This window comes from Virgisporangium aliadipatigenens (genome assembly GCF_016863615.1).
GTDB lineage: Bacteria > Actinomycetota > Actinomycetes > Mycobacteriales > Micromonosporaceae > Virgisporangium > Virgisporangium aliadipatigenens.
The window spans coordinates 1-57390 of sequence record NZ_BOPF01000036.1; the positions used below are offsets into that span (position 1 = coordinate 1).

Consider the following 57390-nt stretch of genomic DNA (forward strand, 5'->3'; position numbering starts at 1 on the left):
CTGAGCGCGTGCATGGCACGGCGCCTGGACCGGAGGGAAGCCGCCGTGGGGCGGAGCCGTGCACTTGCGCGGGAAACACTGTGCGGGTGATCCTCGCGGAGGACGGGGTTCTTCTGCGGGAGGGGTTGGCCGGGCTGTTGCAGCGCTTCGGGCACGCCGTCGTGGCGGCCGTCGGCGACGTGCCGGGGCTGCTGGCGGCCGTCGCGGCGGATCCGCCGGACATCGTGGTGACCGACGTGCGGATGCCGCCGACGTTCACCGACGAGGGGCTGCGGGCGGCGATCGCGCTGCGCCGGAGCACACCCGGCCTGCCGGTGCTGGTGCTGAGCCAGTACGTCGAGCAGACCTACGCGGCCGAACTGCTGGAGGACAGCACCGGCGGCACGGGCTATCTGCTCAAGGACCGCATCGGCGACGTGACGGAGTTCGCCGACGCGGTGGAACGGGTCGCCAAGGGCCACACGGTGGTGGACCCGGAGGTGGTCCGCCAACTGTTGGCGCGGCGCCGGGCACCCCTGCAGCGGCTGAGCCCCCGCGAGCGGGAGGTGCTGGGCCTGATGGCGGAGGGGCGTTCGAACGCCGCCATCGCCCGCGCGATGACCGTGACGGAGGCGGCGGTCGCCAAGCACATCGGCAGCCTGCTCACCAAGCTCGACCTGCCGCCCGACGAGAACGACCACCGCCGCGTCCGGGCGGTCCTGGCGTTCCTACGCGGGTAGCGCCAGCCCGTCGAGCATGGCGGCCGGCCCACCCCCGAACGACGTGAGCCGCCGCCGCACCGGCCCGGGCAGGCGCGGCAGCACGCGCATGACCTGCGCCGACGCCCAAACCTGGGCGCCGTTGCGGGGCACGATCGTGTTGAGGACGGCCGGCCCGATCCGCTGGGCGTGGCGCACCGGTTCCCTCAGGGCGTCCTCGTAGCGCGACAGCGCGGCGGGGATGTCGCCGCCGGTGCCCAGGTGGGAGGCGAGCAGGAACGCGCCGGCGACCGCGAGGCTGGTGCCGCCGCCGACGGCCGGCCCCGGGGAGTAGCCCGCGTCGCCGGCCAGCGTCACCCGGCCGCGGGACCAGGTGTCCATGCGGATCTGGCTGATGTCGTCGAAGTAGAAGTCGTCGGCGGCGTCGAGGTGTTCGAGGATGCGGGCGACGTGCGGGTCGGGCGCCGGCCCGATCAGGGCACGGAGGCCGGCGCGGTCCCGGTCGACGGAGGCGGCGCTGCGGATGAGCACCAGCACCCGCGTGCGGCCGGGCACCAGCGTGGGGTACGCGGTGACGGCCAGGTCGGGAGCCGCGAACGCGGTCACCGTCGGCGCGGTGCCGAAGATGTCCGGCACGGAGAAGACGGCCAGGTAGGCGCCGAGGAAGTGCCGGTACTGCCGCTCCGGGCCGAACACCAGGGAACGCACGCCGGAGTGCAGCCCGTCGGCGCCGACGACCAGGTCGGCCGCCACGGTGGAACCGTCGGAGAGCGTGGCCGTCGTGCCGTCCAGGGCGGAGATCATCGTGCCGAACCGGTAGTCGACGTCGTCGCGGGTCGCCTCGTGCACGATGCCGGCCAGTTCGCCGCGCATGATCTCGACGTGCTTGTCGGCGACGCCGGCGACCAGTTCGCTCGTGGCGAGCCGAACGGGCTTCCCGCCGCCGGGCCGGTACAGGGACATGGAGTCGTTGCGGGTGCTGGCGGCGGTGACCCGTTCGAGCAGGCCCATCCGCTGGATCACGTCGACGGCGGGGCCGAACAGGTCGACCGCGTGGCCGCCGTCGCCGACCCGTGCGGTGGCCGTGCGTTCCACCACGGTGACCCGCCAGCCGTGGCGGCGCAGCCAGTGGGCGAGAACGGGCCCGGCGACGCTGGCCCCGGAGATGAGCGCGTGCATGGCGGTCCTCCGTTCGTTTACCTTCCGGTAAGTAAACCAGCGCGGCCGTAAAATCGCCAGGTGCCGAGACCCAGGACGACCGAGACGGCGGACCGGATCCGCGCGGCGGCGCTCGAACTGATCGCCGAGAAGGGCGTCCAGCAAACGAGCCTGCGCGAGATCGCCGAGCGGGTCGGCATCACCAAACCCGCGCTGTACTACCACTTCGCCTCGCGCGAGGAACTGGTCCGCAGCCTCGTGCGGCCGCTCATCGACGACGTCGAGGCGATGCTGGCGGCCGCCGACGCGGAGTCGGGCCCCCGCGCGCTGCTGGGCGCCTACTTCGACGTGACCTACCGCAACCGCCACATCACCCAGATGATCATGCGCGACCTGAGCGTGCTGGCCCTGGTCGACCTGACGACGGCGGTCGCCACCTGGCGCGGGCGGCTGGTGGAGTTGCTGATCGGCAAGGACCCGACCCTGGCCCAGCAGGCCCGCGCCTGGATGGCGATCGGCGGCATGGACGACTGCACCGCCGGCTTCCGCGACGTCCCGAAAGAAGCCCTCCGCGAGGCAGTGCTCGACGCCGCGCTCGCCACCCTCGGCCGCTGAAGTGTGAGTGCGGCTGTTACACCTGGGGAAGGATCTTGCCGCGCTCGGCGGCCTTGGCGCGCATCGCGTCGCGGCGCTCGGTGAAGCGCGACGCCGCCTTGTCCAGGTCGGACATGAAGTTGGCCAGCTCGGTCCGGGCGGCCTCGCCCTCGGCGGAGAGGTCGTCGCGCTCGAACACCCGCACCTGGCGCAGCACCGGGCTGAGGACGTCGTCGTGGTGCAGCCGCAGGTCGTAGACGCCGGCCTTGGCGATCTCGACGGACTTGCGGGTGAACCCCTCGATCCCGTGCCCCGGCATCTGGAACGTCTTCACGACCTCGAGGATCGTCTTCATCGTCTCGTTGGGCGCCAGCTCGAACGCCGCGCTGAGCACGTTGCGGTAGAAGAGCATGTGCAGGTTCTCGTCGTTGGCGACCTTTGCCAGCAGGGCCTCGCACAGCGGGTCGCCGGAGAGCTTGCCGGTGTTGCGGTGCGACACGCGCGTCGCCAGCTCCTGGAACGACACGTACGCCACGGAGCCGATCACGCCGTCGTACGAGTTGCTGAAGCCCTCCTCCATGTGGCGCATGCGGGCGCGTTCGAGGGCGACCGGGTCGACGGCGCGGGTGGCGAGCAGGTAGTCGCGGATGGCGATGCCGTGCCGCCCCTCCTCGGCGGTCCACCGGTGCACCCAGGTGCCCCACGCGCCGTCGCGCCCGAACGTGGTCGCGATCTCGTGGTGGTAGCTGGGCAGGTTGTCCTCGGTGAGGAGGTTGACGATCAGGGACGTGCGGGCGACGTCACTGATCTTCGACTGGCTCTCGTCCCACGCCTCGCCGCCGAGGAACCCGTCGAAGTTGGTGCCGTCGCTCCACGGCACGTACTCGTGCGGGAACCACTCCTTCGCCACCGACAGGTGCCGGTTGACGTTCTGCTCGACGACGGGCTCGAGCTCGCGCAGCAGCGTGACGGTGTCGGTCGGCTCAGCGGTCATGAAACCTACGGTAGCGTAAGTTACGGTGCCGTATCCAGACCCGCTCAGTCGTCCGTGCCAGTGACCTGGGTCTCTGGCGCCGGGGCCGTACCGCCGAGGTGAGCGGGCAGCCACCAACGGTCGTCCTCGCCCTTCGGCTGGTCCGGATACTCCCGCTGGGCCCGGTCGAGCAGGTTGTGCATGCGCGTCTGGAGTTCGGTGGTCAGCTCGCGCATGTCGTCCTTGCGGCTCGGGCGCATCGGCTCGCCCGCGATGACCGTGATCGGGATGTGCCGCTTGGTCAGCTCCGGCTTGCGGCCCTTGCCCGCGAGGCGCTGACCGCCCCAGACCGTCATCGGGATCAGCGGCGTCCCGGTCGCGATCGCCATGCGCACCGCGCCGCTCTTGATCTCCTTCACCACGAACGTCTGGCTCGTCGTCGCCTCCGGGAACACCCCGACGAGTTCGCCCTCCTTGAGGTAGCGCAACGACTCCTTGTAGGAGGCGAGGCCGGCGTCCCGGTCGACCGAGATGTGGTGCATGCCGCGCATCAGCGGCCCGGCGAACCGGTTCGCGAAGATCTCCTTCTTCGCCATGAACCGCACCACCCGCTTCACCGGCAGCGCCGCGAACCCGGTGAAGATGAAGTCCAGATAGCTCACATGGGTGGCGGCCAGCACCGCGCCGCCCTCCTGCGGAATGTGTTCCGCGCCCTCGACCGAGATCTTCAGGTCGATCAGCTTGAACCAGGTCCGCAGACCGGCGATGACGGGCGGGTACACGAAGTCACGCATGGCACAAAGGTAAGGCCAGGTCAGTAGCGACCCAACTGGGAGGTGGGCGCCATCACGATGCGTGGCGACGCCGCCGGGTCGAGCCAGGTGAGCACCCGCACGAGATCACCGCGGGCGACCGCGACGCATCCGGCCGTCCCGCGGCCCACCGATTCGTGCAGGAAGATGCCGCTGCCGCGGGGCGGGTCGGCGACCGTCACGGGCGTGTTGTAGTCGATCACCGCGAAGTGGGTGTACTGCGGGCTGATCGTCCACAGCGCCTCGCTGGCACCGCCCGGGTCCGGCCCGTGCACGAACTGGTTGTAGCCGGGCGAGGCCGGGTTCTCGTTCCACCAGTCGCCCTCGACCAGCCGGTGGTAGCGGTGGCGGACGCCCGGGTCCGGCGCGATGCCGTACATCGTGCCGCCGATCGGATACACGCCCGTCGGGGTCGCGCCGTCACCCTCGACCTTGCGGTCGCGGAAACCGTTGACCCCCAGCTTCGCGGGTATCGCACCGCCCGTCGCCCGCCAGGAGTTATCGCTTCTCTGGAACGTCTCGAGCACCGCGTCCGCCACCCCGAAAGCCGCGGCATGCACGATGATCACCTGGCTCGTGGCCGGCGGGAGGGTCCTGAGGCGGCTCGCGAGATTGTCCTCTCCCGCCGCCGCGGCGACGCGCGGAACCGATCCCGCCGCCAACGCCACCAGGGTCACGAGCACCCGTCCGAAGGGTCCCACAAAGCCCACGCTAGCCGGGGTGAACCCGGCTCGTGCGGCCATCGGGGCAGGTCAGGGGCGGGTATGGTCCAGGCGTGCGGGTGAGACTGCTGTGCGTGAGCGCCGTGCTGCTCACGGGGTGCGGGGCCGCTGCTCCCACGGTCTCCGCTTCCACAGCCGCTTCCGCTACGGCCGCTTCCGCTACGGCCGCTTCCGCTGCGGCTTCTTCTCTCGCGGCGCGCCCGCTGGAGTCGGTGGCCTCTCCGGCTTCGGCTTCCGCGCTGCCCGCGCCGTCCGACTTCACCGTCGTGGAGACGGCGGTGACCGCGGCGGACCTGCCGCACAGCTGGCGCGACGGCTGCCCGGTCGGCCCGGCCGATCTGCGCCGGCTCGAGCTGAGCCACTGGGGGTTCGACGGGCGGGCGCGCACCGGGATCCTGATCGTGCACCGGGACGCGGCCGGCGACCTGCGCTCCGTCTTCGCGGCGCTGTGGCGGGAGAAGTTCCCGATCCGGCTGCTGCGCCCGGTGGACGAGTACGGCGGCAGCGACGACGACTCGATGGCGGCCGACAACACGTCGGCGTTCAACTGTCGCAACGCCGTGAGCACCGGGCCGCCGCGCTGGTCCGCACACGCCTACGGCCGGGCCGTCGACGTGAACCCGGTCGAGAACCCGTACCTGATCTCCGGCCGCGTGCTCCCGCCGGCCGGGGCGCAGTACACCGACCGCGCGAACGTGCGCCCCGGGATGGCGGTCGCCGGAGGGCCCCTGGTGCGGGCGTTCGAGGCGGTGGGGTGGACCTGGGGAGGGCGCTGGTCCGCGCCGGACTACCAACACTTCAGCCAGAACGGCCGCTGACCCCTCCGCCGGCGCTTCCGGTCACCCGTCGGCGGAAGCTAGCTGCCCAGCCCGGTCGTGAACGGCGGCGCCGGCAGGGTCAGGCGGTCGTGCAGCTCCGCCAGGGAGGCGCGGGCCGACTCGCTCAGCCCCTCGGCACGCAGCGCCTCGCCGATCGCGCCCCGCCAGCGGTCGAGCGTCGTGGCGCCCACCGTCATCGTCAGGTGGGCCTGCTCCTGCGGGCCCGGGCGGCTGTGGCCGGGCGGCGGCGCCTGGAACGCGTGCCGGGTCTCGTTGAAGATGCTCAGGTGCGGCGCGGCCGGGCGTGCCGGGGGCGGTGACGGGGGACCCGGGTGCGCGTGCGGGCCGTGGCCCTGATGCGGGACGTGCGGCGCGTGGACGGCGTGCTGCCCGGCCGGCACGCCGTCGGCGTAGGTGTACGGGTCGGCCTGGGGCGCCGGGGCGGGGCCGCCGTACGGGTGGTGCCCGGGCGAGTGGGGGTGGCCGGAGGCGGCGAAGGGTGCGGGTGCGCCGCCGTACGGGTGGTGGCCGGGCGAATAGGGGTGGCCGGACGCGGCCAACGGCGGCGGTGGGCCGGTGGGCGCCGCGTGCTGCGGCCAGGGCGCCGGCTCCCCGCCGGGGTGTGCGGCGTCGGTGGGGGGTGGGACGGCGGCCTCGACGCGGTTCGGGGTGGGGCGGGTGAGTGGTGTGTCGCCGGGGGTTCCGCTCGCGCGCAGCGCGTCGGCGTAGCGCCACAGGTCGGCACAGGTGGTGCCGTCCAGGTCGAAGCTGAGCCGGGTGGTCATCGTTCGATTCTGCTCGGTGCGGGCCAGGTCCGCAGGGCCAGTGCCGTCGCGGCCGTGACCGCCAGGCCGCCGGCTCCGGCGGACACCAGTGTGAGCGCCGCCGACGTGCCGTCCAGCAGGACCGCCCCGGCCAGGTACGAGAGGGCCGCCGCCACCCCGACGGCGCCGTACAGGTTGCCGAACGCCCGGCCCAGCAGATGGTCCGGCACGAGCCGTTGCAGCGCCGTGTTCGTGCCGACGTCCATGGCCGCGATGCCCGCCCCGCGCACCGCCTGCGCCGCGAACGCCGCCCCGAACACCGCCGCCGCCGCGCCGGTCAGCAGGTTGCCGAGGCTGTTCACGGCGAAGCCGGTGAGGATCAGCAGGCGGGGTCCCCACGCCGTGCCGAAGCGGCCCAGCAGCGCGTACCCGAGCAGCAGCCCCACGCCGGTGGCGCCCAGGAGAAGACCGGCTCGCGGGCCCGTTCCGCCGAGCACGACCAGGGCCACGTCGTCGACCCCGTTGAACGCCACCACCCCGCAGAACCCGAGCACCACCGTCCGGAGCACCGGCGTGCGCAGCAGATGTCCCAGGCCCGCCCGGGCGTCCGTGAGGAGACCGGCGGATCGGGGTGCTGACGACGTTCCCTCGAGAAAGACGAGGAGAAGGGCGGAGAGCAGGAAGGAGACGGCGTCGACGGCGAGAACGCCTCGGGTATGGATGAACGGCAGCAGCCCGGCGGCGAGGAACGGGCCCGCGACCTCGGCCGCGTTGGTGGCCAGGCCCAGCGTGGAGTTGGCGGCCGGCAGCTCCGCGTCCGGCACGAGCGCCGGCAGCACCGCCCGCGACGCCGGCAGGAACACCTGCGCCGCCACCGCGCGCACCGCCACCAGCACCAGCAGCCACGGCAACGCCGGCAGCGTCAGCGCGAGGGCGCCGACCGCGGCGGCCTGGACCAGTTCGCAGGCGATCATCACCCGCCGCCGGTCGAACCGGTCCGCCACCGCACCGGTCAACGGCCCGAGCAGCGCCGGCGCGAAGTCGCCCACGAGCAGCAGCACCGCCACCGCGAGCGCCTGGCCCGTGGTGGACGCCACGTGCAGCATCAGCGCCACCAGGCTCAACGAGTCGCCGGCCACCGACAGCGCCCGTGCGGCCACCAGGTACTTCACCCGCGCAGGGTGGCACAGTCTCCACCCGGGGGTGGAGGCATTTCTCCGCCACGGAACGATGTGCGGCGATGCGGGCGGCCCCTACCGTGCTCGGTATGAGCCAGCCGCGCCGTTCCGTAATCCCCGAGGTGTTGACCGCCGTCGCAGCCACCGTCGGCGCGGTCGGACTGATCGCGGGGGTCTGCTTCGTCCTCTACCGGTGGGGGCCGGATCTCGACTGGGACGAGATCAAGCACTTCTGGACCTGGGACCCGGGGCTGTGGGTCACCCTGATCTTCAAGCTGAAGATTCTCAAGGTGATCCTGGTGCTGGTGGGCGTCGTCGGGTTCATGGCCGTGCGCATCTCGGCCAAGTTGAGGGAACGTCGTGAGCGCGACACGACCCTCTCCGCACCGCCGGTGTTCGGGCCGCCTGATCCGTCCACTCTGTCCACTGTGGACGCCCCGTCGGCCGCGCCGGCGGCCCCCGTGGTGGATCCGACGGTGCCGGCCACCGTGCTCGACGGCGACCGGCCGGCGGCCTTACCTCGGGGGGTTCCCGGGCTGCGTGTCGAGGGCGCCTCGGTGGTGTCGCCGGAGCTGCCGTTCATCTCGCCGGCCGCCGCTGCCTGGCCTGCTCCGGACGCCTCGCCTCAGCGGGATCGGTAGAGGTCGCGCAGCAGCAGGATCTCGGCGCCGTGGTGGATCACCTCGCGGCTGATGTGCACCACCAGCGCCGCCAGCGGGTGCTTGGCGTACGGCCCCTCGGCCGGGCCGCAGGGGCGTTCGAGGCCCTCCTCGCCGAGCCCGCGCACGCCGGCGACCCAGCGTTCGTAGCCGTCGTCGAGCTGCTGCAGCGCCTCCTTGGCCGTCCCCGCGTAGGCGAACGTGGGGTACCGGATGTCGGGGCCGTCGAAGTGGTTGGCGGTGCGTTCGCCCAGGACGCCGACGATGAGGTGCGCCAGGCGCCACGCGATGGTGGTCACCGGCGGCGGCGTCGGCTCCGGCGTGACGAAGTCGACCGTGAAGTCCTTGTCCCCGATCGCGAACCGCGGGTCGGTGACGCCGCGCGGGCGGACGCTCCAGGCGTTCGGCGCCGGCTCCCAGAAGTACTCGTCGTCGTCCAGCCCGTTGAGGCGGGGCCGCAGGTGGAACTCCCAGTGCCAGGTGAGCTGTTCCAGGAGCAGCGGGTTCCATTCGATCGTCATGGGTTCGACGCTAGACCTCATCGCGGACAGGTTCGGTCCGCAGGAAATCTTCGAGATCCCACGTGGGGTGGAATCCCTGCGCCGCGGCGCGGGTCGTGTCGAGGACGACGCCGTGTGCCACCTGTTCGACCGAGTAGCGGGTGAGCAGGGAGTTTCTGCTCAGGTGGGCCGCCGCAGCGGCCGCCGCCGTGGCCAGTGCGACGGGGACGTGGACGATTCTGACGCTGGTGCCGAGAGCGCGGCGGATCGCGTCGTCGCGGCGGTAGGGGCGGGCGTCGGCGATGTTGTAAGCCCCGGGCGGCCAGGGACCCCGTGGGGTCATGGCGTCGGTGGGGTTGTCGTGCGCGGTGTCGGTGGGGCAGAGGGCGGCCAGGCAGGCGGCGGCGAGGTTCTCCACGGCCGTGAGGCTGAGTGTGGTGTCGGGCCCCGGCAGGAGCAGGACGCCGCCGCGCACCGCCGACCGCAGGCGGGGCAGCAGGTGCGGGTCGCCCGGGCCGTACACGGCGCGGGGGCGCAGCACGACCGCCCCGGCCGCGAGTGCGAGCGCCTCGCCGGCGGCCTTCGTGCGGCCGTAGGCGGTGCGCTGCCCTTCGACCGGGTGCTCCTCGGGGATCGGTGCGCCCGCCGCCGGGGCGTACACGCTGGCGCTGGAGACGTGGACGAGCGGCCGCCCGCCGAGGGCGTCGAGCAGCCGGGCGGTGCCGTCGACGTTGACCGCGCGGAAGGCCCGTTCGGCGGCGCGGCCGGGTGGCGGGTCACCGACGGCGGCCGCCAGATGCACCACCGCGTCGGCGCCGTCCAGCCGGGGAGCATCCTGGGCGGCGTCCCACGGCACGTGCCGGCCGACCGGACCGGGCCGCCGGCCGAGACAGCGCACCTCCCAACCGGCTACGACGGCCGCCCGCGCGACGGCGGCCCCGCAGAAGCCGCTGGCGCCCGTGACGGCCAGCACCCGCCTCACCGTGTCCGCCGGACGTCCAATGTGGACCATCCGGGGAGCGCGGCCCGCCGGTCCGGCCGAGCGCGCACCACCACCGGCCGGAACGGCGCCAGCGCGGCCAGCACCTCCGCCAGTTGCACCCGGGCCAGCCGCGCTCCCGGACAGGCGTGCGCGCCCGCTCCGAACACCAGCTGCGTGACCCCGGCGGGTGCGGGCGCCACGGGATCCGGCCCCCTCTCGTGGCCCTGAGCGGCGTGCCGCGCCACCAGCACGAGCCGTTCGCCGCGCCGGACCCGCCGACCGCCGACGGCGGCCCGAGCGGCCGCCACCCGGGGCAGAACGGGCGTCGGCGCGAGCACCCGCAGCAGTTCGTCCACAAGGGACGGTCGGGTGACCGGATCCTCGGCGAACGGCCACAGCCCGTCGTCGGCGCACCAGGCGACGGCCCGGGGGATCGCGGCCACCATCGTGTTCACGGCGGCGACGGCCAGCATCGCGCCCCGCTCGTCCCCGGTCAGTGTCACCAGTCGGCGCGCCGCTTCCCCGGCCCGCCGCTTGCGCCCCGGCAGCCCGACGCCCGGAACGTGTGCCCGCGCGGCAGCGGCGGCCGCCTCCCGCGCGGCGCGGGCGAGCGCGGGCCCGTCGACGCCGACCCCGAGGAGCGCGGCGGCCCCGCACCCCGCCACGTCGGCGGCGAGCCCGACGACGTCGAGAACCCCCGCCGATCTTGCAGTTGTGGCGCCCGGGTTGCCCCGTCCGGGGGTGGAATGTCCCCGCCGCAACTGCAAGATCGCCGAGGGCGATGGGCCCGTCGCGCGCGCCGGGCCCATCGCCGCCAGCAGAGCCGTGTGGCGGGTGAGGGCCGCTCGCCAACCGGAATCGTCGCCGCCCACCGCCGCTCGGCGGGAGGCGCGGTGCGACGGGCCCTCCTCGTCGAAGACGACCCCGCCGCCACCGGTCAGCTCGCGGGCCGTCCCGCCCGTCGTTCCGCCGGCCGTGCGGTCCAGCGGCACCGCCGTCAACGCGTGCCGGTACTCCTGCGTGCCGTGCACGAGCAGCGTGCGGCCGATGCGCACGACCGGCGCCCGGCGGGTGGCGCTGACGAGCCCGAACAGCACCGGATGCGACGCCAGGTACACCCACCGGTCCCGGGTGCGCGCCCTCACGAGCCGGCCCGCACGTGCACCGCGGACTCGTCGGCGGGGCGGTACCGGCGGTCCCAGTGCCACAGCAGCGTGCGCCGCGGACCCCAGGCGCGCAGCCGGCGCAGGCTCGACTGGACGGTCATCCGTTCGGCGCGGACGATGCGGTCGCTGACCCGGCGGGCCCGGTTGAGGAACTCCACGTCCTCGGCACCGGCCAGCAGCGGCGTGTGCGTCATGCCGCCGCTGCGCGTGTACAGGTCCGCGGTCATCGCGAGGTTGTGGCCGTGGCAGAGCACATAAGGCGACAGATACTCGCGCGAACGCAGTTCCGGGCGCAGCTTCCCGAACAGCCCCGCGAGGCGCACCGCCGCCGGGTACAGGAAGCGTTCGGCGAGCGAGGGATGCTCGTCGCGGCGCGGGATGCTGCGGCCGCAGGCGAGTTCGGCGCCGTCGGCGAGAACGGCCTTGGCGCGGGCCGTCCAGTCGGGTGCCGGAACGCAGTCCGCGTCGGTGCGGGCCAGCAGCACGGCCCCGTGGGCGATGGCGTACCGGCAGCCGGTGTCGGCCGCCGCACCGGGGCCGCGTTCGGGTTCGTGCAGAACGACCAGCGGCACCGGGTAGTCCTCGGCGAAGCCGCGCACCACCGCCACCGTGTCGTCCGTCGAACCGTTGTCGACCACGACGAGCGAGAAGTCCTTGTCGTGCTGGTTCGCCAGGGCCTGCAACGCGGCACCGATCGTGGCCGCCTCGTTGAACGCCGGCACCACTATCCACAGTGGACCGTGCGGGATCGCGGAGGCGGGCACCGGTTCGGTCCCGGAGGTGGAGGCCCACGCGGCGGCCCGCAGCAGGATCCGGCAGCCGAAGTTGCACCACACGAGCACACCGACGACGGCCCCGGCCGAGCGGTACACCGTCTCGTGCAGCATCGACGCCGCCCCGAAGTACGGCCCGGCCGCGACGGTCAGCAGGTGCAGCCCCACCGCCGCGCCCGCGCCGGCCCGCGTCGCCGCCGCCCATGTCGGTCGCCCCGGCCCGCGCCACGAGCAGCGCACCATCGCCGCCGCGAGCAGCACCGTCACGACGGGCAGGCTCAGCAGGACACCCCACCAGCTGCCGCCGGACGCCAGCGCCGTGACGACCGTCGCGACCGCGAGCAGCACGAGCAGACCCGTTCCGAGGAACGCGTCCCGCCCGGCGTCGCGGACCGGATTGCCGCTCCCGGCGGGCTGTCCGCACATGGCCCGGATACCGGTGCGCAGGGCGCGGATCAGCCGCAGCGAACCCCACATGAGCGCACCGACGAGCGCCAACCGCAGCCCGAGCGGCCCCGGCCGCAGGTCGTCCACGGCGGCGGCGACGTGCTGCGGCAGCACCAGCCCGGCCGAACGGTGCAACACCGACGCCACCGTGCGGCTGCTGACGCCGAGCGCCGAGAGCACCAGCGTCGCCAGCGCCACGAACGGCGCCGCACTGATCAGCAGCGCGTACGTGAGGGCACCGGCGAGCGCGTCCCCGTTGGCGGAGGCGTACCGCTCGTGCATGACGCGCACCCGCTGCCAGATCCGCCGGTGCCGCCGAACCGTCGGCACGGCCTCCTCGCCGGCCACGCGGGTACCGCCGCCGGCGGCGCGCACCGCGTCGGTGCGGCCGTTTTCCGGTGTGCCCGTGGGATCGGCGTGCGCTATGTCGTCGGTGCGGCCGGTGTCCGGCGTCGTGGGCGCGCGATCGAGGGCCGGCGTCGCGGCGCTGCGGTCGATGTCGGCGGTCGGCGTCGGGCGTTCAGCCACGGCTTCTCTTCCCTGCGAGTGCGGCGGCGGCCAGCTCGGCGGCGGCGCGGCGGTCGGGCTTGCGCGAACGGCCGCTCACCGGCACCGGCGCGAAGAGCACCCGGTCCGGCCGGGCGGCACCCATCCGTTCCAGCGGTGCGGTCAGGGCGGCCCGCACCCGGTTGCGGTCGGCGTGCGGCTGCGTCTCGACGACGGCCACCAGCCGCTCGTCCCCGTCGCCGGCCGGCACGCCCACCAGCAGCGCGAGGCTCACCCCAGGAACGTGCAGCGCGGGCTCGTACAGCCCCGGATAGATGTTCTCGGCGTGGCGCAGGATCATGTCCTTGCGTCGGCCGGCCAACACGATCCGGCCGTCCTGGATGCGGGCCGCGTCGCCGGTGCGCACCACACCCGTGGGTTCCTCGCCGAGGTAGCGGTCGGCGGCGGACGGGCCGGCGAGGAGGAGTTCGCCGTCGTCGAGCGTGGCGGTGACGCCGGGCAGCGGTGCGCCCACGAGGTCCCCGTCGCCGGTGAAGTCGGCCTTCTCGGCGGCCTCGACGGCGGCGGCCGGGAAGAGTTCGGTCAGCGCGTACACCCCGAACGCCCGCGCCGCCCCGGCCCCGCGCACCCGGCCCAGCAGCGCGGCACTGACCGGCGCCGATCCACTGTAGACAGTGCCGCCCGGGAAGTACCCGCCCGCGTCGAGGAACGCCCGCAGCTGCGGCGGGGTCAGGTAGGTTGCCTGCGGCCACGCCCGCGCGACCTGGCGCACCAGCCGCTTGGGCGAACGCGACGGCAGCGACACCGGCGCGCCGGCCGCCAGCGCCGGCAGGATGACGAAGAACATGCCGCCCACGACGGTGTCGCCCGGCACGGGCTCGACCAGCGCGGTGACGGCACGCATCCCGGCGTCGAGGCTCGCCCGGGTGTGCACCACGGCGCGCGGCCTGCTCGTCGTGCCGGAGGTGAAGATGATGACCGCGTCGCCGTCCAGGTCGCGCGGTGCCGGTGCCTCACCGGGCCGGCGTGGCGCCAGCACCGGCGCGCACCCCGGCACCCACCGCCCGATCGTCCGCACCCGACGGCCGTGCGCACCGTCCACATCGGACACCCGGCCCGCGGAAGGGGATGCGAGTGCCGCGAGGTCCGGCAGTGCCAGCCCCGCGCGACGCGCCAACGGCCGCGCCCACCCGGCGACCGCCTGCGCCGCCGCGTCCGCCAGGATCTTGGCCGGCCGCGCGACAGCGAGCCGCGCCGCCAGCACGTCGGGCCCGGCCGACGGGTCGAGCACCGCGACCCGCAGCCCGAGCCGATGCGCGGCCAGCATGATCGCCAGCGCCCGCGGCCCCGGCCGTACGGCGACCCCGACGGTGTCCCCTGTGGACAGTCCACTGTGGTGCATGGCGGCCGCGTAACCGGCCGCCAGTTCGGCGAGTTCGCCGCGGCGGATGCGGGTGACGGGTGCGCCGCGCAGGTTGGTGCCGAGCAGGGCGGGACGGTCGGGATGCGAGTGTCCCAGCCGGTGGGCGAGTTCGGCGAGCATCAGCGGGGGTCCGGCGTGAGGCCGCCGCTGCCGCGGTCCAGGTACCAGCGCGCCGAACGGAGCAGTCCGTAGGCGCGCAGCCGCCGGGTCGAGTTTTCCACGACCATGTCGCCGCGCCGCACCACCAGGGACGTGCACCGGCGCACCCGGTTGAGGAACGTGCGATCCGTGGGAGAGGGGCGCCGGGGCATGCCGCCGCACGCCTCGTACAGCGCCGCCGTGATGGCCATGTTGTTGCCGGCGTGCATCCGGTACGGCGCCAGGTATCCCGCGCCGTGGTGCGCCGGCCGCAGCCTTCCGAACAGCGTCGCCACCGCCACCACGACCGCGAACAGCGCACGCCCCACGGGCCCGTGTTCGTCGCGCCGGGCGGTGATCCGGCCGCACACCATGCCGGCCCCGGACAACAGGGCGGAACGGGCCGCCGCCACCCAGTCCGCACGGGGCAGGCAGTCGGCGTCGGTGCGCGCGAGCAGGGTCGCTCCGTTGGCAATGGCGTGCCGGAATCCCGTGTCCACGGCGCTTCCCACCCCCTTCTCCGGTTCCACCATCAAATGGACCGGCATCGGCGCCCGCGCGGCGAACGCCCGGATCACCGACGTGGTCGCGTCGGTGGAGTTGTTGTCCACGACCAGCAGCGTGAAGTCGAGGTCGGTCTGCGCGGCCAACGCCTCCAGGGTCTGCGAGATCCGCGCGCTCTCGTTGTACGCGGGCACGATCACCCACAGGCTGGTCATGACCGCTCCCAGGCCATTGTCATCACCGAGACACCCCCGCCGAGGCCGATCATCAGGACCCGGTCCCCGGGCGCGAGGCCGGACCACACCCGCGCCAGCTGGACCCCGAGGGTCGCGCTGGCGAGATTCCCGTGGTCTACGACCGTGACCTCCAGCTTTTCCGGGGGAACGCCCGTGACCTCGACGAACCTGTCCAGAAACGGCCGGGTCACCTGGTGCACGAGCACCCGCGCGTAGCCGGACCAGTCGAGGCCGGTGCGGTAGCGCACGCGATCCAGGATCTCCGTGCCGATCTTCTCGAACACGCCGCGCAGCGCCCTGCCGTCACCGGCGAAGTAGCTGTGCTCGTCCCCGCGCGGATGCCGGGAACCCCCGCCGGGGATGCCGCCGACGCTCCAGTGCTGCGAACGGTTCTCGGTGTCGACGTCGAGGATCCCGCCGCGCGGCACCGCCTCCACGACCACGGCCGCCCCGCCGTCCCCGAACGTGTAGCCGGCGAACGCCTCCCGCGCCTGCCGCAGCGACTCGAGCCGGGGCCGCATCACCCGCGTCGGGGTCTCCCCGGTGCACACGAGCACCCGACGCGCACGCCCCGCGAGCACGAACGCCCGCGCCGCGTCGATGCCGTTCAGGAAACTGTTGCACGCGTTGGTGACATCCATGGCGTGGGCGCGGGAGCCGAGCGCCGCCTGGACGATGTGCGCGGTGGCCGGTTCGACCATGTCGCGGCTGGCCGAGGCGAACAGCAGCAGGTCGACGTCGAGCGGATCGAGTTCGGCGTCGGCCAGGGCCTGGCGGGCGGCCCGCACCGCAAGTGTCGAGGCGTACTCCCCGGGTGCCGCGACCCGGCGGTGCGTGATGCCGCTCATCGAGGCGAACAGCCTGCGCGGTAGCGCGAGGCGGCTCTCCCGTTCGACCCGTTTCTGCAGGTCGTCGGTGGTGAGCACGGCGTCGGGCAGGTACGCGCCGGCGGCGGTGATACCCACGCGGAGATCGTTCATGGAGTCAGCATCCGACAGGCAGGTCAGCGGGCACCTGAGTACCCTCGCCCACGCGCGGCCGGGATGCTACTCAGACGTCGCGGTACCCGGGCGAACAAACGGCACGATCAGGGACATCCGGTTGTCGTGCCGGTCGACGAGAAGCGCGCGGTTGGGGCGGGCCGTCCACTCCACCGTGTAGTCGCCGAGCGCGGCCGCGAGGTCGTTCGACGGAATGTTGAGCGCGACCAGGCACGCGACGTCCTCCACTCCGGCGGGCCCGGTGATGTCCTCGGTGAACCGGCGCACGGCCCGCCACCAGCCGATCACGTGGACCCCGGCGGCGGCCCCGCTGCGCAGCAGCGTGCGCAGGTCGTCGTGGCCGGTGCGGTAGGTCGTCGGGTGGGTCTGCGCCAGCACGGTCCCGGCCGCGTCGGCGCCGAAGATCACCACGTAGGTGGGGGAGGGCGCGTCGCGCGGGTCGGCCTTCGCGACGGCCGCCGCGAGCATGCCGAGGTGGCCGCGCAGGCCGTTGGTGTCGACGACGTCGACCTGGTGCCCGGCCTGGTGCAGCGCGTCGGCGGTGGCGTCGGCGGCCTCGTCCGCGGCGGCGACCAGCGGCGCCAGCAGGAAGTTGGCCGAGCCGGGGTCGTGCTGCTTGGCCAGCGACAGGGCGGCGGCGTGCAGGATGTCGGCGGCGACCGTGCTGGTGCCCAGGACGGCCAGGTGCCGCCCGGGCGAGGAGTCGAACGTGAACGCGGCCGTCGACAGCCCCACGTCGACGGTGCGCCCGACCATGGCCTGCCGGCGCCGCACCTTGGACGTGACGCGCTTGTACAGCGGGTCGTCGTCGAGGTGCTGGGCGGCGTACCCGGCGAACACGGCGGGCGGGGCACTGCCGGGCAGCCGCGCCTCCCACAACCTGTGCCGCTGGGTGCTGACGGCGGCGGCCACCGCGTCGGGGAAGCGCACCAGCGCGTTGGCCGCCTTGACGCCGGCCGCGTGGTTGACCACGGCGGTGCCGACGGGCAGGTTGTCGGCGGCGGAGTTGAGGCTGTCGAGCACGCCGCTGCCGCCGGCGAGCGCCACCCGCACGGGGAACTGCCCGAAGATCGACTCGTTCTTGGTGAAGAGCGCCTCGACACCGGAGATCGTCTGCGAGGCGAGGATCAGGTGGATGCCGTACGAACGGCCCTTGCGCGCGATCTCCTCCAGCGCCGCGGCGGCCTGCGCGGCGAGCCGGTCGTTGGGGGTGAACAGCACGTGGAACTCGTCGATGACGGCCACCAGGCGGGGCATGGCGATGTCCGGCCGGCCGGCACGCAGGTCCGCGATGCGGGTGACGCCGGCCTGCTTCAGTTCGATCGCGCGGCGCGACATCTCCCGGGCCAACGCCTTCAGCACGGCCAGCCCGTACTCCCGGTCGGACTCGATACCGACGGTGCGCGCGTGCGGCACCCACGACTTGTCCACGGCGGTCGGCGTGAACTCCGCGAACGACACGCCCTCCTTGAAGTCGAGCAGGTACAGCCCCAACTCGTCCGGGCTGTAGCGGGAGGCGAGCCCGTACAGCACGTCGAGCAGGAACACCGTCTTGCCCGAGCCGGTGCGCCCGCCGACCAGCCAGTGCGGGGTGGCGTCGTCGAGCGCGAGGGTGAAGTACTGCCGCTGTTCGCGGCCGACGACGGTGCGCAGGCCGGTGGCCGAGGACTCCGCCCACAGCTCCTCGGGCATGAGGCCCGCGAAGTCCACGGCGCTCTGGCTGCGCGCCTCCCCGGCGATGCGCCGGCACACCGTCTCGATGAGCCCGTCGACCGGCGCCGGCGTGAGGGTCACGGGCGCGCCGAGTCCCCTGCCGTCCCGGCTGAACGCCTCGGGCCCGGCCGGGTCGGAGATCCGGAACGCGTCGCCTTCGGAGGTGAGGAACGTCGTGTGGTCCAGCCGCGGCGGCCGGTCGTATCCGGCGGGTGCGGCCGGCGGATAGCCCGCGAGCAGCAGGTGCACCCGGGCGGCCGGCCCGGCGTGGGCGAGCGCGGCGAGCCGGGCCCAGTCGCCGGAACCGGCACCGACCGGCATGGCACCGACGGCCAGCACGCGGTACGGCAGGTCGACGGCACCGCCCTGAGCGGCCACGATCTGTCCCTCGGCCTCGTCCATCGCGCGGCGGAACCCGTCGACGTTGGTGACCGGCTTGCGCCACGCCTCGACGTCGACGAGCGTGCGGAACGGCCCGAACACCGCCCCGAGCGTGCCGCCGTCGACCGGGATCACCTGCACGGCGCCGCCGGGCAGGGCGGCCATGGTGCGCAGCAGGGTCGCGCGCAGCCACGCCGTGACGCGCGGGTCGCGGGCGTCGGCGTCGATCGCGATGTGCCCCCCGCCGAGGAACGGCACCAGCGCCGGGAACGCGGCGTCCGGCACCGGGTGCGCGGTGCCGACGCGCAGCAGCATCGGCCGGTCCATGGCGGCGTCGGCGCCGAGCGGCCGGTGGGCGACGGTGTTGTCGAGGTCGGCGCCGAGCCAGCCGGGCGCGAGCGTGGGCGCCACCCGGGCCAGTCGCGCCGCGAGTTCCCGTTGCGCCTCGATCGAGCCGGGCAGGCTCCTCTTCTGGGAACCGTTGGTGGCGAGTTCCACCCGTGCGGCCTCGGTATGGGCGGCCGCTTCGCGGTGCAGCTGGACCGCCTTGTTGAACAACGACGCCGCCGACGCCACAGGCCTCACTCCTCGGTACAGGTGTCCCTCTCGACCCTACGGCAGGCCGGCGATCGGCGACGGGCGTGACACCACGCCGGCCGACGTCGTGGTGGCCGTCGATGGTTACACCGTGCGGCATTATTTCTTTGTTTTGCCAGGGAAATTCCTATTGCTGCGCCTGTGGCACGAAAGCGGGACTGACGAAGGCCTGTGCATATCTAGGCTGAACGCATTGATTCACACCGTTCAACGGGTGTCTCGGGCATCAGGAGGATGCAATGTCTACGATTCGAGCGATCGGCGCAGCACTCATGGGTACCGTGGCCGCCTGCAGCGACCTCGCCCCGCCCGCCGACCCCGCGGTGGTACGCGAACTGCTGTACCGGGCCGGCCTGGCCCGGCGCACCGCGACGACCTCCCAGGTGCAGTCGGCGGTGCGCCGCTTCCAGCTCGAGAACGGCCTGACCGCCGACGGAGTCGCCGGTCCGGCCACCGTCTCCGCAATCGTTCGCTACGTCCGCGAACGCCATCACGTCCGGACCATCGACATCGCCGCGTGACGCGACAGCGTCAAAAAGCGTGCACGTCCGCCACCGGCGGAATTGTCAATTCACATTGACGCAGGTAATCGACTCGGCGTAGCTTTTAGCACCCGCTGACGTGCGAGGTCGGGCGCCGGATGCCACGGCTCAGGGGTCTCGGCGCCGAGCTGGCCGGGCGCGGGCGCGAGTTCCATCCGTGCGGTGTCCGACCTTGTCCGCCGCATCGGCAGTTATCACATCTACGACACCGCCAGTGGCCGTACCTGCGGCTAAGGTGTGGCGACGTTCGACGGCGATCGATTTCGGCACACCGCGGGGGAGCTGTGACACGAGACGCATACGCGGAACGGTCCGTTCGGTCGCGATCTTCGACAGTCAACCGCTGCTGCGGCGGGGAATGTGCGCGACGTTGGAACTGGAGCACGACGTCTCCGTCGTCGCCGAGGTCGACAACGGCATAGACCTTGTCCTCGCCGCGCGACGGCACCGTCCCGAGATCGTTCTGGCGGAGACCAGGTTCCTCTCGCACTGCCGGTCGGCCAGGATGTCCTCGCCGATCATTGTGCTCGGCGAGGATGTCAGCGCCGAAGGACTCGTCGACATAGTGGTGCTGGCGCCGGCGGGAATCATCCATCGACGCGGCCAGCCGGCGGATCTGGTGTGCGCGCGATTCGGTTCGTTCGGGCCGGTCGACGGTACGTCGCTCCCGAGTTCGGCGAGGTGCTGTTGCGGATGGTCCAGTCCCAGGTCGTGCGGGCGGCGGGCCTGCGACACCCGGACCGGGCCGGTCTTACCGATCGCGAGCGTGACGTTCTGTACCTGGTGTGCGAGGGCGGGACCAACCGCGAGGTCGCCCGGGCACTCGGCATCAGCGAGCGCACCGTCAAGTTCCACGTGTCGAGCATCCTCGGCAAGTTGCAGGTGCGCTCACGTGTGGAACTCATCGCGTCCATGGCGGTCTGGCTGGCGACGGTGGCGGCCTCAAACGTGTGAGATCAGCGGTCTGCCGCGCGCACGTGCAGCGTCCGCCGAGCCATGTCGAACACCTCGAAAAGCCCAATCTTCATCAGGGCGCGGCCGACCGCCGCGTCCACCGTGGTGAGCGCGGCGAGTGGGCTGGTCAGATGCCGCGCGTCCGAGCCGTGCAGCACGGCTCGGACGGTGATGACGGCAGCGGAGTCGGCGCGAACCTCAAGTTCGGCGATCCGACAATCGGCGGCGTGTTCGCTCAGCGCGGTACGGATGCCCTCGGTCAACGGTCGAATGATCTCGACGGCCGCGTTGCCGGTGGCCAGATAGGCCAGTGCGATGTCGACCTGATATCTCATCGACGTAGTCTCGCGTGGCGTCGGGTATCTGACCAGGGCGCGGAATCCGTTACCTGATGGGCGCCACGACGATCTCGAGCCTGTAGATGATGAGTCCGACGGCGATGCAGCGGTACTTCAGCGCGAGCCCGTAGGCGACCGTCCAGGCGCCGGTTTCCTTGCAGTTGTCCAGGCCGAAGTAGTAGCCGTACGCTACCCATTCCTCGAGCGGTGTCACCGTCGACCGTGTCGTCGGTGCTTCGGCGGGTGAGGCCTGCACGGCGGCGGGGGCCGCGAATGTCAGCAGCGCCGCGATCGTCGCGATGACGATTGCCTTCAAACTAGCGTTTCGCACGGGACGCTTTCCCTTCGAAGTGACGGAATTCGATGCAAGCGAAGCTATTCCTCGCGCGCGTACCGGGCGCCGGTCGATGGATCGGTTAGTGCCGGCGATTTCCCGGCCCGTCGGCCGTCGGGGGATCGTCCCGGAGGTCGGATCGGCCCTGTTTTCTCGGACAGGCACTCTCGCGGAAGGCGACCGGCGAGCGGCTGGCAGACTTGTCGACGTGACCGAGACCGGCGAGGAACTCGCCAGCGCCAGCCTCGTGGAGTTGGCGGTGTCGCGGCTGAGCCGGGAGATCCTCAGCGGCAACAGCGATCCGGGGGACCGGCTCGTGGAGGAGCAGCTGACGAAGCGGTTCGGCATCAGCCGGGCGCCGGTGCGTGAGGCGTTGCGGCTGCTGGCCGAGCAGGGGCTGGTCGAGCACGTCCCGCGCCGGGGTGCCCGGGTGGCGACGCTGTCCGATCGGGACGTGCAGGAGCTGTACGCGGTGCGCGACGTACTCGAACGCCACGCCGTGACGGCCGCGCTGGCGGATCCGGCGACGCTTGACCTGACCGGGGTGAAGGCGGCGTTCGAGGCGCTGCGGGGCGCCGTCGAGCGCGGGGACCGGGCGGACATCAACGACGCGCACCGGTCGTTCCATCTGTCGATCGTGCGCATCGCCGGCAATCGGCAGCTGACCAAGGTCTACGAGTCGGTGATCCTGAAGATCCAGCTGTACATGGCGCTCAACCTGCGGCGGGAGGCCGAGAGCGAGCGGCCGGCGGTCGGCGTTCACCGGCACGAACGGATGCTGGAGGCGCTGGAGTCCGGCGATCCGGAGAAGGTGCTCGCGGAGTTGACGGCGCACGAAGGGGACCGGTTCCTCCGCGAAAGCAAGTGAGCGCCGCGTCATAACGCCGTTACAAAGGGCCAGGAGCCTCGAAACAGTTCTGTCGACAATCGACAGCATGGCAACCATCGGACCGGTCAAAGCCACCCCGTACGCCTGGCCGTACGACGGGAGCGTTCCGACCAGCAGGACCGCGCTGCTCTGCATCGACTGGCAGACCGACTTCTGCGGCCCCGGCGGCTACGTCGACGCCATGGGCTACGACATCAACCTCACCCGAGCCGGCCTGCCCGCCACGCAGAAGCTGCTCGCGCACGCGCGGGAGACCGGCATGTTCGTCATCCACACCCGGGAGGGTCACCCGCCGGACCTGCGTGACCTGCCGGCCAACAAGCGCTGGCGTTCCGCACAGATCGGCGCGGAGATCGGGGGAGACGGCCCCTGCGGCCGGATCCTCATCCAGGGGGAGAAGGGCTGGGACATCGTCCCGGAGGTCTACCCGCTGCCCGGCGAGGTCATCATCGACAAGCCCGGCAAGGGCTCGTTCTACGCGACCAACCTGGACCTGATCCTGCGCACGCAGGGCATCACGCACCTGATCCTGACGGGGATCACGACGGACGTCTGCGTCCACACCACCATGCGCGAGGCGAACGACCGCGGCTACGAGTGCCTCATCCTCTCGGACTGCACCGGCGCCACCGATCCCGGCAACCACGCGGCCGCGCTGCACATGGTGACCATGCAGGGCGGTGTCTTCGGCTGCGTGGCCACGTCCGAGGACGTCATCGCGGCAACCACTGCGGAGGAATGATGCCGGTCGTCGACGCGCAGCCGTCCCCCTTCACCTTCGACCTCACAAGCACCGCGCTGATCGTCATCGACATGCAGCGCGACTTCCTGGAACCCGGCGGGTTCGGCGAGACCCTCGGCAACGACGTCGGGCAGCTGCGCCGCACCATCGAACCCACGAGGGCGTTGCTGCGCGCGGTCCGCGCCGCCGGCATGACCGTCATCCACACCCGCGAGGGCCACAAGCCGGATCTCTCCGACTGCCCGCCCGCCAAGCTCGCCCGGGGCGTGCCGAGCATGCGCATCGGCGACCCGGGCCCGATGGGCCGCATCCTCATCCAGGGGGAGTACGGCCACGACATCGTCGACGAACTCGCCCCCGCTCCCGGGGAGCCGGTCATCGACAAGCCCGGCAAGGGCGCGTTCTACGCCACCGGCCTCGGGGAGCTGTTGGCGCACAAGGGAATCCGCAGCCTGGTGGTCACCGGCGTGACGACCGAGGTCTGCGTGCACACCACCGTCCGCGAGGCGAACGACCGGGGCTTCGAGTGCCTGGTGCTGGCGGACTGCGTGGGCTCGTACTTCCCGGAGTTCCAGGAGGTCGGGCTGAGGATGATCGCCGCGCAGGGCGGCATCTTCGGATGGGTCGCCACGTCGACCGCGTTCGTATCCACACTGCCCGTGGGGGTGGCGTCATGAAACTGCTTGCCCGTACCGAGAACCCGTTATGGGTCCGGGGCGACACCAACGCCTTCTCCGGCTTCGGGGTCAACGTCCTGGTGAACGTACTGACCCTGACGTCGCTGTGCCTGTTCGTGGTGCACCTGTCCGAGGCGAGCGTCTTCAAGGCGATCCTGCCGGCGCTGGGCATCGCACTCGTCTTCGGCAACATCTACTACACGTTCCTCGCGCGGCGGCTGGCCGCCAGGGAGAACCGCACCGACGTCACCGCATTGCCGTACGGGCCGAGCGTGCCGCACATGTTCATCGTGGTGTTCGTCATCATGCTGCCGATCTACCTGAAGACGAAGGACCCCGTGCTCGCCTGGAAGGCCGGGTTGGCGTGGGCGTTCATCATCGGGATCATCGTGCTGATCGGTGCCTTCGTGGGGCCGTTCATCCGTAGGTACGCGCCGCGCGCCGCGCTGCTGGGCACCCTGGCCGGGATCTCCATCACGTTCATCTCGATGCTGCCGGCCGCGCGGATGTGGACGATGGCGTGGGTGGCGCTGCCCGTCTTCGCCCTCCTTCTGGTCGGGCTCATGACGGACATCAAGCTTCCGGGGAACTTCCCCATCGGGCTGGCCGCTCTTCTTCTCGGCACCGCCATCGGCTGGGTGGGCGGGGCGATGGACGGCGGAGCGGTGACGGCGGCGGCGAAGGAGATCTCGTTCGCGCTGCCCGGCTTCCACCTGGACCTGCTGTTCAGCGGCCTCGCCGACGTCGCACCGCTGCTCGCCACCGCCATCCCGCTCGGCGTCTACAACTTCACCGAGGGCATGACGAACGTGGAGAGCGCCGCGGCCGCCGGCGACAACTACAACCTGCGCAGCGTCCTGCTCGCCGACGGCGCGGGTGCGGTGATCGGCGCGGCGCTCGGCTCGCCGTTCCCGCCGGCCGTGTACGTCGGGCACCCCGGGTGGAAAGCCGCGGGCGGCCGCTCCGGCTACTCCATGGCGGCCGGCGTGGTGATCGCGCTGCTCTGCTTCCTCGGGATGTTCGGGCTGCTGGGGGCGATCTTCCCACTCCCGGCCATCGTGCCGATCCTGCTGTACATCGGGCTGCTGATCGGGGCGCAGGCGTTCCAGCACACGCCGAAGGCGCACGCCGCCGCGGTGGTGGCCGCGTTCGTCCCCAACCTCGCCTCCTGGGGAACGGGCCAGATCGACAACGCCCTCGCCGCGGCCGGCACCACGGCGGCCACGGTCGGCGACGCCGCGCTGGAGAACAGCGGCGTCGTCTACTCCGGACTGCTCAGCCTCGGGCAGGGCGCGATCCTCGCCGGCCTGATGCTGGGGGCCATCGTGGCGTTCGTCATCGACAAGCGCTTCATCCCCGCGGCGATCTCGGCGGCGGTGGCCTCCGCGCTGTCGTTCGTGGGGCTGATCCACGGCGAGAAGGTGGAGTGGAACGCCAACTGGGAGGTCAGCCTCGGCTACCTGCTCGTGGCGGTGATCTGCGGGCTGTTCGCGCTGACCCGGCCCGCGCCCCGCGAGGAGGAGCCCGATGAGACCGACGGCAGCACCGTCGTCACCGTTGATCCGACGCCCGCTCCGGAGCCCGCTCCCGAGCCCGCGAAGGCCTGAGGTGGAGGTCGACCGGCCCGACGTCGTCGCCGAGGTGACGCAGGTCTTCGCCGAGTACGAGAAGGCCCTCGTCGACGGGGACGTCGAACGCATGACGGAACTGTTCTGGGACAGCGACTCCGTGGTGCGCTTCGGGATCGGCGACCGGCAGGACGGAGCGGCGGAACTGCGCGCGTGGCGTGCCGCGCAGCCGCCGCTCCCGGCCGGGCGCACGCTGCACGACACGCGGGTCACCGCGTTCGGCGCGGACCACGCGGTGGTGACGACGCTGTTCACCTATCCGGGCGTGCCGGGGGAGGGGCGCCAGTCGCAGACCTGGGCCCGCTTCCCCGGCGGCTGGCGCATCGTGCACGCACACGTCTCGCAGGTGTCCGCTGTGGAGGGTGGTTCGTGACGGACCTTCAGTTCGCTTCCCTGGGCGGCCCCGACGCGGCCGACGTGATCCGCACGGCTTACGCGCGGGACGCGCCGCACGTGTGGACCCACCGGCGGCCGCTCGACGACGTGCTGCGCGACCTGGAGTCCGCGCCGAACGGACCGCTGTACGGGATCCCGTTCTCCGTCAAGGACAACATCGACGTCGCGGGGCTGCCGACCACGGCCGCCTGCCCGGACTTCGCGTACGTCCCGGCCGTCTCGGCACCGGTCGTCGACCGGCTGCTGGCGGCCGGCGCGATCCTGGTCGGCAAGAACAACCTGGACCAGTTCGCGACCGGGCTCACCGGCACCCGTTCGCCGTACGGGGCGTGTGCCACTCCCTTCGACGCGCGCTACATCTCCGGCGGGTCCAGCAGCGGTTCGGCCGTCGCCGTGGCGGCCGGACTGGTCGGTTTCAGCATCGGCACCGACACCGCCGGTTCGGGGCGGGTGCCGGCCGCGCTGTGCAACGTCGTGGGCCTCAAGCCGAGCCGCGGGCTGGTCAGTACGCGCGGCATCGTGCCGGCCTGCCCGTCGCTCGACTGTCCGAGCGTCTTCGCGCTGAATGTCGGTGACGCCGCCGCCGTGCTCGCCGTGATCGAGGGACAGGATCCGGGCGACCCGTGGTCCGTCGCCCGTCCACCGTCCACTGTGGAGGATGTTTCGCTGTCGAACGTGCGTCTCGGGGTGCCGCGCGAACGGGAGTTCGGCGGCGACCGGGAGCACGCGGCGGCCTACGCGGGCGCACTCGCACGCCTCTCCGGCCTCGGCGCGACGCTGGTGCCGATCGACCTTGAGCCGTTCCTGGCGGCCGGGCGGCTGCTGTACGGGCCCTGGGTCGCCGAACGCTGGACCGGCCTCGGCGACTTCGTCACCGCACACCCCGGCAGCGTGCACCCGGTGACCCGCCAGGTGCTGAGCGCGGCGCGGAACTACTCGGCGGCGGAGGCGTTCGGGGCGATGCACCGCCTGCGCGAACTGCGCGCCCGCACCGAACCCGTCTGGGCCGACATCGACGCGCTGGCCCTGCCGACGGTGCCCACGACGTACACCATCGCCGAGGTGCACGCGAACCCCGTGCGCAGCAACGCCTTCCTCGGCTACTACACCCACTTCGCCAACCTGCTCGACCTCGCGGCGCTCGCCGTGCCCGCGGCGTTCACCCCGAACGGCCTCCCGGTCGGCCTGTCGTTCCTGGCCCCCGCCGGCCGGGACGGCTTCCTCGCCGGCATCGGCGCGGTGTTCCACGCGGCGACCGGCCTCACGACGGGTGCCACCGGCCACGCGCTCGCTCCCGCGGCGCCGCCGGCCGCCGGGAACGACGGCGCCGTGCTCGCCGTCGTCGGGGCACACCGGCGCGGTCAACCCCTGCACCACCAACTCCTGGCACGCGGCGCCGTCCTGATCGGAATCGACCGGACGGCGCCGTGCTATCGCATGTTCCAGATGGGAGACCGCCCGGGGCTCGTGCGGGTGAGTGACGGGGGAGCCGGGGTGGAGGTGGAACTGTACCGCGTCGCGGCGGCCGACCTCGGCGAACTCCTCGTGCGGATCCCGGCGCCGCTCGGGCTCGGCAGCGTGACCCTGGCGGACGGCCGCACGGTGGTGGGTTTCCTCGCCGAGTCCTACGCGGTGGCCGGGCGGCCGGACATCACCGGATACGGCAGCTGGCCGGCATATTTGAGTGCCGCGGTGCCCTGATCACGCTCCTGAAGATTCACGCGGCTGAGTTGAGGTGATCGAATTCTCCCTGCCGCCAACGTCGGCAGCGAATCCCTTACTCTCTACGGGCGCCTCTTCCCGACCCCTCCGATCCAGGACTGTGCCCGATGTCGCCATCGACCCTGGCCACCACGACCGAGCGAGCCGAAACACCGGCACCGCCGACGTCCCGAGTCTTGCCGGACTATGTGCCGATCTCCCTGCTCTCGCTACTCTTCGTGCTCGTCGGGCTATACGTAGTCACGCAGGCCGATCGATACGGCCGCACCTGGGACGAGGGTGTGCAGGATCAGTACGGCACCGCGACGTACCTCTGGTACCGCACCGCCGGAAACGACACCAGCTTCCTGAATTTCGACCCGTCGATGCACATGCCGGAACACGGGCCGTTCTTCGAATTCATCGTGGCCGGGGCGCAGTTCGCGTTCGATGGTGATCATTGGCACATTCGCGCGCTGGTCTGCGGGATTGCCGGCGCGATCGGGATCGTCGCGATGGCGCTGTGCGGATACGAACTCGGCGGTTGGTGGGGTGCGTTTCTCGCGGCCTCCGGACTCGCCCTCTTCCCGCGCTACACCGGCGCGATCTTCAACAACTCCAAGGACGTCCCGCTGGCCGTCTTCATGATCCTCGTCGCCTGGCTGACGCTGCGGTTGGTGCGCCGCTGGTCGACCGGCCGCCGGTGGGCGATCGACGCCGGGCTGCTCGGGGTCCTGCTCGGGATGGCCATCTCGGTACGGATCAACGCGCTGATCTGGGTCGGCGTCCTCGGCCTCGTCGCGCTGGCCTGGTGGGCGCGCAACGGACGGGCGGCGTTTCGGGGCGGCACCTGGTGGCCGGCCCTGCGCAAGCAACTGATCGCGGGCGGGCTGATCGGCGCCGTCACGTACGCCACCATCCTCGCGTGCTGGCCGTACATCGCGCTCAACCCGGTCACCGGCCTGCCGCACGTGATCGCCAACATGTCGGCCTATCCGTGGGACTCGACCATCCTCTACAACGGCGAGGTCGTGCGCGCGCAGAGCGCGCCGGGCGGGTACGTGCCGCGCTGGCTGCTCGTCGGTTCGCCGCTGCCGACCGTGCTGCTCGGCGTCGCCGGGATCAGCCTGCTCGCGCTCGACCTGATCCGCGGCCGGGTGCGCGACCTTCGGGTGCTGATCGGGGCGGCGCTGTTCTTCGTGCCGCTGGCCATGCTCCTGGTGATGCGGCCGGTGCTGTACAACGGGCCGCGGCATTTCCTGTTCATCGTTCCCGGGCTGATCCTGCTCGGCGTGTACGCCGTCCAGCGGGTCGCCGCGCTGCTCGCCGCCCGCCGGGCACCGGCCCGGTCGGCGCTCGCGGGGGCGCTCGTTCTCGCGCTCGTCGGCGGGTACGCGCACTCCGCCGTCGCCTCCGCGCGGCTGTTCCCGTACGAGTACATGTTCTTCAGCCCGGTCGTCGGCGGGTACTCCGGCGCGCGGGGCAAGTGGGAGGGCGACTACTGGTCCGCCTGCCACACGGCCGCCGTCGAGTGGCTGCTGCGCAACCGGTCGCGCTATCCGGCGGCCTCCTCCCCGCCCACCATCGGCGGGGTCGCGGGCGACGGTGCCAATGTGCCGCCGGGCTGGAAGCCGACGTTCGCGGCCGCCGGGGACTACTTCGTCAGCAGCGACTTCTGGCCGATGCCGCCCGACTTCGAGGTGATCCACACCGTCCGGGTCGACGGTCAGGCGCTCTGCAGCATCGGCCGGGCGCCCGCCCGCGCCTGACGACCGGAGGTCACACGTGCATGCTCGGCCGGCGGCCGAGGGCGACGATGTCGCTGATCACGCCGTCGGCGAGCCCGCGCACCACGTCGGCGAGGTCGGGCCGCAGCACCAGCAGTTCACTGAACCGCTGGCGCCACAGCCCGGCCTCGATGGCGTCGGCGTCCGGCCGGTGCGGGCGGACGATCCGGTTGCGCGTCACCATGTACGCGTCCCAGTACTCGTCCGGCAGCGCGCCGGCGAGGCGCGCGGCCGCCGGCGCGAACGACTCCGCGTCCTGCGCCGCGTAGATCAATGCGCGGGCCCCGTCCCATGCCACCCGGGGAAGGTGCACGTGTGCCACGCGTCACATTGTGCACCCGCTGTGCTTCTAGGTCACGTCCTCGGTCGGCAGGCCCGCGGCTTTCCAGGCGACGAAGCCGCCGGCGAGATCCGTCGCCCGCCACAGCCCCAGGTCCTGCAGCGCGGCGGCCGCGAGCGACGACGTGTAGCCCTCCGAGCAGAACACCACGACCGGCAGGTCGTACCGGTCGGCGACCTCCAGCCGGGCGTCGCTGCGCGGGTCGAACCGCCACTCCAGGACGTTGCGCTCGATGGTCAGCGCGCCGGGGATGCCACCCTCCCGCTGACGCTGGGCGTGCGGCCGGATGTCGACCAGCACCGCGCCGTCCCGCGCCGCCGCGTTGGCCTGCTGCGGGTCGAGGCGGTGCAGCCGGCACCGCGCCGCCGCGAGGATCTCGTCGATGCCGCGGGAGCCGGGTGGTGCGACGGCTGTCATCGTTCCTCCTCTACCAGTCGGCGCCGGCCCGTTCGACCGAACGAACCCGCAGGTCCCCGCCGATCATGTCGTAGCGGGTCATCATGGTAAGCGCCGGTGCGTAGACGTGAAGGCTGACCGCGGGCGCCGCGCCGTCGTTGATCACCCGATGGATGTGCCGTGCGCCGAACTGCCGTCCCATGTCGGCGGTCAGCCGGCGGGAGCCGTTCGGCGTGTCCTCGCGGAGCCGTCCGGAGACGACGAGGAAGGCCCCGGCCGACCCGCCGTGGTCGTGCCACTCCGTGTCGTGGCCGGGCTGCCAGGTGAGGAGCCACGCCTCGTGGTCGGGGCCGGCGGAGAGCCGCGCGTACCAGCGTTCTTCCGTGTCGAACCGGGGCTGGACGGGCCAGCGGCCGGGGTGTGCGGCGAGTCTACGGGCGTGTTCGAGCAGGTCGGCAGTCATGGTGGGAGTCCTCTCGGGTCGTCTGTCGGCTGGCTGGGTCACGTTCAGCGACGACAGAGCGCACTCGCGCACCGGACGAGGTCGACAGCCCGCCGCGAGGTGAGGGTCCACATCTTTGGTGCCAAGACTTCCCCGTTTCCTACCGCCCGTCGTTGGACGGGTCGATAATACCTACTAGAACGGTATCTTAGATGGGGAAGATATGGGAAAGAAGTCGGTCCTGGTCGTCGGCGGCGGCTGTAGCGGCACACTCGCCGCGATTCACCTTTTGCGCACGACCTCCCACCGGGTGACCCTGGTCGAGGCCGGCGAACGTCCCGGGCGCGGCATCGCCTACGGCACCACCAACCCCGCGCACCTCCTCAACTCCCGCGCCGCCGCCATGAGCGTCGCCTCGGACGACCCGCAGGACTTCGTGAACTGGTGCGCCCGCAGGGACCCCACGATGCGCGCGCACTCGTTCGCGCCGCGGCACTGGTACGGCACCTACCTCCAGGAACGGCTCTCCGACGCCGCCGAGCGTGCCCCCGGCCGGCTCGACGTGCACCGCGGTCGGGTGCGAACGCTCCGCGTCGGACGTTCCATCAGAAGTGGCGAGTGGACCGCGGACCGGGTGGTGCTCGCGACCGGACACCCCGCGCCCGGGACGCCCGACTGGGCGACCGGCGTCGACGGCCCGCGCTACGTCGCCGACCCGTGGGACGCCGCCGCCCTCGAACGCCTCCCGCTCGACGGCCCCGTCCTCCTCGTCGGCACCGGCCTGACCGCCGTCGACGTCATGCTCACCCTCGCCGCCCGCGGCGCCTCCCTCATCGCGGTCTCCCGGCACGGCCTCCTCCCGTTGGCGCACACCGCATCCCCCGGTGTCGCCGCCGTGCCGGCCCTGGAGGACTGCGGCTCCCTCGCGGCCCTCATCCGCAACGTCCGCCGCGCGGCCGAGGGCGACTGGCGCTCCACAGTGGACGCTCTGCGCCCCGAGGTGAACGCCATCTGGCACCGCCTCGACCCGACCTGCCGCGAACGCTTCCTGCGCCACGTCGCCCGCCACTGGGAGGTCCACCGCCACCGCATGGCCCCGGCGGTCGCCGCCCGCGTCTCCTCCTTGCTCGCCTCCGGCGCCCTGACCGTCCGGCGCGGCCGCATCCGCTCCGTGCGCCCGGTGCCCGACGGCTTCGACGTCGACGGCTCCCTACGCGTCGGCGCCATCGTCAACTGCACCGGCCCCGGAACGGCCGTCCGCCACCCGCTGCTGGCCTCGTTGGTCGCCACGGGCGCGGCGGTCGGCGAACCGCTCGGCCTCGGGGTCTCCTGCGACCCGGCCGGCCGGGTCAACCGCCCCGACGGCACCCCGTGGGAGAACGTCCACCTCATCGGCCCGGCGAGGCGGGGCACGGAGTGGGAGACGACGGCGGTCCCGGAGATCCGCACCCAGGCCGAGGAGTTGGCGGGCTCGCTGGCGTAGCCCTTCCCCCTGGGCGGCCCGGGCTTCGCCCCTCCGGCGGGCCGTGAGTGGTACACCAGCCACGTTATTCGTGGCGCATTACGTGGCTGGTGTACCACTCGGCCATCGATGCCCCAGGATGATCTTGCCGGCCGGAGGAATGCGCGGGGCGCTGGGCTACAGTGAGGCGCGACGGACGAGTCGACCGGGCGGCCGCGTCAGCCTCAGGGCTGCCGAGGAACGTCCGGGCTCCACAGGGCAGGGTGGTTGTTAACGGCAACCCGGGGCGACCCGCGGGAAAGTGCCACAGAGAACAGACCGCCGGCAGCACGCCGGTAAGGGTGAAACGGTGGGGTAAGAGCCCACCAGCGTCCCGGGTGACCGGGACGGCTCGGTAAACCCCACCCGGAGCAAGGTCAAAAGGGCCGGACCCCTCGGGGCGAGGCCTGCGCAGGCGTTCGAGGGCTGCTCGCCCGAGCCTGCGGGTAGACCGCTTGAGCCTGTCGGCGACGGCAGGCCTAGATGGATGGCCGCCGGCCCGCGGTTTCGCGGGTCACAGAACCCGGCGTACAGGTCGACTCGTCCGTCGTCCTCCTGATCACGGGTTTGTAATGGCTGCTGAGCTGGTGTTATTGATAATCGCCTCTTGGTGAGAATGGTCAACATTGGTTCGCCTCGGACGGCCTGGGCACGGCCTGACGGCCTGGAGACGGCCTGATCTTGAGGCGTTCCGGTCTCTTGCGAGCGCCTCGATAGACGCCGGCTTCTGCGGTGGCTGGCCGGGGTCAAGGGCGGCCCTCGGCGTGCCGGCGCGCAGCGCCCCTGACGTCGGGCGGGCGGCGTAGAGGATTCGGCTTCGGGGGACGGCTGTTCTTGTGGGCTTCGGTGGCTAATCCCGGATACGAACCGCCGGCGCGCCCGGCCGATGCCGGCGCTTGCGCCGCCAGCAGGCCGGAGCGGCGCCGGCTTTCCGTTCCTGGGCCACTATTGGTGTGCGGCGGGTGATCGCGTTACACGAGGGCAAGCCGCAAAGCGGTGCGGCAGCCGATCGCCCCGCGCTCGACGGACGCGGCCGAAGCTCGCGATCGTCACGGCCTCGCTGCTGGTTCGATGTCGGCGCCCGACGTCCGTATGCTGCGCCCCGTGCGGCATCTGACCCGGGCGTTCGCGGTCGAGCAGTTCCTGGGCGAGGTCACGGTCCAGTGTGCCCGTGGTGTGCGGTGGGTGGCGGTCGATCCGTGGAGCGGCGGCTATCGGATGTCGCTGCACACCGTCGAGGATCCTGATGACGAACGGGTGCGGGACCTGTCCAGCCTGGTGTCGTTGGACCCGGTTGACGAGGACTTCGTCGGCGATGGGCGCGAGCTGGGCCGAGTCGCCGAGGCTTAGGCTGCGATCGATTTCGCTGAGGGGCTCACCGAGGCGGTCGCGGGTCGGCGGGTCAACGCGACGGTTGCCGGCGACGAGTATGCCGACATGGTTCGCGTCCGGCGGTCTGCCGCGGCCGGCTGATGGGCGAGTTGCTGCGGCCCGCGTAGCGGGCCGCCTTGACTGGGAGGAGTGGCGGGCGGCGCACGAGCCAGCGGAGGCGGCGCTCCAGCGGTTCGTTGAGGCGGTTCGTTTGGAACTGGCGCTGCCACCCTTGAGCGTCCGTCTTACAGTCTCTGACGTCTCGCCGTAGGCCACGGAAGAGGTAATGCGGCGGCCTACACGGTCAGGCGCCACGAGAAACGCCAGCTCAGTGGTCCTATATAGCGGAATCGTGGCTACACGGTCGACTCGTCCGTCGCCCCCCCCACGCGCGGCCCGATCTCGGGTCATCGGATGTGGGACGCTTGTGGGAGCATCCGCGTGGAGGTGAGCAGCCGATGACCGCAGCCGTACTGGATCACGTGGGGCCGTGGACCGAGGAGGACTTCTTCGCGCTCGGTGAGACCTCCGACCGGATCGAACTCTTCGACGGGAGTCTGCTGGTGAGCCCGGCTCCGACCACGCGCCATCAGCACATCTCCCGCCGGTTGGCCAACATCCTCGACGCCGCCGCCGATGAGGCTGACCTGTGGGTGTACGAGGCGGTCAACGTCCGTCTGACGACGGGTCGGGTGTTCATCCCGGACGTGGTGGTCACCCATGCCGAGGACGTCACGACGGTCGAAGCCGCCGAGGTCGTCCTGGTCGGCGAGGTCGTATCGCCTGGCAACGCCGGCACCGACCGGTTGCTCAAGATGCAGGCGTACGCGGCCGCTCGGATCCCGTGGTACCTGCTGGTCGAGCCGGACCCGGCCGGCGCGGTCACGGTTCGTCTGCTCGGCCTGGACGGGGACCACTACGTCGAGCAGGTTCTCGCCAAGGACGGCGAGACTCTGACCGCGAGCGAACCGTTCGCCATCGCGATCGAAGTAAGCGCGCTGACCCGTCGTCGGTAGCCGGAACGGCCGCACGGCTTGGCGACGGCCTGGACGGTCAATCACCACAAGAAACGCCAGCTCAGCGGCCCTATACATGGCGGAACCCGGCGTACAGGTCGACTCGTCCGTCCGCCACGATCGCCACTGCTCAGCCAGCGGGGTGCCCGTATGCTCCGCCCCATGCGTCACCTGACCCGTGCGTTCGCCGTCGGCGCGCTCCGCCGTGGCAAGGCGGTCGAGCAGTTCCTGGGCGAAACCACCGTCCAGGGCGTTCGCGGCGTCAGGTGGGTGGCGGTCGAACCGTGGAGCGGCGGATACCGGGTGTCGCTGCACACCGTCGCGGATCCCGACGACGAACATGCCCTGGACCTGGCCAACCTGCTGTCACTGGACCCGGTCGACGAGGAGTTCGTCGGCGAGGGGCGCGAGCTGGGCCGGGCCGCCGACGCCGAGTCCGCGATCGATCTCGCCGAACGGCTCACCGACGCCGTCGGGGGCCGGTGGGTCAACGCGACGCTCGCCGGCGAGGAGTACGCCGAACTGGTGCGCGCGAGGCGTTCCGCGGCCGGCTGACGCACCATGGTCCGATGGCGATCGATGTGTATGTCCGGGAGTACAGCGGTGAAAAGGTGGCGACGCTCGACTGGCGCGGAGGCGTGAACCGCCTGTGCGCGACAGCGGCCGCCGACCCGACGAGGTTCCCCCTGCTGTCCGGCGTCGACGACCACGACGACACGTACTTCAACGCGCGCCAGTGCGTCATCCTGACGGGGGAACTCGAGTCCCTCACGAAGCTGCACACCGAACCGGAGGTGCGCGGCCCGGCGGAGGCGCTTCTGCAGCTGGTCGACCTGCTGCGCGCGGCGCCCGGGCGGCCGCACCATCGGCTGCTGGTGTTCAGCGGCGACTGACGGCCAGGTGCCCGCGGGCGGGATCTGGCAGAGTGGCGCGGATCAGCCGGCAACGTAGCGGACAGGAGAGGTCACGATGACGGTCGACTTCGGACCCGCCACCGACGTGCTCAGCGGGCTCGTCAAGCAGACGACGGACGAACAGCTCGCCGCGCAGACGCCGGGCGGCATCACCGTCGCCGCGCTGCTCGACCACATCGACGGGCTCGCGGGGGCGTTCGCGGACGCGGCGACCAAGACGACGAAGGCGGACGGGGGAGTGGCGCAGGCGCCGGACGGCGCACGGCTCCGCGACGGTTGGCGGGAACGGATTCCGGCCCGGCTGGACGCGCTCGCCGAGGCGTGGCGGTCCGACACGGCGTGGAGCGGGCTGACCGTCATCGGCGGGCTGGAGATGCCGGGGGACGCCGCCGGAGCCGTCGGGCTGGACGAGGTGATCGTTCACGGGTGGGATCTGGCGGTGGCGACCGGGCAGCGCTATCCCGGCGGGGATGCCGCCCTGCAGGACGGGATCCGGGCCGCCTACGGGTGGGTCAGCGCGACCGTCGGGGACAACCCGAACGGGATTCCGGGACTGTTCGGGCCCGCGGTGAAGGTGCCCGCGGACGCGCCGCTCATCGATCGGCTGCTCGGTCTGGCGGGACGGGATCCAGGGGCGTGAGCGGGGTCCAGGCGAGCACGTCGTCGAGGATGAGGCTGCTCTCCGGCCGCCCGTAGTCGGCCATCCGGTCCAGGAACCCTTGCAGCGCCGGCATGTCCGCCACGGCCACCATCAGCACCGTGCAGTCGGCGCCGGTCACCCGCTGCATCTGCAGCACCTCGGGCCAGTTCGGGACGGCCGGGTCGCGCAGCACGCACGTCGGGCCGTAGCACTGCATCCGGACGAAGGCGCGGACCGGCCGTCCGGCCTTCGCCGGGTCCACGTGCGCCCGATAGCCGGTGATGATTCCGGCGTCCTGCAGGCGCCGTACCCGTTCGGCGGTCGCGGGCGCCGACAGGTTGATCCGTCGTGCCATTTCATTGAACGACAGACGCGCGTCAGCTTGCAGTTCGGCGAGTATGCGCCAGTCGACCCGATCCACGTTACGAGCGTAAAGCGTGTGCCCCGATCGCGTTACGAACATGATTCACCGCCGAACGGAAGCCGACGATCATCGTCAGCATGACCGAGCCCACGTTCCGGACGATCATCGAGCCGTTCCGCATCCACTCCGTCGAACCGCTGCGGATGAACACCCGCGCGCAACGGCACAAGGCCCTGGAAGCCGCGCGGTACAACCTGTTCAAGGTAGACGCCGACGATGTTCTGATCGATCTGTTGACGGACTCGGGGACCGGGGCCATGAGCCGGGACCAGTGGGCGGCGTTGCAGCGCGGCGACGAGTCCTACGCGGGATCGCCGTCGTTCCGGGTCTTCAAGGATGCGGTGCAGCGGCTGTTCCCGTTCACCCACGTGATCCCCACGCACCAGGGGCGGGCGGCCGAACGCATCATTTTCAGCGTGCTCGGTGGGCCGGGCAGGGTGGTGCCGAACAACACCCACTTCGACACCACGCGCGCCAACGTCGAGTACACCGGCGCGGAGGCCGTGGACCTCGTCATCTCCGAGGGGCGAGATCCTTCGTCACGGCACCCGTTCAAGGGAAATATGGACATCGACGGCCTGGAACGGCTGCTCGAAGCCCGCGCCGACGACGTGCCCGTGATCTTTGTGACGGTGACCAACAACAGCGGCGGGGGACAGCCCGTCTCCCTGGCGAACCTCCGCGAGATCCGCCGCGTCGCCGACGCCTACGGCAAGCCCGTCTTCATCGACGCATGTCGCTTCGCCGAGAACGCCTGGTTCATCCGCACGCGCGAGGACGGCCAGCAGGACCGCGACGTGGCCGACATCGTGCGCGAGATGGCGTCGCTGGCCGACGGAATGACGATGAGCGCCAAGAAGGACCCGATGGGCAACATCGGCGGCTGGCTCGCGCTCAACGACGACGAACTCGCCGAACGCTGCCGGGACATGCTGATCCTGACCGAGGGCTTCCCCACGTACGGCGGGCTCGCCGGCCGCGATCTGGAGGCGCTCGCGCAGGGGCTCACCGAGACCGTGCAGCACGACTATCTGACGTACCGCATCCGCTCCACCGAGTACGTGGGGAACTCGCTGCGGGAGATCGGCATTCCGGTGCTGACCCCGATCGGCGGGCACGCCGTGTACATCGACGCGCGGGCCATGCTGCCGCACATCGACCCGTTGGAGTATCCGGGGCAGGCGCTCGCCGTGGCGCTGTACGAGACCGGTGGGGTGCGGGCGTGCGAGATCGGCACGGTGATGTTCGGGCGGCAGCCGGACGGAACGGAGAAGCCCGCCGCGATGGATCTGGTGCGGCTGGCGATTCCGCGGCGGACGTACACGCAGAGCCACATGGACTATGTGATCGAGGTCGCGCAGCACGTGTGTGACCGGGCGGCGGAGTTGCGGGGGTTCCGGATCACGGAGCAGGGGTCGGCGCTGCGGCACTTCACGGCGTCGTTCGCGCCGCTGTAGGAGCGCGCGGGCTTCGTCGATCTTGCAGTTGTGGCGCCCGGTATGCCCGATATCGCCGTGCTACGTCCGCACCACAACTTCAAGATCGACGGCCGCCGCCGATGTCCGGATCGAGGCACAGCGCCGCGTCGACTCAACCGCGCGGGAGGCCCATCGCGTTCGGGTAGGGGATGACGCGGTGCAGCGCCTCGGCCGCCGGCGTCAGCAGCGCGACCAGCCGTTCGGTGTCGGTGCCGGCCCACGGTTGCGCCGCCAGTTCGTCCGTGAGTTCCTCCATCCGCGCGTGTGCCGCGCGGCCCGCCGCCGTCGCCCGGCCGTCGCCGTCGACCCAGCCGCGCGCCGCGAGCCGTTGCCGGGCCGCGTCCCACTCCTCGTCCGTCCAGCCGCGGTTGCCCTGCAGTTCGCCGCGGAGGCCGTCGATCGCGTCGCGCCACACAAGCGCCTCGCAGCCGTCCACGCCGTTGGTCACCAGTGCCGTGACGTGGCCGTCGCCGCGATGTTCGCGCAGCACCGTCGTCGCCAGCCACAGGCGCGCGTGCGGGTCCTCCGGCGCGGGGAGCGCGGCGTTCGCGGCCGCCAGTGCGCGTCCCGACGTTCGCGCCCCGGACGCCGCCGCCCACAACAGGTCCGCCGCCTCCGTCGTTGTTCCGTGGGAACGCAGTGCGCTTGCCGCGCCGGCCTCCCGGCACCGCAGCGCGTCCGCCGGGCTGATGCGGCTCCAGATGTCGGGCAGCGCGCGTTCGACCATGCGCGGCGCGAAGCCGAAGAACAGCGCGGTCACCGGGGCCGCCGTGACGGCGCCGAGCGGAGCGGCCCGCCCCGCGAAGTAACCCCGCCAGAACCCGCGCAACCCCACTTCCTCGTACGCCGCGCGCGCCTCCGGAGCGAAGTAGGTGACCGCGTGCAGCGGCTCGATCAGCGTCCACAGGTGCCGAACCGGGTTCATCCCCACCCTTTCGTTCACAGGTTTCGTCGATGTGACCGAGCAACCGCAACAATGCGGCACCGGTCCACAACGAGGCAACGGTCGAACTGATGCGGTGTCGCATCGATCACGCTCGGAGAATCCCCAGCTTTTCGCAGACCGTTTCCGATGGTGCGCCCAGATCCAATTCGTTGCCCCGGAACCGTTGGCCGACAGCGGAACTTCCTCCGCGTCGCACGTCAGGTGTGGCCCGGTTAGGAAACCGCGCGCCGGTCCGTCTACTGTGGATCCCGTGGCTCAATATTGCTCGAATCGGTAGCGCGTGGTTCGAACACGATGCACAGTGATGTCATGAGCAGTAGCGGTGCTGGCCAGTACTACTGGTGCCTCTCCCACCACCGCGTGGAAACAGACGCCGACAAATGCCCGGCGGTCAACCGCCTTGGGCCGTACGGCTCTGCCGCGGAAGCCGAGCGCGCCTTGGAACGGGTGGAGGAGCGTAACGCGGCCTGGGACGCCGAAGACGAGCGTTGGAACGGCGACCAGTCCTGATTTTTCAAGGCGCCGCCCCGGAACCCGGCGCCGCTCTCGTGCAGTTCCCCCAACCCTGACTCAGGTTCCGCCGGAGGAGGAAACACCATGGCCGATGCGTTGGCCACCAACCGTTCGGCCGCCAAACGAGCGTCCGCGACCGGCAAGACCCCCGCTGCCGCACCGGCGGCCCGCACCCGGAAGTCCACCGCACCGAAGACGGTCGACCCGGCGGGAAGCAAGGCGAGCACGGCACCGGTGACCGGCGCGACCGCTACGGCGGCCACGTCGACCGCTGACGGCGCGAACGCGCTGTCCCGCAAGGCATCCGCGAGTAACGCTCGCGGATCGCGCACCACTCCCGCCGCGCGAGCGGCAACATCCAAGGTGGGAACGGCCGCGCCGAAGACGCGTGCGGTCGTGACGAAGGCGGTGGCGTCGGTGCCGGCACGTTCGGCGGGCACCAGAATGACCACTGTCCGGGTCGATGAGGCGCCGACGGACTCCGCCGCCGCAACCGTTTCCGCCGATTCCGCGACGGAAGCGCCGAAGCCGGCCACGCGTCGGACCCGTGCCGCTTCCACTGCCAAGCCAGCAGCCGCCAAGCCCGCCGCCGCAGAGGCCCCGAAGCCGGCTCGGCGCAGCGCCGCCAAGCCCGCCGCCGACAAACCGATCACATCGGAGAACGCCACCGGGACGACCGGCACCAAGCGGTCCACCGGCACCAGGTCCACCGCCGTGAAGTCCACGGCGGCCAAGACCGCGGCCACTACATCCACGGCGACGACGCCGACCGCCACCAAGCCCACGGCCGCCAAGCCGACCGCCACAAGGGCGACGTCTTCGAAGGCGACCGCCACGAACGCCACGGCTGCCAAGTCGACCGCCTCGAAGGCGACGTCTTCGAAGGCGACCGCCACCAACGCCACGGCTGCCAAGCCGACCGCCACCAAGGCGACGTCTTCGAAGAGGACGGCATCCACGGCGACGGCATCCACGGCGCCCGCTGCCAAGACCGTTGGGAACAGGGCCGCGGGCACCAAGACCGCTGGCACAAAGGCCGGCACCAAGACCCTTGGCGCCACGGCTGCGGCGACCAGGACTCCGGTCGGCGCGGTGGCCGCTGCCAAGTCGACCCGTGCCACGGTGTCCAGGTCGACGGCTGCGGTTCCGGCCGCGAAGTCGACCGCCGGCCGGGCCACGAAGGCCGCGAAGTCGGCGGCGGTGAAGGCCGCCGGCACGGGCCGTTCGGCGGTGTCGCGGGCGGCCAAGGCCGTCACCTCGACGGCCGCGAAGGCCACGCCCACGGCCGCCAAGCGGACCGCCAAGGCGGCGGCATCCGCGGTCGCGTCGACGGCCGCGACGGCCACCCGCGCCGCGAAGGCCGCCAAGTCGACCGCCACGCGGGCGGCCAAGGCAGCCGCCTCGACCGCCACGAAGGCCACGGCCGCCAAGTCGACCGGCACCAAGTCCACCGGCACCAAGGCGACGGGCACGCGCACGGCGGCCACCAAGACCGCTGCCACCAAGGTGGCCGGGGCGAAGGCCACCGGCGGCCGCGCGGCCGCGGGGACGCGGTCGACCGCCGCCAAGGCCGCCGCGGCGAAGTCCACCGGCACCAAGGCCACGGCCGCCAAGGCGACGGGCACCGGCCGCACCGCGGCGAAGTCGACGGCGGCGAAGTCCACCGGCACCGGCCGCTCGGCGGCGAAGTCGACGGCCACGAAGGCCACCGGCACCGGCCGTACCGCGGCGAAGTCCACGGCCACGAACGTGACCGGCACCGGCCGCGCGGCCACCAGGTCCGCGGCCGCGAAGGCGACCGGCGTCGGCCGTACGGCGGCGAAGTCGGCGGCTGCGAAGGCCACCGGCACCGGCCGTACGGCGGCGAAGGCGACGGCTGCGAAGGCGACGGGCGTCGGCCGTACGGCGGCGAAGGCGACGGCCACCGGCACCGGCCGCTCGGCGGCGAAGGCCACGGCGGCCAGGTCGGCGGGCACCACGGCGACGGCCGCGAGGTCGACCGCCGCGCCCGCTTCGGCCACGAAGGCCACCGGTGCCGGGCGCGCGGCCGCCAAGGCCACGGCCGCGAAGTCGACGGGCACCAAGGCGACCGCCGCGAAGGCCGCCGCAGCGAAGTCCGCCGCCACCAAGGCCACCGCCGCGAAGACGGCGGGGCGTAAGGCCGCCGGCACCAAGGCGACGGCTGCGAAGGCGGCCGGCACCAGGACGACCGGCGCCAAGGCCGCTCCGGTGACGACCGCCAAGGCGACCCGCGGAGCGGCCAAGGCGACCGCCACGAAGGCCGCCCCGGGCCGGGCGACCAAGGCCACGGCCACGGCCACGTCCGCTCCGGCCAAGGCCGCGGCGAAGAGGACGACCGCCAAGGCCGCTCCGGCAAAGGTCGCCGCGACCAAGGCGACGACCGGACGGGGTGCCGCGAAGGCCGCGCCGGCCAAGACGACCGCGTCGAGGACCGCCACCAAGGCCACCGCCACCAAGGCCACCGGGACCAAGTCGACGGCTGCCAGGGCGACCACCACGGCCGCCGGCCGCGCGGGCGCGACGAAGGTCGCCGGGGCGAAGGCCACCGGCGGTCGTGCGGCCGCGGGGACGCGGTCGACCGCTGCCAAGGCCGCTGCGGCGAAGACCGCCGGCACCAAGGCGACGGGCACCGGCCGCGCCGCGGCGAAGTCGACGGCCGCGAAGGCTACGGGCACGAAGGCGGTGGGCACGAAGGCCACTGCGGCCAAGGCCACGGCCACCAAGGCGACGGCGAAGTCCGCGGCTGCCAAGGCGACCGGGTCGGCCACGACACCCGCACCCGCGAAGTCGACGGCGACCAAGGCGGCTCCGGCGAAGTCGTCGGCTGCGAAGGCGACCGCGGCCAAGGCCACCGCCGGCGAGGCGGCCCCGGCCAAGACGACCGGCACCAGGTCGACCGCTGCCAAGGCCGCCAAGTCCGCCGCCGCCAAGTCCACCCCTGCGGACGCGGCTCCGGCCACCGGGGGCACCACCACGACGGGTTCGGCCCCGACGGCGGCAAGCCCGGCGGGCGCCGGCACGGAGCCGACGGCGGGCACCGCGACCGGCACGGACAGCACCGACGCTACGGCGACGGCGGCACCCGCGACCGGATCGCCGGCCGAGGCGTCCACCACGGCGGGTGCGGACAGCACCCCGGCCGCGGACACCGCAACGGCTGCGAAGCCCGCCGAGGCGGACGCCGCCAAGGGCGATGCGGCCAAGGCGGACGCCAAGGCCGGCGCCGCGAAGAAGGCCCCGGCGAAGAAGCCGGCGGCCAAGTCCACCGGCCCGGCCGCCACGGCGGAGACCACCGGTGCCGCTGAGGCACAGGGGGCCGACGCCAAGGAAGCCGACGCGGCCCCGGCGGGCCCCATCCTCGCGCAGGGCGCCGATGACGCGCCGGCGGAGACGCCGGTGGCGGAGGTGCTCGACGAGACCACCCCGACCAACGGCAACGGGCGTTCGGGGGATGGCGAGGGTGGGCTGTCCGCCGAGGCGCTGGCCCCGGCGAGCACGCCGGATCCGGTCGAGGGCGGTCACTCGGTCAACGGGCGTGAGCCCGCCGGTTCGGGGCCGCTGCCGTAGCACTTTGCACGACGGGGTATGACTTGCCCGTGGTAGACGGACGAGTCAGCGCACCCCGGATCCGGGCCTCCCGGATCGACTTCGCACCACTGCGCCGCGAGCTGGAGCTTCCCACGGAGTTCCCGCTCGCGGCGCTGCGTGAGGCGGAAGAGGCGAGCCGGACCGAGCACGGCGACGGGCGGGTGGACCGGACGGATCTGGCGTTCGTGACGGTGGATCCGCCGGGTGCGCGGGATCTCGACCAGGCGGTCCGGCTGGAGCAGCGGGCCGGTGGCTACCGGGTGTACTACGCGATCGCGGACGTGTTCGCGTTCGTGGTGCCCGGGGGTGCGCTGGACGCCGAGACGCATCGGCGGGGGCAGACGGTTTACTTGCCGGACGGAAAGGTTCCGCTGCATCCGCCGGTGTTGAGCGAGGGCGCCGCGAGCCTGCTGCCGGACCGGGTCCGCCCGGCCGTCCTGTGGACGGTCGATCTGGACGCCGGCGGCGTCCCCACAAGCCATTCTGTCGAACGCGCGCTGGTGCGCAGCCGCGCCCAGTACGCGTATCCCGACCTGGAACGCGAGCTGCCGGAACCGGTCGCCCTCCTGCCCACGGTCGGCAAGCTGCTCATTGCCCGCGGGCTCGAACGCGGAGCCGTCGACCTGCCGCTGCCGGATCAGGAGATCGAGCCGGACGGGGACGGCTGGCGGCTCGAACTGCGTTCGCCACTGCCGGTCGAGGAGTGGAACGCCCAGATCTCCCTGCTCACCGGCATGGTCGCCGCGAAGATCATGCTCACCGGCGGAACGGGACTGCTGCGCACCATGCCGCCCCCGCCGGAGAAGGCGATCACGCGCCTGCGGGCGGCCGCCGCGGCGCTCGACATCGACTGGCCGGCCGAGCAGCCGGTGGGTGAGCTGCTGGCGGCGATGCGCCCGGTGCACGCCCGCGAACTGGCCTTCGTCGAACAGGCCGGCGATCTGTTGAGCGGCGCGACGTACGAAGTTCCCGATGGAAGTTCGACCGGAAAGAACGAACACTCGGCGGTGGCCGCACCCTACGCGCACGTCACGGCCCCGCTGCGGAGGCTGGCGGACCGGTACGCGACCGAGGCGTGCCTGGCCCTGCACGACGGCCGGGAGGTGCCCGCGCACGTCCGGTCGGCGCTGCCGGAGCTGCCGGCGACGATGCAGCGCACCGCCCGCGTCACGAACGCCGCGGACCGCGCCGCCGTGGATCTGGTCGAGGCGGTGCTCCTGGCGGGCCGGGTCGGCGAGGTGTTCGAGGCGGCGGTGCTCGACGTGGAGGGTAGGCGCGGCACGATCGCCCTCGACGAACCGGCCGTCCGGGCGCGCTGCGACGGCGACCTGGCGCTCGGCACCCGCACCCGGGTGCGGCTGGTCGAGGCGGACCCGGCGACGCGGAAGGTGAGATTCGAGACCGCGGGGTAGGCGTCACATTGTCGGCGGGGGCTGGTAAGACTGCTGGCATGACCTTCGACCCGAGCGTGCTGCCCGACGTGTCCGGCCTCTCCGTGGGGATTCTCGGCGGGACGGGCCCACAGGGGCGCGGCCTGGCCTACCGGTGGGCGCGGGCGGGTCAGGCGGTACGGATCGGTTCGCGCACGCGGGAGCGGGGCGAGGCGGCGGCCGCCGAGCTGGCCGGGATGCCGCACGTGCCGGACGGTGTGGTGACCGGTGGGGACAACGAGTACGCCTGCGCCGCCGATGTGGTGCTGGTGGCGGTGCCGTGGGACGGGCACGCCGACACGCTGCGTGCGCTGGCGCCGGTCCTTGCGGGGCGGATCGTCGTCGACTGCGTCAATCCGCTCGGGTTCGACAAGCAGGGCGCCTTCGCGCTGCCGGTGCCGGAGGGGAGCGCGGCGCAGCAGGCCCTGGCGTTGCTGCCGGGGTCGCGGGTGTGTGCGGCGTTCCACCACGTGAGCGCCGTGCTGCTGGCCGACCCCGAGGTGACCGAGGTGGATCTCGACGTGCTCGTGCTCGGCGACGACCGGGACGCCGCGGCCGTGGTGCAGGCCCTGGCGATGCGCATCCCCGGCATGCGCGGGGTGTGGGCCGGGCGGCTGCGCAACGCCGGGCAGGTGGAGGCGTTCACGGCCAACCTCATCGCGATCAACCGGCGGTACAAGGCGCACGCGGGGATCCGGGTGACGGATGTATGAAATTCGATCCCTGGTCGCCTGAGTTCGTCGCGTACCCGTACGAGGCCTACGCGGAGCTGCGTTCCACCGCGCCGGTGGTGTTCTTCGAGCCGACCGGGCAGTACCTGGTGTCGCACTACGCCGACGTCAACGCGTTGCTGCGGGACCGCCGGCTCGGGCGCACCTACCTGCACGTGGCGTCGCACGCGGAGTTCGGGCGGCCGGAGGATCCGCCGCATCTGGAGCCGTTCTGGCGGGTGATCCGGGACGGGATGCTCGACCGTGAGCCGCCGGATCACACCCGGCTGCGGCGGCTGGTGTCGGCGGCGTTCACGCCGAAGCGGGTGGCCGCGATGCGCCCCACCGTGGAGCGGCTGGCCGGTGAGCTGGTGGACGCGCTGGTGGCCGAGGGCGGCGGAGACCTGCTCGGCGCCGTCGCGGAGCCGTTGCCGGTGACCGTGATCGCCGAACTGCTCGGGGTGCCGGCCGCCGACCGGGCGTTGCTGCGGCCGTGGTCCGCCGACATCTGCGGGATGTACGAGCTGAATCCGTCCCGCGCTGCGCAGGAGACGGCGGTGCGGGCGGCGATCGAGTTCGGGGACTATCTGCGGGGGCTGGCCGCGCAGCGGCGTCGGGAGCCGCGCGACGACCTGGTGAGCGCGCTGGCGAGGGTCGAGGGGCTCAGCGAGGACGAGCTGGTGGGCACCTGCGTGCTGCTGCTCAACGCGGGGCACGAGGCGACCGTCAACGTCACGGGCAACGGCTGGTGGTCGCTGTTCCGCAACCCGGCCGAGCTGGCCCGGCTGCGCGCCGAGCCGCGGCTGCTGCCGGGCGCCGTGGAGGAGCTGATGCGCTACGACACGCCGCTGCAGATGTTCGAGCGGTGGGTGCTGGAGGACATCACCGTGCGGGGGGTGGACATCCCGCGGGGGAGCGAGGTGGCGCTGCTGTTCGGGTCGGCCAATCACGACCCGGCCGTGTTCGCCGATCCGGGGCGGCTGGACGTGGGGCGGGTCGACAATCCGCACCTGTCGTTCGGGGCCGGGATCCACTACTGCCTCGGTGCGGTGCTGGCGCGGATCGAGCTGGTGGCGTCGTTCGGGGCGGTACTCGCCAAGGCGCCGGGCCTGCGGCTGGTGCGCGAGCCCGAGTGGAAGCCGGGTTACATCATCCGTGGCCTGCGGGAGTTGGTGGTCGAGGTGTGAGAAATCCTGTTCCGACCGTTCCGGGTGCCGATGGGTCAGCGGACGGGTGAACGGCGAACGGGGTTTCCATGCTGTCTCTGACGCAGGGCATCGGGCGGAAGCTGGTGGCCTTGGCGCTCGCGGGAGTGCTGGCGGCCGCCGGGGTAGCCATGATCGCCCAGTGGTCGACGGACAAGGTCACCCGCAGCGCGGACCGGGTGGCGACCATGCACGCCCTCAAGGCAGCCCTCAACCACCTCGACACCCGTGAGGCCGAACTGAAGGTCAGCGCCTACCGGTGCATCATCGAGCCCGACATCCAGGCGATCATCGACGAGCTGAAAGAGGACGCCGTGACGGTCGAGGAGGCCGTCGCCGCCGTGGAGGAACTCGACCTCCCGGCCGGCATCCGCAGCGAGTTCGCGGCCATCAAGCCGGACATCGAGGCGTTCACCACGTTCATCCAGCAGTTCGTCAACGACGCCAAGAGCAACCAGGCCTCCGTCATGCCCCGCGAGCCGGAGATCGCCGACCGCAATCACATCGTCGACGACCAGCTCGAGGTGCTGCACGAGAAGGTCGACGCGGAGATCGAGGCGGCCACGCAGGATCTCGTGGACCTCAAGCGGACCGCGCTGATGATCGAGGTGCTGGTGGTGCTTGCCGCGGTGGTGGTCGTGCTCATCGTGGCGTCGGCGGTGGTGCGTTCGATCCTGAACTCCGTGCGCCGCGTCGGCGAGGTCGCGTACGCGCTGTCGCAGGGCGACCTGACCAAGCGTTCCGGCGTCACCTCCAACGACGAACTGGGCCGCATGGCCGCCTCCCTCGACTCGGCGCTCGACGCCCTGCGCGACTCGGTGCGTGCGCTCGGCTCCGAGTCGGCGGCGCTCGCGGCGGCGTCGAGCCACCTCTCCGGCACGAGCGCGGGGATCGCCGACGCGACGTCGCAGACCAACACGCAGATCCACGAGGCGTCCAGCGCATCGAGCGCCGTCTCCGAACACGTCAGCAGCATCTCGGCCGGCGCGGAGGAGATGGGCGCCTCGATCGCCGAGATCGCCCGCAGCGCCGGCAACGCCGCTCAGGTCGCCACGGACGCCTCCCGGGAGGCCGAGGCGGCCAATGCCCGCGTGGAGCAGTTGGCGAACTCGTCGGCCGAGATCGGCAACGTCCTGAAGCTGATCACCTCGATCGCCGAGCAGACCAACCTGCTGGCCCTGAACGCCACCATCGAGGCCGCCCGGGCCGGCCACGCCGGGAAGGGGTTCGCGGTCGTGGCGAGCGAGGTCAAGGATCTGGCGCAGGAGACGGCGCGCGCCACCGAGGACATCGGCCGCCGGGTCAGCGCGATCCAGACGGACACCGCCGACACGGCCGACGCGATCCGGCGGATGAGCGCCGTGGTGGCGGACATCAGCAGCCATCAGCAGACGATCGCGAGCGCGGTGGAGGAGCAGACGGCCACCACGCAGGAGATGCAGCGGGGGATCGAGGAGGCCGCCCGGGGCGCGCAGCAGATCTCGCGCAACCTGGTGGCGGTCACGTCGGCGACGTCGTCGGCGGCGGACGGGGTGTCGAACGCCGACCGCGCGGCCGCCGACCTGGCGAGGATGTCGGACAGCCTGCGCTCACTCGTCCAACGCTTCATCTACTGACCGCGCCCGGCGCGCGCCCGCGCCGGGCGCGGAGCGTCAGAACGTGTGGTCCACCGTCGGGAACGCCCCCGACCGCACCTCGTCCGAGAAGGCCGCCACCGCCGACGACAGCGCCCCGGCCAGGTCGGCGTACTGCTTCACGAAGCGCGGCATCTTCCCGGTCCGCAGCCCGGCCATGTCCTGCCAGACCAGCACCTGCGCGTCGGTGTCCGGCCCGGCCCCGATCCCGACGGTGGGGATCGGCACCTCCGCGGTGACCCGCTTCGCGACCTCGCCCGGCACCATCTCCAGCACCACGGCGAAGGCGCCGGCCTCGTAGACGGCGCGGGCGTCGGCGAGGACGTCCTCCGACGAGTCGCCGCGCCCCTGCACCCGGTACCCGCCGAGCGTGTGCTCCCGCTGCGGCGTGAACCCGATGTGCGCCATCACCGGAATCCCGGCTCCGGTCAGGGCGGCGATCTGCGGTGCCACGTTGACGCCGCCCTCGAGCTTGACGGCCTGGCAGCCGCCCTCCTTCATGAACCGCACGGCCGTGCGCAGCGCCTGCGTCGGCCCCTCCTCGTAGGAGCCGAACGGCAGGTCCCCGACGACGAGCGCGCGCGAGGTGGCCCGCACGACGCCGCGGACCAGGAAGAGCAGTTCCTCGACGGTGACGGGAACGGTGGTCTCGTAGCCGTACACGTTGTTGGCGGCGGAGTCGCCGACCAGCAGGACGGGGATGCCCTGCTGGTCGAAGAGCGCGGCCGTGTACTGGTCGTAGCTGGTGAGCATGGGCCACTTCTCGCCGCGTTCCTTGGCGGCGAGCAGGTCACGGGCGCGTACGCGCCGGTTGACGACCCCGCCGTACAGCGACGGGATGGATGCGGACATCGGCGTCTCCTTCCGACCTCGAGGCCGCTGGCGGTGCGGTCCCCGGGTACTGAGGCCCGTCCCATGAGGGGAGACGGGCTCAGAAGAAGCCTCCCACCGTCCCGTCCGCTACCGGGGCGGAGTGCAAGATCTCACATGCCCTCGCGGAACCGGTTCGTGATGGGCAGCCGCCGGTCCCGCCCGAACGCCTTGATCGAGATCTTGGTGCCGGGCGCCGACTGCCGCCGCTTGTACTCGGCGATGTCGACCATCCGCAGCACCCGGTCGACGAGCGCGGCGTCGTGCCCGTCGGCGATCAGTTCGTCGCGGCCGAGGTCGCCGTCGACGTAGCCGGTGAGGATGGCGTCGAGCTCCTCGTAGTCCGGCAGGGAGTCGGAGTCGAGCTGGTCGGGTCGCAGTTCGGCGCTGGGCGGCTTGGTGATGGAGTTCTCCGGGATGGGCGGGATCTCGCCGCGCCGGGCCGCTTCCGCGTTGCGCCAGGTGGCGAGCTTCCAGACCAGCGTCTTGGGAACGTCCTTCAGCGGGTTGAACGCCCCCACCGAGTCCCCGTAGAGCGTGGAGTACCCGACGGCCAGCTCGCTCTTGTTGCCGGTGGTCAGCACGAGCGGCCCCTCCTGGTTGGAGATGGCCATCAGGATCACGGCACGTACCCGGGCCTGCAGGTTCTCCGCCGCGAGGCCGCTCAGGTTGAGGGCACCCATGAAGGCGGCGACCATCGGCGCGATCTCCTGCACCCGGTAGTCGAGCCCGGTGCGCTTGGCCAGGTCGGCGGCGTCGTCGCGGGAGTGCTCCGAGGAGTAGCTGCTGGGCATGGAGACGCCGATGACGTTGGCGGCGCCGAGCGCGTCGACGGCGATGGCGGCCACCACGGAGGAGTCGATCCCGCCGGAGAGGCCGAGCGCGACGGAGCGCACGCCGTTCTTGCGGACGTAGTCGCGCAGCCCGAGCACCAGGGCCTGCCAGATCTCCGCCTCGTCGGTGATCCGCTCGGCGATGACCGGCGTCGGGGCGGGGGACGAGGGCGCCGCGAGCGTCTCCGAGAGGAAGACCCGCTCCACCCACATCTCGCCGAAGTCGCCCTCGGTGTCGTCGTCGCTGGTGGGCAGGTCGAGCTCGGCGACGATGAGGTTCTCGGCGAACTGCGGCCCGCGCGCGACCAGCGTCCCGTCGGCGTCGACGATCATCGAGTCGCCGTCGAACACCAGCTCGTCCTGCCCGCCGACGGCGTTGACGTAGGCGACGGCCGCGCCGGCCTCGGCGGCCCGGCGGCGCACCAGGGGAAGGCGCACGTCGTCCTTGTTGAGCTCGTACGGGGAGGCGTTGATGTTGACGACGAGTCCGGCACCGGCGCGTCCGGCGACCGCGAACGGCCCGCCCGGCTGCCAGATGTCCTCGCAGATGGTGACGGCCACGTCGACCCCGCCGAGGCGCACGATGCGCAGGGTGTCGCCGGCGACGAAGTAGCGGTCCTCGTCGAAGACGCCGTAGTTGGGCAGGTGGTGCTTGTAGTAGCGGGTGATCACGCGGCCGTCGTGCAGGAGGGCGAGCGCGTTGCGGGGGCCGCGCGCGGGGTCCGCCTCGGCGCTGATCTTGGCGCGGCCGTCGGCGTCGAGGAAGCCGACCAGGACGGCGATGTCGCCGAGCCCCTCGTGCGCCAGGTCGGCGGCGAGCCGGACGAGTGCCTCGCGGGACGCGGCGACGAACGACTCGCGGAAGACGAGGTCCTCGACGGGGTATCCGGTCAGTGCCAGTTCGGGGAACGCGACCAGGTGGGCCCCGGCTTCCGCCGCCTTGCGGGTCCAGCCCCGGATGAGGGCCGCATTGCCTGGGATGTCGCCTACGGTCGGGTTGACCTGGGCGAGCGCGATGCGCAACGTGGGCATGAGACCTATCCTATTTCTAGATCATCCGGCCGCGGTGGGCTGCCGCGGTAAGCATGGGTACGGGTGAGGCCGGCGACAAGTTTCACTCCCGACAGGCTCCCGCTGCCAGGCCCGCGTAACGTGTGCGAAACAGCCGCCGGCAAGACTTTGGCCACCCGGATGCGGATGAGGGGAACGTCGTGGACCGTCAGCAGGAGTTCGTGCTTCGAACCCTCGAAGAGCGGGACATCCGCTTCGTCCGCCTGTGGTTCACCGACGTGCTCGGCACCCTGAAGAGCGTGTCCGTGGCGCCGGCCGAGCTGGAGGCGGCGTTCGACGAGGGTATCGGCTTCGACGGTTCGGCGATCGAGGGCTTCGCCCGGGTCTACGAGTCGGACATGGTGGCCATGCCGGATCCGACGACGTTCCAGGTGTTCCCGTTCGAGGGCGGCGGGTTGCAGCGCTCCGGCGGGGAGAGCGCCCGCATGTTCTGCGACATCCTGCTGCCGGACGGCTCGCCGTCCTGGGCCGATCCGCGGCACGTGCTGCGCCGCGCGCTGTCGAAGGCGGCGGAGAAGGGTTTCACCTTCTACACGCACCCCGAGATCGAGTTCTTCCTGCTCTCGGACATCCCGGACAACGGTGACCTGCCGACGCCGGTCGACGCGGGCGGCTACTTCGACCACACCACGCACGCGGTCGCGCGGGACTTCCGCCGGCAGGCGGTGCTGTCGCTGGAGCGGATCGGCATCTCGGTCGAGTTCAGCCATCACGAGGTGGCGCCGGGCCAGCAGGAGATCGACCTGCGCTACGCCGACGCGCTGACGATGGCCGACAACATCATGACGTTCCGGCATGTGATCAAGGAGGTGGCGACCTCGCACGGGGTGCACGCCTCGTTCATGCCGAAGCCGTTCACGGATCAGCCGGGCAGCGGGATGCACACGCACCTGTCGCTGTTCGAGGGGGAGCGCAACGCGTTCCACGACCCGGGCGACCCGTCGAAGATGTCGAAGGTGGGCAAGGCGTTCATCGCCGGGCTGCTGACCCACGCGCGCGAGTACACCGCGATCACCAACCAGTGGGTCAACTCCTACAAGCGGCTGTTCCCGCAGGCGCTGCCGGACCGGATCACCGAGTCGCCGGCCTACGTCTGCTGGGGCAACCTCAACCGTTCCGCGCTGGTGCGGGTGCCGGCCTACGGCAAGCCCAACTCCGCGCGGGTGGAGATCCGCTCCGTCGACTCGGCCTGCAACCCGTACCTGGCGTACGCGGTGCTGCTCGGCGCGGGCATGAAGGGGATCGAGGAGGGCTACGAACTGCCGCCGGGCGCCGAGGACGACGTGTGGTCGCTGTCGGACGCCGAGCGCCGCGCGATGGGCTACCAGTCGCTGCCGGAGAATCTCGCCGAGGCGATCGACGTCATGGCCGGCAGCGAGTTCGTGGCCGAGGTGCTGGGCGAGCACGTCTTCGAGTTCTTCATCCGCAACAAGCGCACGGAGTGGGAGGAGTACCGCCGCGAGGTGACCCCCTTCGAGCGCAAGCGGTATCTCTCCCTCTAGATCAGTCCAGGCGCACCGCTGCGGCGGTGGTCCGGATGATGCCGACGAGCACCGTCCGGGCCTCCTCCGGGGTCTGCTTACCGCCCTCGTACTCGACGCGGATGACCACGTTGGCCCGGCGTGCGACGGCGCGGGCGGTGCCGCTGCGCACGGTGATCGTGGCCGCGTCGGCGATGCCGGCGGTCTCGGTGCCCCGGCTCGCGTAGATCCGCACCTGGCGTTCGTACTGTGCGGCCGCGGCCTGCACGGCGTCGTGGTCGGCGTCCAGGTCGCAGCGTTCCACGACGACGATCAGGTAGCGCAACGTGTCCTCCTCCCGCCAGTGGCAGCGGAAGGCTTCGACGCCGCCGGCGGTGGGCTCGTCGCGGCGCGTGGCCGTCGGGGCGGCGGGGAGCAGCCGGCGGGCCTCGGCGGCGTTCGCGGCGCACGGGTCGGGCGTGGTCGTGGCGATGGCCACCCCGGGCCAGAACGCCCTGTCCCAGGGCCGGTCCCGGTACAGCGCCAGGCCGAGCGCGAGCACCAGGACGACCGCGGCCGCCACCAGCTCGCTCGCGCGCCGGTCGCGGTGCTCCACCCGTTCCCCCGAAAGCTCCTGGAGGGCGGCCACGTCGGCGCGGAACCGCCGGTCGGAGCCGGTCAGCGTGACCAGCCCGGGCACCGGCACCCCGCGCCCGCCCGGCAGGACCAGGCGGACCCGGCGCCACGGCCCCAGGTGGCGCTCCTCGACGGCGTCGACCGCGTCCCACGGCAGGTGGCCGGCGGCGGTCCGCACCCCGCGCCGGTCCACGGTGGAACGCCCGCGCGCCACCCACAGCCCGGCACCGCCGAGCGCGACCAGGTAGCCGCCGAGCTGCTGCACCACGGACCACCGGGGCGTGGTGTCACCCAGGAACAGCAGCGCCGCTCCGGCGACGGCCAGGAGCGCGGCGACCGCGTAGGTCCACGGCGCCGGCCGGAGCGCGCGGGGCGCGGGACCGTCCGGGTCGGCGGGTGACTCCTCGACCTGCCCGTCGAGCGTGAACCGGCCGCCGGAGAGCCGCGCCAGCGCCTCGCCCACGGCCCGCCACCGGAACACGTCCGCCCCGACCTGCAGGTGGTACGGGCGGGACACCCGGTCGCGGGCGATCACCGACAGGTGCAGCGGCCGGCCGTCGGGTGCCGCGCTCACGTGCATGACCTTCCCCCACGGCAGGAGGAACGGCCGCCGCGCGAACGCCCGCCGCAGGAGCACACCGTCGGCGGTGAGCCGGGGCGGCGGGAATACGATCTGCGCCACGCACCACAGCACCACCGGCACCGGCGCCACCATCAGGGCGACCCCGACGGCGGACCAGCCCTCGGTGGCGACGATGAGGCCGCCCATCGACAGGATCAGCAGGCTCAGGAACGCGAGGGCCAGCGGCCCGCCCCGCCGTCGCGGCAGCCGGTACTCGTCCACGCGGCGAACGTAGCGGTCGGCGGCAACCCCGTGGCGGTAACGCAGAGTGACTCGGGACTGCCCGACCGGTGGTAACGGAACGTGTTCTTGTCAGGTGGATGGCCCATAAGGGCCGCTGCGCGGGGGAGCGCCGTTGATAACGCTCCGCAATCGCCGCTAGCTTTTCCTCAGCAAGTCGCCCGGCAAGAAAGTCCCCGAAAAACGAGGTGTCGAATGTCCCAGACAAAGGTGACGGGTGCCACCGCCACTGCTGCTGCCGCGACCCTGCCGGTCACCGGTAACAGTGTCGTGCTGATGGTGCTGACCGGTTTCGCCCTGGTGGTTACCGGGTTGCTGCTGTTCCGCTCCGGCCGCTACCGCAACGACGCGGCCTGATCGGGATCCCGGGCACACACCCATGACTCTGATCATCGTCGGGTCCCTGCTGCTGGTGGCCTGGCCGATGTACACCCTGGCCCTGCTGGCGTTCTCGGTGCGCAACGGCGCCCAGGCCCGCCGGCACCGGGTCCGGGTGGACTCGGCGGCTCCGGTTGCCGGCCAGCCCGACACGTTCTGGATCGTGGTGCCGTGCCTCAACGAGGAGCGTGTCGTCGGTCGGACCGTCGCCGCCGCCCTGGACCTCAACGGCCCCTGGGGCAGCGCATCGCACGTCCTGGTCGTCGACGACGGCTCCGACGACGGCACGCCCACCGTGCTGGCCTCGATCGACCACCCGAACCTGCACGTCCTGCGGCGCAACCTGCCGGAGGCGCGCAAGGGCAAGGGGGAGGCGCTCAACGCCGCCTACCGCTACATCGGCAGCTGGACCGTCGAGAACGGCATCGACCCCGCCAAGGTGGCGGTCGGCGTCATCGACGGCGACGGCCGCGGCTCGCGGAACCTGCTGATGGAGGTCGCGCACGCCATGCGTGACCCGAAGGTCGGCGCGGTGCAGAGCCGGGTGCGCATCCACAACCGGAACCGGCTGCTGGCGGCCGTGCAGGACCTGGAGTTCGGCTGCATCGCCGACGCCAGCCAGTCCATGCGCGACTCGCTCAGCACCGTGGGCCTCGGCGGCAACGGACAGTTCGCCCGACTGTCCGCGTTGCAGAAGCTCGGTGACGCGCCCTGGTCGGCCTGCCTGGTCGAGGACCTCGAACTGGGGCTCCGGCTGCACCTCGAAGGCGTTCGCATGCGGTACATGCCGCAGGCGGCGGTGACCCAGCAGGGGCTGGTCGACGTCAACCGGCTGCTCCGCCAGCGCACCCGGTGGGCGCAGGGCAACCTGCAGTGCGCCCGCTACGTCCCGAAGCTGATGGCCTCCCGCCGGATCGGCAACGGCCAGCTCTTCGAGATGCTGTACTACCTGCTCGCCCCGTGGCTGAACGCCATCGGCACGATCGTGATGGCCGGTGTGTGGGGCTACGCCCTGACGCTCCTCATCGCCGGCGACGGCGAGACGTTCATGATCGACTCGTGGGGCGAGTTCGCGGCCGCGGCCGCGGTCTGGATCGCCGCGATGTTCGCACCCGGGCTGGGCTGGGCCGTCCTGCACCGGCTCAAGCTGCGGGACGAGAAACTGAGCCGGCTGCTCCTCGCCGGACTGGCCTACCCGATCTTCCTGTTCCTCGGGCTCGTGAGCACCTGGCGGGCGATCGGACGGCACGTGGCCCGCCGCCAGACCTGGGCCAAGACCGAACGCCTGGCCGAAGAGCCCGTACCGGCCTGACCGGCACCACCTTCGCAACACCCGGACGGCACCGCACGGATGCGGCCTGCCGCGATGGCGCACGGATTCGCCACCCTTCCCGTGAAGGCAGCCCACACATGACCCAGCTTCCCGAAGTACACCTGATCGCCGGTACCCGCCCCGAGGCCATCAAGATGGCACCCGTCGTCGCCGCCATCAACGCGGCCGGCCGCATGAGGCCCGTTCTGGTCGCCAGCGGGCAGCACCCGACGATGGTCAGCCAGGCGCTCGCCGCGTTCGACCAGGAGCCGGATGTGGTGCTCCCGCTCGAGCGCAGCACCGGCGGCCAGGCCGAACTCCTCACCGAGATGGCCAAGCAACTCGACGCGCTGTTCGCCGAACGCCGTCCCGCGGCCGTTCTCGTGCAGGGCGACACCACCACGACGCTGGCGGGTGCGCTCGCCGCGTTCTGGCGCCAGATCCCGGTGGTGCACCTCGAGGCCGGGCTGCGCAGCGGTGATCTCGAGTCGCCGTTCCCCGAGGAAGGCAACCGCAAGATGGTCGGCCAGGTGGCGACCCTGCACCTGGCGCCCACCCCGCTCGCCGCGAGCAACCTCCTCGGCGAGAACATCGACCCCGAGCACGTCGTGCTGACCGGCAACACCGTCGTGGACGCGGCGCTGACCGTGGCCGCGAAGCGGCTGCCCTTCGACGACGCGCGCCTCACCGAGGTGGTGGAACGGGTCGAGGCCGGCGACGGCCGGCTGGTCCTGGTGACCGCGCACCGCCGCGAGTCCTGGGGCGAGCCGCTCGACCGGGTCCTCGGCGCGGTGCGGGAGATCCTCGCGCGCTACCCCGACGTGCACGTGGTGCTGCCCAGCCACCCCAACCCGGCCGTGCGGGCCCAGGTCGAGGCCGGCCTCGCCGGTGTCGAACGGGTGACGGTCACCGACCCGCTGCCGTACCCGGCGCTGGCCCGGCTGCTGTCGACCGCCTACCTGGTGCTCACCGACTCGGGCGGCATCCAGGAGGAGGCGCCGTCGTTCCGGGTGCCGGCCCTGGTGCTGCGCGAGGTCACCGAGCGCACCGAGTCGATCGACGCCGGCTGCGGCAAGCTCCTCGGCACCGACCCGGAGCTGATCGTCGCGGAGGCCGCCCGCCTGCTGGACGACCGCGCCCTGCGCGACTCGATGACCGCGAACGGCAACCCGTACGGCGACGGCTTCGCGGCCGTGCGCACCGAGCGGGCCGTCGCCGACCTGCTCCACCTTCCTCAGCCGACCGGAACCTCGGCCTCCCTCGACCTCCTCACGACGGCAGGTGCCTGATGCGAATCCGCCCCATGCGTAACCGGCGCGCCCTCGCGGCCGCCCTGATCGGCGCGGCCCTCCTGGGCGGCGCGGCCCTGGTCAACCCCGGCACCGCGGTCGCCGAGCGGCAGCACACCCACCGCCACTCCGAGGAGCGCGTCGGCGAGCTGAACGACGACTCGGAGATCCCGGCTCCGCCGGCGCCGCTCAAGCGCAAGCCGGACGCCCGGGTGCTGACGACGCCGAAGAGCACCGTCAGCGCGAAGTCGACGAAGGCCGCCACCGGCACCGCCGTCACGACGACCGCGGCCGGCCCGGTGGCGACCGGTTCGGCGGCCCCGGGGGGCAGCGCGAAGAAGACGCTGGTGCTGTACGACACCACCGGTGCGTGGTCCTGGCTCGGCGAGGTCTACGCCCAGCAGACCGTCAACCTCGTCTCGCACTTCAACAGTTGGACGGCCCGCCCGGTCGCCAACTACGCCGCCGGCGACCTGAACGCCTACGACTCGGTGATCTACGTGGGCTCCACGTACGACGAGCCGCTGCCGGTGGAGTTCCTCGACGACGTGCTGGGCACGACCAAGCCGGTGCTGTGGATGTACGACAACATCTGGCAGCTGAGCGCGCGGCAGGCCGGGTTCGAGGCGAAGTACGGCTTCCAGTGGAAGGGCTTCGACCCCGCGAACGTCGCCGAGGTCCGCTACAACGGCACCTCGCTGACCCGCGACGTGCGCGCCGGCGGCATCATGGACCACAACATCCTGGACGCCACGAAGGCGCAGCCGATCGGCGAGGCGGTGCGGGCCGACGGCACGACGTTCCCGTGGGGCGTCAAGTCGGGCAACTTCACCTACCTGGGTGAGATCCCGTTCTCGTACGTGACGCACGACGACCGGTACGTCGCCTTCTCCGACCTGCTCTTCGACGTGCTGGCGCCGGGCACCGTCGCCCGCCACCGCGCACTGGTGCGCATCGAGGACGTCGGGCCGGACGCCGACCCGGCCGAGCTGCGGGCCGTCGCGGACTACCTGTACAGCAAGAAGATCCCGTTCAGCGTCGCCGTGTACCCGCGCTACCGCGACCCGCTGGGCGCACTGAACAACGGAAAGGCCGAGGACTACACGCTCTGGCGCAAGCCGCAGGTCGTCTCCGCGCTGAAGTACATGGTCGCCCGCGGCGGCACGCTGCTCATGCACGGCTACACCCACCAGCACGGCTCCGCGATCAACCCGTACGACGGCGTGAGCGCCAACGACTTCGAGTTCTACCGGGCGCACGTCGACGCGAACGACTCCGTCATCTACGACGGGCCGGTGCTGCAGGACTCGGCGACCTACGCCGACGGGCGCATCGCGTCCGCCAAGATGGAGTTCATGCTGGCGGGGCTGCCGCAGCC

The 57390-nt window shown here is 72.2% G+C and carries 55 protein-coding genes and 1 other RNA gene (1 of these 56 only partly in view); 31 read left to right on the forward strand and 25 right to left on the reverse strand.

The features are described from left to right. The first annotated feature begins 80 nt into the window (after positions 1-80). The gene (locus Val02_RS36360) at positions 81-719 is read left to right on the forward strand and encodes a response regulator transcription factor (protein WP_239153608.1); all 639 of its coding nucleotides are present in this window, start codon (positions 81-83) and stop codon (positions 717-719) included. On the opposite strand, the gene Val02_RS36365 is transcribed toward Val02_RS36360, so the two are convergent. Then, positions 708-1877 (reverse strand): FAD-dependent monooxygenase, encoded by a 1170-nt coding sequence (locus Val02_RS36365; RefSeq protein ID WP_203903849.1) that lies wholly within the window; start codon positions 1875-1877, stop codon positions 708-710. The genes Val02_RS36360 and Val02_RS36365 overlap by 12 nt on opposite strands. A 60-nt stretch (positions 1878-1937) precedes the next feature. Between Val02_RS36365 and Val02_RS36370 the strand changes: the two genes are divergently transcribed. Continuing rightward, complete coding sequence (locus Val02_RS36370) at positions 1938-2471, forward strand: TetR/AcrR family transcriptional regulator (protein ID WP_203903850.1); 534 nt, start codon at positions 1938-1940, stop codon at positions 2469-2471. A gap of 16 nt (positions 2472-2487) precedes the next feature. Here the strand turns inward: Val02_RS36370 and Val02_RS36375 are convergent, their stop codons facing one another. Genes Val02_RS36375 through Val02_RS36385 form a run of 3 tightly spaced genes read right to left on the reverse strand, consistent with a single transcriptional unit; the run spans position 2488 to position 4936 of the window. Further along, positions 2488-3444, reverse strand: a complete 957-nt coding sequence (locus tag Val02_RS36375; protein ID WP_203903851.1) for an acyl-ACP desaturase — start codon at positions 3442-3444, stop codon at positions 2488-2490. Positions 3445-3488: 44 nt separating this feature from the next. Then, positions 3489-4217, reverse strand: coding sequence for a lysophospholipid acyltransferase family protein (locus Val02_RS36380; protein ID WP_203903852.1), 729 nt, complete (start codon positions 4215-4217; stop codon positions 3489-3491). 20 nt (positions 4218-4237) lie between these two features. After that, positions 4238-4936: a L,D-transpeptidase family protein gene (locus Val02_RS36385; RefSeq protein ID WP_203903853.1), complete on the reverse strand. Its 699-nt coding sequence runs from the start codon at positions 4934-4936 to the stop codon at positions 4238-4240. A gap of 74 nt (positions 4937-5010) precedes the next feature. Here Val02_RS36385 and Val02_RS36390 point away from each other — a divergent pair, with 74 nt between their 5' ends. Further along, complete coding sequence (locus Val02_RS36390; protein ID WP_203903854.1) at positions 5011-5775, forward strand: M15 family metallopeptidase; 765 nt, start codon at positions 5011-5013, stop codon at positions 5773-5775. A 38-nt stretch (positions 5776-5813) separates the two neighbouring features. On the opposite strand, the gene Val02_RS36395 is transcribed toward Val02_RS36390, so the two are convergent. Continuing rightward, the gene (locus Val02_RS36395) at positions 5814-6560 is read right to left on the reverse strand and encodes a hypothetical protein (protein WP_203903855.1); all 747 of its coding nucleotides are present in this window, start codon (positions 6558-6560) and stop codon (positions 5814-5816) included. Further along, complete coding sequence (locus Val02_RS36400) at positions 6557-7711, reverse strand: MFS transporter (protein ID WP_203903856.1); 1155 nt, start codon at positions 7709-7711, stop codon at positions 6557-6559. The genes Val02_RS36395 and Val02_RS36400 overlap by 4 nt, the downstream gene beginning before the upstream one ends. A gap of 95 nt (positions 7712-7806) precedes the next feature. On the opposite strand from Val02_RS36400, the gene Val02_RS36405 reads away from it, so the two are divergent. After that, on the forward strand, positions 7807-8358 hold the full coding sequence (locus tag Val02_RS36405; protein ID WP_203903857.1) for a hypothetical protein: 552 nt from the start codon (positions 7807-7809) through the stop codon (positions 8356-8358). Here the strand turns inward: Val02_RS36405 and Val02_RS36410 are convergent. The 8 genes from Val02_RS36410 to Val02_RS36445 form a co-directional block, all read right to left on the reverse strand. Further along, entirely contained in the window at positions 8343-8897 is a 555-nt protein-coding gene (locus Val02_RS36410; RefSeq protein ID WP_203903858.1) for a DinB family protein, read from the reverse strand. The genes Val02_RS36405 and Val02_RS36410 overlap by 16 nt on opposite strands. 10 nt (positions 8898-8907) lie before the next feature. After that, the gene (locus Val02_RS36415; protein WP_239153609.1) at positions 8908-9849 is read right to left on the reverse strand and encodes an NAD-dependent epimerase/dehydratase family protein; all 942 of its coding nucleotides are present in this window, start codon (positions 9847-9849) and stop codon (positions 8908-8910) included. 5 nt (positions 9850-9854) lie between these two features. Further along, positions 9855-11003, reverse strand: coding sequence for a cytochrome P450 (locus Val02_RS36420; protein ID WP_203903860.1), 1149 nt, complete (start codon positions 11001-11003; stop codon positions 9855-9857). Further along, positions 11000-12772: a YhjD/YihY/BrkB family envelope integrity protein gene (locus Val02_RS47800; RefSeq protein WP_239153610.1), complete on the reverse strand. Its 1773-nt coding sequence runs from the start codon at positions 12770-12772 to the stop codon at positions 11000-11002. The genes Val02_RS36420 and Val02_RS47800 overlap by 4 nt, the downstream gene beginning before the upstream one ends. Beyond that, positions 12765-14294 carry an AMP-binding protein gene (locus Val02_RS36430; protein ID WP_203903861.1) on the reverse strand — a complete coding sequence of 510 codons (1530 nt, stop codon included), beginning with the start codon at positions 14292-14294 and terminating at the stop codon, positions 12765-12767. The genes Val02_RS47800 and Val02_RS36430 overlap by 8 nt, the downstream gene beginning before the upstream one ends. Next, positions 14294-15031: a glycosyltransferase family 2 protein gene (locus tag Val02_RS36435; RefSeq protein WP_203903862.1), complete on the reverse strand. Its 738-nt coding sequence runs from the start codon at positions 15029-15031 to the stop codon at positions 14294-14296. The genes Val02_RS36430 and Val02_RS36435 overlap by 1 nt, the downstream gene beginning before the upstream one ends. Next, a complete protein-coding gene (locus Val02_RS36440; RefSeq protein WP_203903863.1) occupies positions 15028-16032 on the reverse strand; it encodes a 3-oxoacyl-ACP synthase III family protein in 1005 nt (334 codons plus the stop codon). Before Val02_RS36440 ends, Val02_RS36435 begins: the two co-directional genes overlap by 4 nt. Positions 16033-16098: 66 nt before the next feature. After that, positions 16099-18723, reverse strand: coding sequence for an FtsK/SpoIIIE domain-containing protein (locus tag Val02_RS36445; protein WP_203903864.1), 2625 nt, complete (start codon positions 18721-18723; stop codon positions 16099-16101). A gap of 260 nt (positions 18724-18983) precedes the next feature. Here Val02_RS36445 and Val02_RS36450 point away from each other — a divergent pair, with 260 nt between their 5' ends. Further along, positions 18984-19265, forward strand: a complete 282-nt coding sequence (locus Val02_RS36450; protein ID WP_203903865.1) for a peptidoglycan-binding protein — start codon at positions 18984-18986, stop codon at positions 19263-19265. A gap of 642 nt (positions 19266-19907) precedes the next feature. Next, entirely contained in the window at positions 19908-20240 is a 333-nt protein-coding gene (locus Val02_RS36455; protein ID WP_239153611.1) for a response regulator transcription factor, read from the forward strand. Between the two features lie 2 nt (positions 20241-20242). Here the strand turns inward: Val02_RS36455 and Val02_RS36460 are convergent, their stop codons facing one another. Next, positions 20243-20575, reverse strand: coding sequence for a hypothetical protein (locus Val02_RS36460; protein WP_203903866.1), 333 nt, complete (start codon positions 20573-20575; stop codon positions 20243-20245). A gap of 49 nt (positions 20576-20624) precedes the next feature. Continuing rightward, complete coding sequence (locus tag Val02_RS36465) at positions 20625-20894, reverse strand: hypothetical protein (protein ID WP_203903867.1); 270 nt, start codon at positions 20892-20894, stop codon at positions 20625-20627. Positions 20895-21120: 226 nt separating this feature from the next. Between Val02_RS36465 and Val02_RS36470 the strand changes: the two genes are divergently transcribed. The 7 genes from Val02_RS36470 (at position 21121) to Val02_RS36500 (ending at position 28714) form a co-directional block, all read left to right on the forward strand. Beyond that, on the forward strand, positions 21121-21780 hold the full coding sequence (locus Val02_RS36470; RefSeq protein ID WP_239153612.1) for a GntR family transcriptional regulator: 660 nt from the start codon (positions 21121-21123) through the stop codon (positions 21778-21780). 67 nt (positions 21781-21847) lie between these two features. Then, positions 21848-22543, forward strand: coding sequence for a biuret amidohydrolase (gene biuH / locus Val02_RS36475; RefSeq protein WP_203903869.1), 696 nt, complete (start codon positions 21848-21850; stop codon positions 22541-22543). Beyond that, positions 22543-23220 (forward strand): cysteine hydrolase family protein, encoded by a 678-nt coding sequence (locus Val02_RS36480; RefSeq protein ID WP_203903870.1) that lies wholly within the window; start codon positions 22543-22545, stop codon positions 23218-23220. Before biuH ends, Val02_RS36480 begins: the two co-directional genes overlap by 1 nt. Beyond that, positions 23217-24827, forward strand: coding sequence for a SulP family inorganic anion transporter (locus tag Val02_RS36485; RefSeq protein WP_239153613.1), 1611 nt, complete (start codon positions 23217-23219; stop codon positions 24825-24827). The genes Val02_RS36480 and Val02_RS36485 overlap by 4 nt, the downstream gene beginning before the upstream one ends. 1 nt (position 24828) lies before the next feature. After that, entirely contained in the window at positions 24829-25221 is a 393-nt protein-coding gene (hpxZ, locus tag Val02_RS36490) for an oxalurate catabolism protein HpxZ (protein WP_203903871.1), read from the forward strand. Further along, positions 25218-26945, forward strand: coding sequence for an allophanate hydrolase (gene atzF / locus Val02_RS36495; protein WP_203903872.1), 1728 nt, complete (start codon positions 25218-25220; stop codon positions 26943-26945). The genes hpxZ and atzF overlap by 4 nt, the downstream gene beginning before the upstream one ends. A 197-nt stretch (positions 26946-27142) precedes the next feature. Further along, positions 27143-28714: an ArnT family glycosyltransferase gene (locus Val02_RS36500; protein ID WP_203903873.1), complete on the forward strand. Its 1572-nt coding sequence runs from the start codon at positions 27143-27145 to the stop codon at positions 28712-28714. A 10-nt stretch (positions 28715-28724) separates the two neighbouring features. Here Val02_RS36500 and Val02_RS36505 read toward each other — a convergent pair whose 3' ends face one another. From Val02_RS36505 to Val02_RS36515, 3 genes are read right to left on the reverse strand one after another with little or no spacing between them, the layout of a single operon-like run. Then, positions 28725-29054 carry a hypothetical protein gene (locus tag Val02_RS36505; protein ID WP_203903874.1) on the reverse strand — a complete coding sequence of 110 codons (330 nt, stop codon included), beginning with the start codon at positions 29052-29054 and terminating at the stop codon, positions 28725-28727. 27 nt (positions 29055-29081) lie between these two features. Further along, entirely contained in the window at positions 29082-29489 is a 408-nt protein-coding gene (locus Val02_RS36510) for a rhodanese-like domain-containing protein (RefSeq protein WP_203903875.1), read from the reverse strand. Between the two features lie 10 nt (positions 29490-29499). Continuing rightward, positions 29500-29931 carry a cysteine dioxygenase gene (locus tag Val02_RS36515; protein WP_203903876.1) on the reverse strand — a complete coding sequence of 144 codons (432 nt, stop codon included), beginning with the start codon at positions 29929-29931 and terminating at the stop codon, positions 29500-29502. A 202-nt stretch (positions 29932-30133) separates the two neighbouring features. Between Val02_RS36515 and Val02_RS36520 the strand changes: the two genes are divergently transcribed. From Val02_RS36520 to Val02_RS36550, 7 genes are all read left to right on the forward strand, one after another. Further along, positions 30134-31393: an FAD/NAD(P)-binding protein gene (locus tag Val02_RS36520; RefSeq protein WP_203903877.1), complete on the forward strand. Its 1260-nt coding sequence runs from the start codon at positions 30134-30136 to the stop codon at positions 31391-31393. A gap of 176 nt (positions 31394-31569) precedes the next feature. After that, an RNA gene (gene rnpB / locus Val02_RS36525) (RNase P RNA component class A) lies at positions 31570-31958 on the forward strand. 557 nt (positions 31959-32515) lie between these two features. Continuing rightward, the gene (locus tag Val02_RS36530) at positions 32516-32761 is read left to right on the forward strand and encodes a hypothetical protein (RefSeq protein ID WP_203903878.1); all 246 of its coding nucleotides are present in this window, start codon (positions 32516-32518) and stop codon (positions 32759-32761) included. A gap of 479 nt (positions 32762-33240) precedes the next feature. Beyond that, positions 33241-33798: a Uma2 family endonuclease gene (locus Val02_RS36535; protein ID WP_203903879.1), complete on the forward strand. Its 558-nt coding sequence runs from the start codon at positions 33241-33243 to the stop codon at positions 33796-33798. Between the two features lie 162 nt (positions 33799-33960). Beyond that, entirely contained in the window at positions 33961-34353 is a 393-nt protein-coding gene (locus Val02_RS36540) for a hypothetical protein (RefSeq protein WP_203903880.1), read from the forward strand. A gap of 14 nt (positions 34354-34367) precedes the next feature. Next, positions 34368-34691, forward strand: coding sequence for a hypothetical protein (locus Val02_RS36545; RefSeq protein ID WP_203903881.1), 324 nt, complete (start codon positions 34368-34370; stop codon positions 34689-34691). Between the two features lie 76 nt (positions 34692-34767). Further along, entirely contained in the window at positions 34768-35352 is a 585-nt protein-coding gene (locus Val02_RS36550; protein ID WP_203903882.1) for a TIGR03086 family metal-binding protein, read from the forward strand. Here Val02_RS36550 and Val02_RS36555 read toward each other — a convergent pair. Beyond that, the gene (locus Val02_RS36555; protein ID WP_203903883.1) at positions 35306-35773 is read right to left on the reverse strand and encodes an Lrp/AsnC family transcriptional regulator; all 468 of its coding nucleotides are present in this window, start codon (positions 35771-35773) and stop codon (positions 35306-35308) included. The genes Val02_RS36550 and Val02_RS36555 overlap by 47 nt on opposite strands. An 80-nt stretch (positions 35774-35853) precedes the next feature. Between Val02_RS36555 and Val02_RS36560 the strand changes: the two genes are divergently transcribed. After that, on the forward strand, positions 35854-37233 hold the full coding sequence (locus tag Val02_RS36560) for a tryptophanase (protein ID WP_203903884.1): 1380 nt from the start codon (positions 35854-35856) through the stop codon (positions 37231-37233). 133 nt (positions 37234-37366) lie between these two features. Here the strand turns inward: Val02_RS36560 and Val02_RS36565 are convergent, their stop codons facing one another. Further along, complete coding sequence (locus Val02_RS36565; RefSeq protein WP_203903885.1) at positions 37367-38179, reverse strand: SCO6745 family protein; 813 nt, start codon at positions 38177-38179, stop codon at positions 37367-37369. Between the two features lie 356 nt (positions 38180-38535). Next, a complete protein-coding gene (locus tag Val02_RS36570) occupies positions 38536-40932 on the reverse strand; it encodes a hypothetical protein (protein WP_203903886.1) in 2397 nt (798 codons plus the stop codon). 10 nt (positions 40933-40942) lie between these two features. On the opposite strand from Val02_RS36570, the gene Val02_RS36575 reads away from it, so the two are divergent. The 5 genes from Val02_RS36575 (at position 40943) to Val02_RS36595 (ending at position 47283) form a co-directional block, all read left to right on the forward strand. Further along, on the forward strand, positions 40943-42301 hold the full coding sequence (locus Val02_RS36575; RefSeq protein ID WP_203903887.1) for a hypothetical protein: 1359 nt from the start codon (positions 40943-40945) through the stop codon (positions 42299-42301). A 29-nt stretch (positions 42302-42330) separates the two neighbouring features. Then, entirely contained in the window at positions 42331-43734 is a 1404-nt protein-coding gene (locus tag Val02_RS36580; protein ID WP_239153614.1) for an RNB domain-containing ribonuclease, read from the forward strand. A 38-nt stretch (positions 43735-43772) separates the two neighbouring features. Then, positions 43773-44465 carry an NADPH-dependent F420 reductase gene (npdG, locus tag Val02_RS36585; protein ID WP_203903888.1) on the forward strand — a complete coding sequence of 231 codons (693 nt, stop codon included), beginning with the start codon at positions 43773-43775 and terminating at the stop codon, positions 44463-44465. Continuing rightward, complete coding sequence (locus Val02_RS36590; RefSeq protein ID WP_203903889.1) at positions 44462-45649, forward strand: cytochrome P450; 1188 nt, start codon at positions 44462-44464, stop codon at positions 45647-45649. Before npdG ends, Val02_RS36590 begins: the two co-directional genes overlap by 4 nt. A 68-nt stretch (positions 45650-45717) precedes the next feature. After that, positions 45718-47283, forward strand: coding sequence for a methyl-accepting chemotaxis protein (locus Val02_RS36595; protein WP_203903890.1), 1566 nt, complete (start codon positions 45718-45720; stop codon positions 47281-47283). A 36-nt stretch (positions 47284-47319) separates the two neighbouring features. On the opposite strand, the gene panB is transcribed toward Val02_RS36595, so the two are convergent. After that, a complete protein-coding gene (panB, locus tag Val02_RS36600) occupies positions 47320-48153 on the reverse strand; it encodes a 3-methyl-2-oxobutanoate hydroxymethyltransferase (RefSeq protein WP_203903891.1) in 834 nt (277 codons plus the stop codon). 131 nt (positions 48154-48284) lie between these two features. Continuing rightward, complete coding sequence (locus Val02_RS36605) at positions 48285-50036, reverse strand: NAD+ synthase (protein ID WP_203903892.1); 1752 nt, start codon at positions 50034-50036, stop codon at positions 48285-48287. Positions 50037-50215: 179 nt separating this feature from the next. Between Val02_RS36605 and Val02_RS36610 the strand changes: the two genes are divergently transcribed. After that, a complete protein-coding gene (locus Val02_RS36610; RefSeq protein WP_203903893.1) occupies positions 50216-51577 on the forward strand; it encodes a glutamine synthetase family protein in 1362 nt (453 codons plus the stop codon). Between the two features lies 1 nt (position 51578). Here the strand turns inward: Val02_RS36610 and Val02_RS36615 are convergent, their stop codons facing one another. After that, a complete protein-coding gene (locus tag Val02_RS36615) occupies positions 51579-53015 on the reverse strand; it encodes a hypothetical protein (RefSeq protein WP_203903894.1) in 1437 nt (478 codons plus the stop codon). 213 nt (positions 53016-53228) lie between these two features. Between Val02_RS36615 and Val02_RS36620 the strand changes: the two genes are divergently transcribed. The 4 genes from Val02_RS36620 to Val02_RS36635 all read left to right on the forward strand — a co-directional run. Beyond that, positions 53229-53390, forward strand: coding sequence for an LPXTG cell wall anchor domain-containing protein (locus Val02_RS36620; RefSeq protein ID WP_203903895.1), 162 nt, complete (start codon positions 53229-53231; stop codon positions 53388-53390). A gap of 22 nt (positions 53391-53412) precedes the next feature. Further along, a complete protein-coding gene (locus Val02_RS36625; RefSeq protein WP_203903896.1) occupies positions 53413-54723 on the forward strand; it encodes a glycosyltransferase family 2 protein in 1311 nt (436 codons plus the stop codon). A 98-nt stretch (positions 54724-54821) separates the two neighbouring features. Next, positions 54822-56012, forward strand: a complete 1191-nt coding sequence (wecB, locus tag Val02_RS36630) for a non-hydrolyzing UDP-N-acetylglucosamine 2-epimerase (RefSeq protein ID WP_203903897.1) — start codon at positions 54822-54824, stop codon at positions 56010-56012. After that, positions 56012-57390: the 5' portion of a DUF2334 domain-containing protein gene (locus Val02_RS36635; RefSeq protein WP_239153615.1), read on the forward strand. 415 nt of this gene lie beyond the right edge of the window; only the first 1379 of its 1794 coding nucleotides appear in the window; it begins with the start codon at positions 56012-56014; its stop codon lies off the right edge, out of view. The genes wecB and Val02_RS36635 overlap by 1 nt, the downstream gene beginning before the upstream one ends.

Excerpts from the sequence above, each read along its gene's own strand:
- Val02_RS36365 (WP_203903849.1), bottom strand. The coding sequence starts at position 1,877 with ATGCACGCGCTCATCTCCGGGGCCAGCGTCGCCGGGCCCGTTCTCGCC.
- Val02_RS36375 (WP_203903851.1), bottom strand. The coding sequence starts at position 3,444 with ATGACCGCTGAGCCGACCGACACCGTCACGCTGCTGCGCGAGCTCGAG.
- Val02_RS36380 (WP_203903852.1), bottom strand. The coding sequence starts at position 4,217 with ATGCGTGACTTCGTGTACCCGCCCGTCATCGCCGGTCTGCGGACCTGG.
- Val02_RS36395 (WP_203903855.1), bottom strand. The coding sequence starts at position 6,560 with ATGACCACCCGGCTCAGCTTCGACCTGGACGGCACCACCTGTGCCGAC.
- Val02_RS36405 (WP_203903857.1), top strand. The coding sequence starts at position 7,807 with ATGAGCCAGCCGCGCCGTTCCGTAATCCCCGAGGTGTTGACCGCCGTC.
- Val02_RS36410 (WP_203903858.1), bottom strand. The coding sequence starts at position 8,897 with ATGACGATCGAATGGAACCCGCTGCTCCTGGAACAGCTCACCTGGCAC.
- Val02_RS36430 (WP_203903861.1), bottom strand. The coding sequence starts at position 14,294 with ATGCTCGCCGAACTCGCCCACCGGCTGGGACACTCGCATCCCGACCGT.
- Val02_RS36435 (WP_203903862.1), bottom strand. The coding sequence starts at position 15,031 with ATGACCAGCCTGTGGGTGATCGTGCCCGCGTACAACGAGAGCGCGCGG.
- Val02_RS36440 (WP_203903863.1), bottom strand. The coding sequence starts at position 16,032 with ATGAACGATCTCCGCGTGGGTATCACCGCCGCCGGCGCGTACCTGCCC.
- Val02_RS36450 (WP_203903865.1), top strand. The coding sequence starts at position 18,984 with ATGTCTACGATTCGAGCGATCGGCGCAGCACTCATGGGTACCGTGGCC.
- Val02_RS36460 (WP_203903866.1), bottom strand. The coding sequence starts at position 20,575 with ATGAGATATCAGGTCGACATCGCACTGGCCTATCTGGCCACCGGCAAC.
- biuH (WP_203903869.1), top strand. The coding sequence starts at position 21,848 with ATGGCAACCATCGGACCGGTCAAAGCCACCCCGTACGCCTGGCCGTAC.
- Val02_RS36480 (WP_203903870.1), top strand. The coding sequence starts at position 22,543 with ATGCCGGTCGTCGACGCGCAGCCGTCCCCCTTCACCTTCGACCTCACA.
- Val02_RS36485 (WP_239153613.1), top strand. The coding sequence starts at position 23,217 with ATGAAACTGCTTGCCCGTACCGAGAACCCGTTATGGGTCCGGGGCGAC.
- Val02_RS36510 (WP_203903875.1), bottom strand. The coding sequence starts at position 29,489 with ATGACAGCCGTCGCACCACCCGGCTCCCGCGGCATCGACGAGATCCTC.
- Val02_RS36515 (WP_203903876.1), bottom strand. The coding sequence starts at position 29,931 with ATGACTGCCGACCTGCTCGAACACGCCCGTAGACTCGCCGCACACCCC.
- Val02_RS36520 (WP_203903877.1), top strand. The coding sequence starts at position 30,134 with ATGGGAAAGAAGTCGGTCCTGGTCGTCGGCGGCGGCTGTAGCGGCACA.
- Val02_RS36535 (WP_203903879.1), top strand. The coding sequence starts at position 33,241 with ATGACCGCAGCCGTACTGGATCACGTGGGGCCGTGGACCGAGGAGGAC.
- Val02_RS36540 (WP_203903880.1), top strand. The coding sequence starts at position 33,961 with ATGCGTCACCTGACCCGTGCGTTCGCCGTCGGCGCGCTCCGCCGTGGC.
- Val02_RS36545 (WP_203903881.1), top strand. The coding sequence starts at position 34,368 with ATGGCGATCGATGTGTATGTCCGGGAGTACAGCGGTGAAAAGGTGGCG.
- Val02_RS36550 (WP_203903882.1), top strand. The coding sequence starts at position 34,768 with ATGACGGTCGACTTCGGACCCGCCACCGACGTGCTCAGCGGGCTCGTC.
- Val02_RS36560 (WP_203903884.1), top strand. The coding sequence starts at position 35,854 with ATGACCGAGCCCACGTTCCGGACGATCATCGAGCCGTTCCGCATCCAC.
- Val02_RS36565 (WP_203903885.1), bottom strand. The coding sequence starts at position 38,179 with ATGAACCCGGTTCGGCACCTGTGGACGCTGATCGAGCCGCTGCACGCG.
- npdG (WP_203903888.1), top strand. The coding sequence starts at position 43,773 with ATGACCTTCGACCCGAGCGTGCTGCCCGACGTGTCCGGCCTCTCCGTG.
- Val02_RS36590 (WP_203903889.1), top strand. The coding sequence starts at position 44,462 with ATGAAATTCGATCCCTGGTCGCCTGAGTTCGTCGCGTACCCGTACGAG.
- Val02_RS36595 (WP_203903890.1), top strand. The coding sequence starts at position 45,718 with ATGCTGTCTCTGACGCAGGGCATCGGGCGGAAGCTGGTGGCCTTGGCG.
- panB (WP_203903891.1), bottom strand. The coding sequence starts at position 48,153 with ATGTCCGCATCCATCCCGTCGCTGTACGGCGGGGTCGTCAACCGGCGC.
- Val02_RS36605 (WP_203903892.1), bottom strand. The coding sequence starts at position 50,036 with ATGCCCACGTTGCGCATCGCGCTCGCCCAGGTCAACCCGACCGTAGGC.
- Val02_RS36620 (WP_203903895.1), top strand. The coding sequence starts at position 53,229 with ATGTCCCAGACAAAGGTGACGGGTGCCACCGCCACTGCTGCTGCCGCG.
- Val02_RS36625 (WP_203903896.1), top strand. The coding sequence starts at position 53,413 with ATGACTCTGATCATCGTCGGGTCCCTGCTGCTGGTGGCCTGGCCGATG.
- wecB (WP_203903897.1), top strand. The coding sequence starts at position 54,822 with ATGACCCAGCTTCCCGAAGTACACCTGATCGCCGGTACCCGCCCCGAG.